The 53,145-nt window shown below is 71.1% G+C and carries 48 protein-coding genes; 18 read left to right on the forward strand and 30 right to left on the reverse strand.

What is annotated here, in order from left to right; translation table 11 throughout:
* The 4 genes from D7X32_RS15985 to D7X32_RS16000 form a co-directional block, all read left to right on the forward strand.
* Window positions 1–899: alpha/beta fold hydrolase (locus D7X32_RS15985; RefSeq protein WP_244239033.1), on the forward strand; the 899-nt coding region annotated here is incomplete at its 5' end.
* A gap of 49 nt (window positions 900–948) precedes the next feature.
* Window positions 949–1,959, forward strand: coding sequence for a DUF2157 domain-containing protein (locus D7X32_RS15990; RefSeq protein ID WP_120603410.1), 1,011 nt, complete (start codon window positions 949–951; stop codon window positions 1,957–1,959).
* Window positions 1,960–1,961: 2 nt separating this feature from the next.
* On the forward strand, window positions 1,962–3,071 hold the full coding sequence (locus tag D7X32_RS15995) for a DUF4401 domain-containing protein (RefSeq protein WP_120603411.1): 1,110 nt from the start codon (window positions 1,962–1,964) through the stop codon (window positions 3,069–3,071).
* A complete protein-coding gene (locus D7X32_RS16000) occupies window positions 3,068–3,565 on the forward strand; it encodes a GDYXXLXY domain-containing protein (protein WP_120603412.1) in 498 nt (165 codons plus the stop codon). Before D7X32_RS15995 ends, D7X32_RS16000 begins: the two co-directional genes overlap by 4 nt.
* A 33-nt stretch (window positions 3,566–3,598) precedes the next feature.
* Here D7X32_RS16000 and D7X32_RS16005 read toward each other — a convergent pair whose 3' ends face one another.
* The 9 genes from D7X32_RS16005 to D7X32_RS16045 form a co-directional block, all read right to left on the reverse strand.
* Window positions 3,599–5,320 carry a sigma-54-dependent transcriptional regulator gene (locus D7X32_RS16005; protein WP_120603413.1) on the reverse strand — a complete coding sequence of 574 codons (1,722 nt, stop codon included), beginning with the start codon at window positions 5,318–5,320 and terminating at the stop codon, window positions 3,599–3,601.
* Window positions 5,321–5,683: 363 nt separating this feature from the next.
* Entirely contained in the window at window positions 5,684–6,355 is a 672-nt protein-coding gene (locus tag D7X32_RS16010) for a trimeric intracellular cation channel family protein (RefSeq protein WP_120603414.1), read from the reverse strand.
* 90 nt (window positions 6,356–6,445) lie between these two features.
* Window positions 6,446–7,243: a class I SAM-dependent methyltransferase gene (locus D7X32_RS16015; RefSeq protein WP_120603415.1), complete on the reverse strand. Its 798-nt coding sequence runs from the start codon at window positions 7,241–7,243 to the stop codon at window positions 6,446–6,448.
* A 7-nt stretch (window positions 7,244–7,250) separates the two neighbouring features.
* Window positions 7,251–8,009 (reverse strand): ZIP family metal transporter, encoded by a 759-nt coding sequence (locus tag D7X32_RS16020; RefSeq protein ID WP_120603416.1) that lies wholly within the window; start codon window positions 8,007–8,009, stop codon window positions 7,251–7,253.
* Between the two features lie 32 nt (window positions 8,010–8,041).
* Window positions 8,042–9,331 (reverse strand): COG3014 family protein, encoded by a 1,290-nt coding sequence (locus D7X32_RS16025; protein ID WP_438358979.1) that lies wholly within the window; start codon window positions 9,329–9,331, stop codon window positions 8,042–8,044.
* Window positions 9,332–9,340: 9 nt separating this feature from the next.
* Window positions 9,341–9,952 (reverse strand): penicillin-binding protein activator LpoB, encoded by a 612-nt coding sequence (gene lpoB / locus D7X32_RS16030; protein WP_120528882.1) that lies wholly within the window; start codon window positions 9,950–9,952, stop codon window positions 9,341–9,343.
* A gap of 14 nt (window positions 9,953–9,966) precedes the next feature.
* Entirely contained in the window at window positions 9,967–10,782 is an 816-nt protein-coding gene (locus tag D7X32_RS16035; RefSeq protein WP_120603417.1) for a hypothetical protein, read from the reverse strand.
* Window positions 10,783–10,791: 9 nt separating this feature from the next.
* A complete protein-coding gene (locus D7X32_RS16040; protein WP_120603418.1) occupies window positions 10,792–11,355 on the reverse strand; it encodes a hypothetical protein in 564 nt (187 codons plus the stop codon).
* A gap of 120 nt (window positions 11,356–11,475) precedes the next feature.
* Window positions 11,476–13,113 (reverse strand): mechanosensitive ion channel family protein, encoded by a 1,638-nt coding sequence (locus tag D7X32_RS16045; protein ID WP_120603419.1) that lies wholly within the window; start codon window positions 13,111–13,113, stop codon window positions 11,476–11,478.
* 182 nt (window positions 13,114–13,295) lie between these two features.
* Here D7X32_RS16045 and D7X32_RS16050 point away from each other — a divergent pair, with 182 nt between their 5' ends.
* From D7X32_RS16050 to D7X32_RS16065, 4 genes are all read left to right on the forward strand, one after another.
* Entirely contained in the window at window positions 13,296–13,682 is a 387-nt protein-coding gene (locus D7X32_RS16050; RefSeq protein ID WP_014398957.1) for a response regulator, read from the forward strand.
* A 5-nt stretch (window positions 13,683–13,687) separates the two neighbouring features.
* Window positions 13,688–15,271, forward strand: a complete 1,584-nt coding sequence (locus D7X32_RS16055) for a cytochrome c family protein (RefSeq protein WP_120603450.1) — start codon at window positions 13,688–13,690, stop codon at window positions 15,269–15,271.
* A gap of 125 nt (window positions 15,272–15,396) precedes the next feature.
* Window positions 15,397–17,346, forward strand: a complete 1,950-nt coding sequence (locus tag D7X32_RS16060; RefSeq protein ID WP_120603420.1) for a LysM peptidoglycan-binding domain-containing protein — start codon at window positions 15,397–15,399, stop codon at window positions 17,344–17,346.
* Between the two features lie 265 nt (window positions 17,347–17,611).
* Window positions 17,612–18,484: a L,D-transpeptidase family protein gene (locus tag D7X32_RS16065; protein ID WP_439329001.1), complete on the forward strand. Its 873-nt coding sequence runs from the start codon at window positions 17,612–17,614 to the stop codon at window positions 18,482–18,484.
* A 32-nt stretch (window positions 18,485–18,516) separates the two neighbouring features.
* Here the strand turns inward: D7X32_RS16065 and D7X32_RS16070 are convergent, their stop codons facing one another.
* The 9 genes from D7X32_RS16070 to D7X32_RS16110 form a co-directional block, all read right to left on the reverse strand.
* Complete coding sequence (locus tag D7X32_RS16070) at window positions 18,517–20,274, reverse strand: AAA family ATPase (protein ID WP_171447617.1); 1,758 nt, start codon at window positions 20,272–20,274, stop codon at window positions 18,517–18,519.
* A gap of 85 nt (window positions 20,275–20,359) precedes the next feature.
* Entirely contained in the window at window positions 20,360–22,918 is a 2,559-nt protein-coding gene (locus tag D7X32_RS16075; protein WP_120603422.1) for a serine/threonine protein kinase, read from the reverse strand.
* 108 nt (window positions 22,919–23,026) lie between these two features.
* Window positions 23,027–23,788 (reverse strand): hypothetical protein, encoded by a 762-nt coding sequence (locus tag D7X32_RS16080; RefSeq protein ID WP_120603423.1) that lies wholly within the window; start codon window positions 23,786–23,788, stop codon window positions 23,027–23,029.
* The gene (locus D7X32_RS16085) at window positions 23,785–25,071 is read right to left on the reverse strand and encodes an ABC transporter permease (RefSeq protein WP_120603424.1); all 1,287 of its coding nucleotides are present in this window, start codon (window positions 25,069–25,071) and stop codon (window positions 23,785–23,787) included. Before D7X32_RS16085 ends, D7X32_RS16080 begins: the two co-directional genes overlap by 4 nt.
* Window positions 25,068–25,772 (reverse strand): ABC transporter ATP-binding protein, encoded by a 705-nt coding sequence (locus D7X32_RS16090; RefSeq protein WP_120603425.1) that lies wholly within the window; start codon window positions 25,770–25,772, stop codon window positions 25,068–25,070. Before D7X32_RS16090 ends, D7X32_RS16085 begins: the two co-directional genes overlap by 4 nt.
* Window positions 25,769–27,421, reverse strand: a complete 1,653-nt coding sequence (locus tag D7X32_RS16095; protein WP_120603426.1) for a hypothetical protein — start codon at window positions 27,419–27,421, stop codon at window positions 25,769–25,771. The genes D7X32_RS16090 and D7X32_RS16095 overlap by 4 nt, the downstream gene beginning before the upstream one ends.
* Before the next feature lie 154 nt (window positions 27,422–27,575).
* Window positions 27,576–28,382, reverse strand: a complete 807-nt coding sequence (locus D7X32_RS16100) for a hypothetical protein (protein WP_120603427.1) — start codon at window positions 28,380–28,382, stop codon at window positions 27,576–27,578.
* A 41-nt stretch (window positions 28,383–28,423) separates the two neighbouring features.
* Entirely contained in the window at window positions 28,424–29,611 is a 1,188-nt protein-coding gene (locus tag D7X32_RS16105) for an ABC transporter substrate-binding protein (protein ID WP_120603428.1), read from the reverse strand.
* A 33-nt stretch (window positions 29,612–29,644) separates the two neighbouring features.
* The gene (locus tag D7X32_RS16110; RefSeq protein WP_120528049.1) at window positions 29,645–30,382 is read right to left on the reverse strand and encodes a PspA/IM30 family protein; all 738 of its coding nucleotides are present in this window, start codon (window positions 30,380–30,382) and stop codon (window positions 29,645–29,647) included.
* Between the two features lie 280 nt (window positions 30,383–30,662).
* Here D7X32_RS16110 and D7X32_RS16115 point away from each other — a divergent pair, with 280 nt between their 5' ends.
* Complete coding sequence (locus tag D7X32_RS16115; protein ID WP_120603429.1) at window positions 30,663–32,066, forward strand: sensor histidine kinase; 1,404 nt, start codon at window positions 30,663–30,665, stop codon at window positions 32,064–32,066.
* On the opposite strand, the gene D7X32_RS16120 is transcribed toward D7X32_RS16115, so the two are convergent.
* The 5 genes from D7X32_RS16120 to D7X32_RS16140 all read right to left on the reverse strand — a co-directional run bounded on the left by D7X32_RS16120 (window position 32,063) and on the right by D7X32_RS16140 (window position 36,857).
* On the reverse strand, window positions 32,063–33,400 hold the full coding sequence (locus D7X32_RS16120; protein WP_120603430.1) for a 5'-deoxyadenosine deaminase: 1,338 nt from the start codon (window positions 33,398–33,400) through the stop codon (window positions 32,063–32,065). The genes D7X32_RS16115 and D7X32_RS16120 overlap by 4 nt on opposite strands.
* A gap of 12 nt (window positions 33,401–33,412) precedes the next feature.
* The gene (locus tag D7X32_RS16125; RefSeq protein WP_120603431.1) at window positions 33,413–33,817 is read right to left on the reverse strand and encodes a cytidine deaminase; all 405 of its coding nucleotides are present in this window, start codon (window positions 33,815–33,817) and stop codon (window positions 33,413–33,415) included.
* Window positions 33,818–33,889: 72 nt separating this feature from the next.
* The gene (locus D7X32_RS16130) at window positions 33,890–34,243 is read right to left on the reverse strand and encodes a PilZ domain-containing protein (protein WP_120603432.1); all 354 of its coding nucleotides are present in this window, start codon (window positions 34,241–34,243) and stop codon (window positions 33,890–33,892) included.
* Window positions 34,244–34,378: 135 nt separating this feature from the next.
* The gene (moeB, locus tag D7X32_RS16135) at window positions 34,379–35,539 is read right to left on the reverse strand and encodes a molybdopterin-synthase adenylyltransferase MoeB (protein WP_120603433.1); all 1,161 of its coding nucleotides are present in this window, start codon (window positions 35,537–35,539) and stop codon (window positions 34,379–34,381) included.
* Window positions 35,540–35,552: 13 nt separating this feature from the next.
* Entirely contained in the window at window positions 35,553–36,857 is a 1,305-nt protein-coding gene (locus D7X32_RS16140) for a thymidine phosphorylase (RefSeq protein ID WP_120603434.1), read from the reverse strand.
* Window positions 36,858–36,949: 92 nt separating this feature from the next.
* On the opposite strand from D7X32_RS16140, the gene D7X32_RS16145 reads away from it, so the two are divergent.
* The 5 genes from D7X32_RS16145 (at window position 36,950) to D7X32_RS16165 (ending at window position 43,261) form a co-directional block, all read left to right on the forward strand.
* Complete coding sequence (locus tag D7X32_RS16145; RefSeq protein ID WP_120603452.1) at window positions 36,950–38,143, forward strand: BMP family lipoprotein; 1,194 nt, start codon at window positions 36,950–36,952, stop codon at window positions 38,141–38,143.
* 38 nt (window positions 38,144–38,181) lie between these two features.
* Window positions 38,182–39,675: an ABC transporter ATP-binding protein gene (locus tag D7X32_RS16150; RefSeq protein ID WP_120603435.1), complete on the forward strand. Its 1,494-nt coding sequence runs from the start codon at window positions 38,182–38,184 to the stop codon at window positions 39,673–39,675.
* Entirely contained in the window at window positions 39,668–40,807 is a 1,140-nt protein-coding gene (locus D7X32_RS16155) for an ABC transporter permease (protein WP_120603436.1), read from the forward strand. The genes D7X32_RS16150 and D7X32_RS16155 overlap by 8 nt, the downstream gene beginning before the upstream one ends.
* On the forward strand, window positions 40,800–41,729 hold the full coding sequence (locus D7X32_RS16160) for an ABC transporter permease (RefSeq protein WP_120603437.1): 930 nt from the start codon (window positions 40,800–40,802) through the stop codon (window positions 41,727–41,729). The genes D7X32_RS16155 and D7X32_RS16160 overlap by 8 nt, the downstream gene beginning before the upstream one ends.
* Window positions 41,730–42,088: 359 nt before the next feature.
* Complete coding sequence (locus D7X32_RS16165) at window positions 42,089–43,261, forward strand: sensor histidine kinase (protein ID WP_244239034.1); 1,173 nt, start codon at window positions 42,089–42,091, stop codon at window positions 43,259–43,261.
* A gap of 52 nt (window positions 43,262–43,313) precedes the next feature.
* On the opposite strand, the gene D7X32_RS16170 is transcribed toward D7X32_RS16165, so the two are convergent.
* The 4 genes from D7X32_RS16170 to deoC form a co-directional block, all read right to left on the reverse strand.
* Window positions 43,314–43,952, reverse strand: a complete 639-nt coding sequence (locus D7X32_RS16170; RefSeq protein ID WP_120603439.1) for a hypothetical protein — start codon at window positions 43,950–43,952, stop codon at window positions 43,314–43,316.
* A gap of 81 nt (window positions 43,953–44,033) precedes the next feature.
* The gene (locus D7X32_RS16175) at window positions 44,034–45,761 is read right to left on the reverse strand and encodes a phospho-sugar mutase (RefSeq protein ID WP_120603440.1); all 1,728 of its coding nucleotides are present in this window, start codon (window positions 45,759–45,761) and stop codon (window positions 44,034–44,036) included.
* 31 nt (window positions 45,762–45,792) lie between these two features.
* Window positions 45,793–46,188, reverse strand: coding sequence for a TraR/DksA family transcriptional regulator (locus D7X32_RS16180; protein ID WP_120603441.1), 396 nt, complete (start codon window positions 46,186–46,188; stop codon window positions 45,793–45,795).
* A gap of 18 nt (window positions 46,189–46,206) precedes the next feature.
* Window positions 46,207–47,067, reverse strand: a complete 861-nt coding sequence (gene deoC, locus D7X32_RS16185) for a deoxyribose-phosphate aldolase (protein WP_120603442.1) — start codon at window positions 47,065–47,067, stop codon at window positions 46,207–46,209.
* Window positions 47,068–47,180: 113 nt separating this feature from the next.
* Between deoC and D7X32_RS16190 the strand changes: the two genes are divergently transcribed.
* Genes D7X32_RS16190 through D7X32_RS16200 form a run of 3 tightly spaced genes read left to right on the forward strand, consistent with a single transcriptional unit; the run spans window position 47,181 to window position 50,034 of the window.
* The gene (locus D7X32_RS16190; RefSeq protein WP_120603443.1) at window positions 47,181–48,410 is read left to right on the forward strand and encodes a ComEC/Rec2 family competence protein; all 1,230 of its coding nucleotides are present in this window, start codon (window positions 47,181–47,183) and stop codon (window positions 48,408–48,410) included.
* Window positions 48,407–49,777: a ComEC/Rec2 family competence protein gene (locus tag D7X32_RS16195; RefSeq protein WP_120603444.1), complete on the forward strand. Its 1,371-nt coding sequence runs from the start codon at window positions 48,407–48,409 to the stop codon at window positions 49,775–49,777. Before D7X32_RS16190 ends, D7X32_RS16195 begins: the two co-directional genes overlap by 4 nt.
* On the forward strand, window positions 49,774–50,034 hold the full coding sequence (locus tag D7X32_RS16200) for a DUF3006 domain-containing protein (protein WP_120603445.1): 261 nt from the start codon (window positions 49,774–49,776) through the stop codon (window positions 50,032–50,034). Before D7X32_RS16195 ends, D7X32_RS16200 begins: the two co-directional genes overlap by 4 nt.
* A gap of 176 nt (window positions 50,035–50,210) precedes the next feature.
* On the opposite strand, the gene D7X32_RS16205 is transcribed toward D7X32_RS16200, so the two are convergent.
* Entirely contained in the window at window positions 50,211–51,512 is a 1,302-nt protein-coding gene (locus D7X32_RS16205; protein WP_120603446.1) for a GYF domain-containing protein, read from the reverse strand.
* A 140-nt stretch (window positions 51,513–51,652) separates the two neighbouring features.
* On the opposite strand from D7X32_RS16205, the gene D7X32_RS16210 reads away from it, so the two are divergent.
* Window positions 51,653–51,946 carry a TIGR02300 family protein gene (locus tag D7X32_RS16210; protein WP_120603447.1) on the forward strand — a complete coding sequence of 98 codons (294 nt, stop codon included), beginning with the start codon at window positions 51,653–51,655 and terminating at the stop codon, window positions 51,944–51,946.
* 149 nt (window positions 51,947–52,095) lie between these two features.
* Here D7X32_RS16210 and D7X32_RS45465 read toward each other — a convergent pair whose 3' ends face one another.
* Together D7X32_RS45465 and D7X32_RS16215 are read right to left on the reverse strand one after the other, a co-directional pair.
* Entirely contained in the window at window positions 52,096–52,254 is a 159-nt protein-coding gene (locus D7X32_RS45465; protein ID WP_158625697.1) for a hypothetical protein, read from the reverse strand.
* Between the two features lie 188 nt (window positions 52,255–52,442).
* Window positions 52,443–53,145 (reverse strand): carboxypeptidase regulatory-like domain-containing protein (locus D7X32_RS16215; RefSeq protein WP_120603453.1); only part of this gene is annotated, 703 nt, incomplete at its 5' end.

Raw genomic sequence — 53,145 nt, forward strand, 5'->3', positions numbered from 1 at the left:
CGCCCCCGGTGGGCCCGGTGGAGACGGGGCTCCTGGCCCAGCTGGCCCCCGCCGTGGTGCCCCAGGTGCACTGGCTGCCCGGAGGCGGGGCGGTGCGGATCCTCGAAGGGGGTCCCCCAGAGGGAGCGCACTCCACGGTCGTCTTCCTCCACGGGCGTGGGAACGCGGCGACCCACTGGTTTCCGTACCTGACGGCCCTGGCCCGGCACCACCGGGTGCTGGCCCTGGACCTGCCCGGCTTCGGACAGTCCACCCCGGCGGACGTGCCCGTGCGGTCGGCGGAGGACGCGGTCCGCTTCTTCACGGGGCCGGTGGAGGAGGCCCTGGGGATGCTGGCGCCGGGGCCGGTGTCGGTGGTCGGCCACTCGCTGGGCGGACTGGTGGCGCTGGAGCTGGCGCTGCGCGGCACGGTGCCGGTGAAGCGGCTGGCGCTGGTGGACGCGATGGGGTTGGGGCCGGAAATGCCACGGGCCTCGCGCCTCTTCTTCCGCGCGGGGCCGGAGCGGCTGGCGCGCAACCTGGGGCCCTGGGCGATGGCGCGGATGCTGCCGCCTCCCCCCACGCCGCTGGGGGAGAAGCTGGGACAGCTGGGCTACGAGCTGTTGAGCGTGCCCGGAGGCAGGCCCGAAGCGGCGCAGGCCTTCAACGCGCTGGTGCCGCTGACGGGTCCGGTGTTCCACCGCCGCGAGCGGCTGGGCGAGGTGAAGGTCCCCGTGCTGCTCATCTGGGGTGAGCAGGACGAGACGCTGCCCGTCTCCCTGGCGGACGAGGCCGCGCGAGGGCTTGCCCAGGCCCGCGTCCTGCGCGTGACTTGCGGACACAGTCCGCAGTTGGAGCATCCCGAGCGCGTGCTCCCCGAGCTGAAGGCCTTCCTGGGCGAGGAGCCCTCCGGCCATTGAGCGGGCGCGGCGTCCCCGGCGTCACCCGAACCGGGTACAGTCCGCCGCCGTGCCGAAAGACTTCCTCGACTTGGAGGCGACACCAGAGCGGCTGCACGCGCTGGCGGACGCCGGAATCCTGAGCCCGGACGCGTACGGGCGAGCGCTGCACCTGGCGGTCGCCACGCCGTCGCGGCCCGCGTGGCGCGCGTTCCTGTCCACGACGTTGATGGCCCTGGGCTCGCTGCTGGTGCTGGCGGGCGTGGTGTACTTCTTCGCCTTCAACTGGGCGGAGCTGGGGCGCTTCTCGAAGCTGGGCCTCGTCTCGCTGGGCATCGCCGGGGCGGCGGTGGGCGCGTGGCGGCTGGGCGACAGGCCCGCGGGGCAGTTCGCGCTGCTCGCGGCCGCGGTGCTCGTGGGCCCGCTGCTCGCCGTGTACGGGCAGGCGTACCAGACGGGCGCGGACCCGTATGAGCTGTTCATCGGCTGGGGCGTGCTCATCCTGCCGTGGGTGGCGCTGGCGCGCTTCACGCCGCTGTGGATGCTCCAGGTCGTGCTCGTCAACACGGGCGTCATCCTCTTCTGGGGCCAGCGCATGGGGAGCTCCTATTCGCGCGACTCGGTGCTGGCGCTGTTGCTGGGGCTGATCAACGGCTTCGCCTGGGCCACCTACGAGCACTTCGCCAACAGGAAGGTGTCCTGGCTCCAGGGGAGGTGGATGCCGCGCGTGCTGTCGCTCATGACGCTGATGCCGCTGGTGGGGCTGGGCATCCTGTTCATCGTGGACAACCGTGGGCACTCGCTCACCGGAGGCGTGTCCCTGCTGCTGACGCTGGGCGCGATGGTGGCCATCTACGCGCTGCACCGGCACCTGCACGGCGAGCTGTTCCTGCTCACCGTGGGCGCGCTGTGCGTCATCACGCTCGTCACCACGGCGGTGGGCTACTTCCTCATCGAGGTGACGCGCGCCGAGGAGCTGACCCTCTTCATCCTGCCCCTGCTGCTCATTGGCGAGGTGGGGCTGGCCGTGTTCTGGCTGCGCCACGAGTCGCAGGTCACGGGCGTTTCGGAGGAGACCTGATCATGGCCCTGCGACCGACAATTCAAGACGTGCTGGCGGGGCTCAAGGCCGAAGGCCATGTGGACGCCGAGGTGGACGCGCGCGCCCGCACCACCCTGGAGATCCGGCAGAAGGCCGTGGGCGCCTCGCCCTGGTTCGTGAAGGCGCTGGCAGGAGTGGGCGCGTGGATGTCCGCCGCCCTCATGCTCAGCTTCTTCGCCTGCGTGGGCCTGTGGAAGGAGGAGGCGGCGCTCACCGGCCTGGGGCTCGCGCTGGCGGTGGCGTCGGTGTTCCTGCGCCGGAGCACCCGGGGGCCCTTCATGGAGCAGCTCGCCCTGGCCTTGTGCATGGCGGGCGTGGGCGCGTTCCTGGCGGGACTGGGAGCCATGGACCAGGGCACCATCACCCTCGCGTTCACGGGGATGGTGGTGTCCCTCGCGCTGCTCGCCGTGTTCCCGGACCTCATCCTCTACTTCCTCGCGACGGTGGGGATCTGCGTGTCCGTTGGCGTGCTGGCGCTGGAGACGGTCGGTGGCTCGGGCGTGGACGTGTGGATGCTCGTGTGCGCGGCGGCGCTCGCGGGCATCCTGCTCTTCGAGCCCCGGTTGCGGCGCGGGCAGCTGGGCGCGCGCGTGGGCCCCATCGCCTTCGCGCTCGCGTGCGCGGTCCCCGGGTGGTTGCTGTTCCGCAGCTTCGAGAACTCCCAGGAGGGCTTCCACTACGTCTTCCGCTTCGAAAGTGAGTTCGTGCCAAGCGCGTACCTCTCCCTCGCGCTGGCGCTCCTCGCGCTGGGAACGGGGTGGCGGGTGCTGCGTGAGATGGGCCTGGAGCATGAGAAGCGCGTCTGGATTCCAGCGGCCTGCGCCCTCGTGCTGCTCACGGTGATGACGCTGAACACGCCCGGCGTGCTCGTGGCGGCGCTGATGCTGACGCTCGGCTTCCACCGCCGCAGCCGCGTGATGCTGGGGCTGGCGGTGGCGTTCCTGCTGACGTTCGGCGCGTACTACTACTACGACCTCCACATCACGCTGCTGGCCAAGGCGCTCGCGCTCGCGGGCAGCGGGCTGGTGCTGCTGGGCGTGCGGCAGTTCTTCCTGCGGCGTGAATCCGCCGTGCTCGCGGAGGCCCGATGAAACGCGGCGCCGTCATCTTCGGAGGGCTTGGGCTGGTGTTCGCCGCGCTCGCCTTCCTCGTCGTGCAGAAGGAGACCGTGCTGAAGCGGGGGCAGCCGGTGTTGCTCCGGCTTGCCCCGGTGGATCCGCGCTCGCTCATCCAGGGCGACTACATGGTGCTCGACTACGCCATCAACCAGGGCTGGCGCGAGGGCCGCGAGCAGCCCCAGGAGGACGGCAACGTGGTGGTGCGCCTGGACGAGCACGACGTCGGGGAGTTCGTGCGCTACGAACCGCCGGGCACCGCGCTCGCGCCCGGCGAGGTGCGCGTGCGCTTCCGCATCCGCAACTCGCAGATGCGCCTGGGCGCGGAGGCCTTCTTCTTCCAGGAAGGCCACGCGGAGCGCTACGCGAAGGCGCGCTTCGGCGAGCTGCGCGTGATGGACAACGGCACCAGCGTGCTCGTGGGCCTGCGCGACGAGAACTACCAGCCGCTGGGCAGCGCTCTCCAGTGACGGCCGCGCCCCGGTCTCCCGGGGCGCAGTGCCTCAGTCCGCGTCCTCGTTCTCCAGCAGGTCGGAGAAGGGCGAGCCGTCCTCGCCCAGCGCCTTGTAGAGGCCGTCCACCTTCTCCAGCTCGCGCTTGAGCGCCTTGTGGTGGTTGCGGTTCTTCACCAGGCTCTCGCGGCCCAGCAGGCGGAAGGCCTCGTCGCGCCCCACCTGGCGGATGGCCATGCCCAGCACCAGCCCGCGGAAGCCGTCCGCGTAGTCCAGGTCCAGCGGCGAGCCGCGCCTGCGCGCCTCGCTGACGAACGCCTGCGCCGCGGCCCGCATCGCCTCCGGCAGCGGACGGCCGCCCGGGGCCTGCTCGTAGCCCAGCGCCTGCGACACGTGCTTCTCCTGCAACACGAGGTCGCCGGTGCTGCCCGCGTGCTCCACCATCGCCAGCGAGTAGGCGCGCCGCACGATGTTGTCGAGCTGCCGCAGGTTGCCCGGCCAGGTGCTGGTGGTGAGCAGGTGCTCCGCCTCCGGCGCCAGGCGCGCGGAGCCCTCCGGCAGCCGCTCGCGGTGACGGCGGTTCACCATGTACCGCGCCCAGAGGGGAATCTCGTCCTGCCGGTCCTGCAGGGGCGGCATGCGCACCGGCAGCACGTTCACGCGGTAGTACAGGTCCTCGCGGAAGCGTCCGGCGCGCACCTGCGCGTGCAGGTCCGCGTTGGTGCCGATGATGAAGCGCACGTCCGCGAGCTTCTCGCCGGTGCCCTCGCCCAGCGGCCGGTAGCTGCGCGACTCCAACAGGTGCAGCAGGCCCGCCTGCGCCTTCAGCGACAACTTGTCGATTTCGTCGATGAACAGCGTGCCGCCGTCCGAGCGGGCCACCACGCCCGGCGCGTCGCGCACCGCGCCGGTGAACGCGCCCTTCTTCCAGCCGAAGAGCTCCGCCATCTGGAGGTCTTCCGGCACCGTCACCAGGTCCAGCGTCTCGAAGGGCTTGCCCCTGCGGCCGGAGCGCTCATGGCACCAGCGCGCCAGGCGCGACTTGCCCGCGCCCGTGGCGCCGCTCACGAGGATGGTTTCGTCCTGGAGGGCGAACACGCGCAGGATGGGCAACAGCTCCGCCATGGAGCGGCCCACCACGGGGAGGAACTCGTCCACCTCCGGCGTGGCCACCGGCCGCTGCGGCAGCGCGGTGAGGTACGGCGCGGCGATGTCCGTGAGCAGCTGGAGCAGGTCCCCGGCGTCGCGCCAGACGAACTCCTGCCCCATGGCGGCCAGACAGTCCGCCTCCAGCGAAATCATGCCCTCCATGCCCGAGGGCGTGCGCAGGGGCAGCACGCAGACGTGCGTCGCGTGGCGGCCCAGGAAGCGCTGCTTGCTCTCGTTGCTGTGGAAGCCCGCGAGGCCCGGGTCGCCCGTCACCGGCGCGTCCGGGGCGTGCGGCTGCACCGTGCCGATGTTCACATCGATGGACACCGCGCACCGGTGCTCCACCACCGCGCGCCAGGCCGTGGCGGAGGTGAAGAAGGGCGTCCCGACGCCCGCGTCCGTCACCTCGCGCGCGCCCACGTCCAACGCCGCCAGCCGCCGGTACGCCTCGCCGGGACGCAGGTGGACGATGCCGCGCAGGACCCGGGCCCGGCCCGCGTAGCGGCTTGCGGCCACCGCGGCGTCCGCCACGGCCAGCATGCGACGCAACGTCGCCGCCGCCGCGGTCTCGAAGTCCCTGGAATCCCGAAGCGCGGCCATGAGCCGCGCCAACTCGTCTTGCATCCCCACGCCTCCCGTACGGAAGCCGCGCCACCGCCGACCGGCGCAGCCGTCCAGAAACCAGACGCGGACTCTATCGGAGATGACGGGGAGGTGCGGATTCAGATGGAGAGCGCGGAAGGAGCGGCCCCTCCTTCCGCGCTCCGGATGCATCTGGATGCGGTACACGCCGTTGCCGGCGTATGGCCAGACGCTATTGCGGATGCCGTGCCAGGAAAGAAGCCCAGTGATTTCGCGGAGTCACGAAGAGCACGCCTCCAAGTTGCGTCCTACTGGAACGCAGGCGCGTCCGGACGGAACGCAAAACCCGTCTCGTTTGAGCTCCAATGCCTGACGGACGACCTCCCGGACAGGCAGACGTCCGGGTCATTCCATACCAGTCAGGGAGAAGTGGGGCAGGCTCCAGCCGCGCCAGACGCTGACCATGCGCAGCGCGAAGCAGGCCGCGCCGCCCACCAGGGCCATGGTGCGCGAGGGCAAGCCCAGGCGCTGGCCGGCCACCATGACGAGTGCCCCGGCGAGCGCCGCCACGGCGTAGATGTCCGCGCGCAGCACGGTGGGCACGTGGTTGAGGAAGAGGTCGCGCAGGGTGCCGCCGCCGGAGCCGGTGATGGCGGCCATGAGCACGGCCATCAACGGACGCAGGCCGAAGTCCAACGCCTTGCGGGCCCCTGCGATGGCGAAGAGGGACAGCCCGGCGGCATCCAGCGTGACGAGCAGCAGCGGCGGCACGTACGTCACGAAGCGGTGGAGGAAGAGCACCGTCGCGCCGCCCGCGAAGGCGACCATCGCGTAGCGCTCGTCCCGGATGGAATTGGGAGGCGTCGCGCCGATGAGCAGGTCGCGGAGGATGCCGCCGCCCAACGCCGTGGCGAACGACAGGACCATGATGCCCAGTGGGTCCAACCCGCCCGCGATGGCCGCGATGGCGCCCTCCACCGCGAAGACGTAGGTGCCGGCGAAGTCGAGCCCCAGCAACAGCCGCGCCTCGCGGCCGTCGAGGAGCGCCTGCGTCCCTGCCACCGCGGAGGGTTCCATCCCGGCGACGCTAGCACCCGCGTCCCGGAGGCCCACGTCACGGCGCGGGCGCTCCATCCACCGAACGACACCGCGGCAGCGCGTGCGGCGTCAGACCTTGGAGCCGGCGTCCGGCTTGAGGACGAAGACGCGGTCCAGGCGCGGGCTGCCGCGTCCCACGGGCGAGTCCAGGTCGTAGTCGAAGTCGAACGTGGCCGCGACGCGGAGGCCGGACTTGCGGAACAGCCGCTTCACCTGGGCCTCGTCGTACGTGCGGAAGTACCACGTCGTCTCGATGAGCCAGTCCTTGCCGGGTCCGGTGACGCGCAGCCGGTTGCGCATGGGCGAGCGGCGCAGGCGCTGCTCCGGCAGGCCCTCGTGCGTGTTGCACACGACCTTGTCCTGGCCCACCTGCCCCACCCAGCGCTCGTGCTCCGGGCCCGAGCGCGCGTAGTCGGTGAGGTGGAAGCCCAGCACGTAGATGCCGTCCGGATTGAGCAGGCGGCGGGTGCCCGTGAGGTGCTCCACCGCGGCCTTCTCGCTGTCCAGGTAGCGGAAGGTGGAGACCAGCGTGTGCGCCAGGTCCACGCGGCCCTCCAGCGCCGGGTCGAAGAAGTCCTCCATGCGCGCCTGGGACAGCTTCACGCGGCGGCGCTCGGCGGGGGACAGCCGCTTGCGCGCGTGCGCGAGCATGGCCTCCGACAAGTCGTAGCCCGCGACCTTCAGCCCCCGGCCCGCGGCCTCCTCCACCAGCCGGCCCGCGCCGCACGCGGGCTCCAGCCACTGATTGCCGCCGGTGCCGTAGCGCCGGCTCAGCACCTGGAGGAAGTCCGCCTCGCGCACGGTGTCCGTGCCGAAGATGGCCTCGTAGTACTCCGGGTGCTCGTACCAGTCCTTGCGTCGTTCCATGGTGTCTTCAGTGGTCCGTGTGGCCCAGGAGCCGCGCGAGCACGAACATCACCAGCAACCCGGCTGCCAATGCCACCAGGTTGCGGCCGGGCTTGTCCCTGCCGTGCTTGTTCACGTGCGGCAGCAGGTCCGACACGGCGATGTAGAGGAAGGTGCCCGCGGAGAAGGCCAGCGCCTTGGGCGCCAGGGACTGGAAGCTCAGCACCGCGTCGAAGCCGAAGTAGAGCACCGCGCCCACCGGCACCATCAGGCCGTACAGCGCGGTGTACGCCAGGATGGTGCCGCGCTTCTTGCCCTCCGCCTGGAGGATGGACGCGAGCGACAGCGACGAGGGCACCTTGTGCGCGGTGATGGCCAGGAGCGCCATGGCGCCCACGCCCTCCTTCACGGAGGAGCCCAGCGCGATGCCGTCGAAGAGCGTGTGCGTGGACAGGCCCAGGAACGCGCTGAAGCCCAGCGCGTGGCCGTGCACGTGCTCCGCGCAGTCCGGCGGCTCTTCACAGGCGTGGGCGACGAGGTAGCGCTCCAGCACCAGCACGAAGAGGAACCCCATGGGCACGAGCGCGAAGGCCCACCAGCCGCCGCCTTCGTACGCTTCCGGGAGCATGTGGAAGAAGGCCGCGCCGAACATCACGCCCGCCGCGAAGGCCAGGAACGTCACGAGCCGCGTGGACCGGTCATTGAAAATGACCACCCCCGCGCCGGCCAACGCGCTCACCACGACGATGAAGGAGTAGAGGACGACTTCGGCCACGACCGGCGACATGGGGCGCGCACCCTACTCCCAAAACGACGCCGTCAGTAGCTTCGCACCACCAGCACCTCCACCCGCCCCGGCTTCACCTCCACCAGGTGCGTGCTGGGCCGACCCGGTGCATCCACCTGGACGGTGTGTTTTCCCGGAGGAAGCCGGAAGCGCGCCACCTGGAACTCCGCCGGCAGTGAAAGCCAGGAGCGCAGGTCGGGCTGGTTGCCCGCGTTGAGCACCAGGAAGGTGAGCACGCCCAGCTCCTTGCTCTTCGTCAGCGCGCCCACGCCCGCCGCCACGCCCGCCTTGGCCACCGCGCCCGCGAGCTGCTTCGCCAGCATGCGGCCAATGCGGTCGTTGAGGTGCACCTGGGCCACGCGCGACAGCGACGTCACCGTCACCGCCCGCTCCGCCTGGCCCTCCACCGACACGCGCACTGGCGGTGTGCCGCCGCGGTCCCGGTACACGGGCACCTCAATCAGGTCCCCGGAGTCACCGTAGTCGCGCGACGCGCGCTGCTTCTCCGGCGACAGGCCCGCCTCCACCACCACGACGAGCTGGCCGTCACCGGGGCCCATCGGGTCATGCGCCACGTCCGGGAACTTCTGGGACAGGGTGTCGTAGGCGTCATCGCGGCCCGTCTTCTTCGCCAGCCGCAAGAGCGGCTCCACCAGCCCGTCCAGCCGGGGCTCCAGCTCGTACGCCTTCATGTAGTCGATGAAGGCGGAGTCCCAGTCGTGCTGGTCCTCGTACAGCACGCCGCCCAGGTAGCGGGCGATGGCGAGCTGCTGGTAGGGCTTCTTCTCCTCGATGATCATCTTCTCGATGCGCTCGTTGACGCGGCGGGCCTCCACGAGCGCGTCCTCGTCCCGGCCCAGCTCCGTGTAGTTGAGCGCCTGGAGGACGGAGATCATCAGCTTCTCGAAGTCCTCCCCCCGGTAGGCGCGGCGCCGCTCGTTGCTGAGCAGCACCCCGGCCTCTTCACTCACGGAGGTGATGTCCAGCTGCGAGCTGAGGTCATCCGCCTGGGCCAGCACCTTCGTGCTCTCCTCCCACTGCCCGGACGCGTGCAGCACCATGCCCTTGTCCAACAGCAACAGGAGCTGGTCGCGCTCCGGCGCTTCCTTCTGCTCGTCGTCCAGCTCGCGCAGGGCGCGCGGATAGTCGGAGGACTGGTACGCGGAGCGCGCGGAGGCCGTGCGCGCCACGTAGTCACTGGCGCATCCGGTGCCGACGCCCAAGGCGCTCAAGGCCAGGATGAACAACAGGCCCCAACGCCCCCCCGCCGGAGAGGCGGAGATGCGCGGGGCCTGGGATGCGATGTCGGAGAGGTTGGACACGGCGGACGGCTACCAGCTCACGCCCTGCTTCTCGAACTTCTTGCGGATCTGCTTCTCGTCCGTCCACGCCAGCGTTCCGGTGCGCACGTCGTTCAGCTTCGCCGTCATCTTGTAATAGACGAGCTTGTCGCGGCCGACCTCCTGGATGATGGACGCGAGGTCGCCCGTCATCAGGAAGTCCACCGACGCCTGCTGGCCCGGGGCCTTGGCGGCGTTCGGGTTCACGTAGCCGGACTGCTGGTACTCGTACTCCTCCGCGATGTCCTGGCGCGCGGCCTGGTCCACCAGCGCGAAGCGGCCCGTCTGGGCGAGCGCCGTTTGAATCTTGTCCGCCAGCGAGCGCATGTCGATGTGCTCACTGGTGCTGTTGCGCAGCTTGCCCACGAGGACGATGGGCAGGGGCTGGCCCTGCGGCGGGGCCTGCACGAAGCGCGGGGAGCTGGCGAGCGACTCGGCCATCTTCTTCGCGATGAGCTGCAGGTCGTTTTCGTTGAAGCGGTCCCCCAGCATCTCGATGGTGTTGGGGTCTTCGTAGGTACCGCGCGTGAAGGCGCGGGGGCCTCCGCAGCCGGCGAGCGACACGGCGACGAGGGCGGACAGCAACAGGCGGCGGGTGTTCATGGTCGGGTCGACTCCTAGTTCCATTCGCATTCGAAGCGGCTGCCTTCGAAGTTCCACTTGTAGGCAAGCACCGCGTCGCGGCGGTAGCCGGCCGTCAGCCGGCAGAGGCTCTGCAACGAGGCGCGCGGATAGTCGAAGCTGTACGTCTGCGCCTTCGCGCGCTCCTGCGGGGTGAGCTGCGAGGGGTGCGTGAGCGTGGGGCTGGCGCTGGCGGCCACCATCACGCGGTGCGCGCCGTACGTCTTGAGCGGCACGTGGCCCGCGAGCTGGATGCGGCGCACCGTGCGCGCCACCATGATGTCGCTGCGGTCCACCATGGTCTCGTGGCTGTTGCGGCGCTGCAGCAGCTCCGGGAGGTTCGCGGAGAACACGCGGGTGATGTCCCCGTCGTCCACGAAGAAGTAGAGGAACGCCTCGCGCGCGGTGCGGCTCTCGCCGGTGAAGTCCAGCGTCACCAGGATGTCCAGCTGCCGGTTGGGCGCCAGGCCATGCCGCGACACCGCCGCCAGCACCGTCTTGTCCACGCCCGCCTTCTTCAGGCGGATGAGGCCGTCCGCGCTCGCGTCGCAGGCGCAGCGGCGCTCTTCGATCATCTTCACCAGCTGCGCGGGCTCGAAGCCGGCCTGGGACAGCTTGGTCAGCTCCTCGTCGGTGAGCGGGAGCTGATCCGAGCGCTCATAGATGCGCGGCAGCTGGTTCGGGTCCCACTGGATGATGTTGTAGGTCTGCACATCCCCCGACGGGAACGGCAGTGACACGGACGGCGCCGCGGCGCGGGGCGCCTGGGCCGTGGTCAACGCGACAGCTGCGGCGAGCAATTGAGCGATCATGGCGTGCAGTTAGAACCGGTAGCCGACGTTCATGAACAACCGGTTCGTCACTCCTCCTCCCCCGATGGGAATGTCCGGCGAGTAGTGCAGGCCCATGAGCACGCGGTCGCGGCGGTCCAGGAAGATCTCCGCGCCCACCTGCGGCGACAGGGCGAACCGCAGGCCCTCGCCCTCCGGGATGACGATGGCGCCCGCCTTGAGGCCGAGCGTGAAGGACAGCGGCCAGCCCCAGGTGCGGAAGGTGGGGCCCACGTTGCCGATGAAGCGCCCACCGTCGAACACGTATCCGGCGCTGGCGTCCAGCCGGTACCAGTCATCGCCCCAGAGGGACAGGGTGGCGCCCACGAACAGCGGCGGGCCTTCCGGCGCGCCCGCGGGGTTCTCCCGCGAGTTGATGGCCGCGCCCCAGTCGAACTGGAGCGACACACCCCGGCGGTTGTCGCCGTAGCCACCCTTGCCGTACTCCGACTCCTCGGGCCCGTCGGTGCGGCCCCGCTCCTGGGCGCTCGCGGTGAGCGGCGCGGCGACGGCCAGGAGCGCCAGGGCTCCGCACAACGTGACAGGACGCTTCATCTGATGAACTCCCCAGCGTGGGTGCGACTGCTCTTACGCGCGTCATACGCCGCGATGGGCGCCATATTCATCGTGTGGCGAGCGTCCGTGCAAGCGGCCGTTTTCCCAGGCGGCCCGGGGTCAGGCCCGGGGCTCCGGGGCGCCCTGCGTGGCGTCCAGGGTGTCCTTGGAGGGCGGGGCCACGGCGGGACGGGACTCGCTGCGCACCGTGGGCAGCCATTGGGGCCGGGTGCGGATGAAGAGCACCAGCCGCTCACGCACGAGGAAGCGCAGGTCCCCCAGCTTGTCGGAGTTGGCCGCGCTCACCAGCGCCCGCAGGGTGAGCGTCTTGTCCATCACGTCGAAGACGACCAGCGTCTTCACCCGGCCATCCCACAGGTGCTTGCCTTCGTGGGTGAGGATGCGGTCCAGCTCCGCGCGCAGCGCGTCGATGTCCGCCATGTAGTCCACCTGGAGGATGACCGTGCCCAGCATCTCCGGAGAGCCCTTGCTCCAGTTCTGGAACGGCTTGTCCAGGAACTGGGTGATGGGGATGACCATCCGGCGCTGGTCCCAGATGCGCAGCACGACGTACGTGAGGGTGATCTCCTCCACCGTGCCGAACTCGCCCTCCACCAGCACGTTGTCGCCAATGCTGACGGGCTGGGTGATGGACAGCTGGATGCCGGCGAGCAGCGTGGACAGGGACTTCTGCGCGGCGAGACCGATGGCGAGGCCGGCGATACCCGCGGAGGCGAGCAGCGATACGCCGACGTTGCGGACCACCTCGAACTGCATGAGCAACAGCGCGGCGGCGATGACGTAGGTGGCGACCTCGAACACCGCGCGAAGCACCGCCAGCTGCGTGCGCAGCGAACGGGCGCGCGGGTGGTTGCCCGTCTCGGAGGTGACGCGGCTCTGGACGAACGCCTCCGACACCCGGAGGAAGCGCAGGATGAACCACGCAACCGCGATGATGACGAGCGAGTAGCTCACCCGGTCGCTCAGCAGGCGCAGCTTGGGCGGCAGCAGCAGGAACGAGGTGCCCAGCGCCAGCAGGAGCGAGAAGAACGGCAGCCGCAGAGGGCCCCGGCCCGCGCTGACGAGCTGGTCATCCCAGGCGATGCGCGTCCAGCGCGCCACCCGCAGCGCGGCGGACAGGAGGAGCTTCTCGATGAGGTACGAGAAGATCCACGCGCCCAGCAGCGTCACGGCGAGCCCCAGCCACTGCCACAGCTCCAGCCCCAGCACCGTGCGCTCGAAGAAGACGGCGGGGAGCGTTTCGGTGAGCAGCGGGCCGTACTCCTCGAAGAGCGGGTCCACCATCTTCACCGTGGACTCCGCCAGCACCCAGGTGGGCGCGCCGTCCACGGTGATGCGCTGCAGCCGGATGGGGATGGAGTCGCCCTTGAGCGGGATGGCCCCCAGCGACACGAAGCGCGAGTTGGCGGACTCGCCTTCCGGCGTCTTCGGCAGGACGGACGTGTCCACCGACAGCTCGCGGTCCAGGACGAACTTCATCTTCCGCGCCAGCTGGGCGCCCTGCGCGGGCTGCTCGGCGGCCGGGAGGTGGTCCAGGTAGAGGTAGTGGGCGGCGCGGGCGTACTCCCCGCGATGCACCGCGTCCAGGAAGCCCTGCGCGGTGGCGCGCGGCGACGTGCGGTCGAGGTCCTGAGGGACCTCACCCAGCCCTCCGTTCAGAGCGAAGACAGGGAGGCCACCGAGGACGCACCCCAGGAGAACGAGGGCCACCAGGACCCGGGAGGCATGGCGCTTCATGGGCGCCTCCTTACTCCGTGTCCCTGTCGGTTGTCCGGGAAAGACGGTGGGTGATTCCGAGCCCGCCCGGCCGCTGGGAAGCCCGGGGTCGAAAACAGAAAAGCCGTGCCGGAACGCGACACGGGAAAGCATTGGTACGCCGCTGGGTGGTGGGCTAGAACCGACCCCCAAGGAAGGTCGCCGTGTCCGAAGAGAAGCGAAGAATCCTCCTCATTGACGACAGCGAGATCACCCTCGCCATGGAGAAGGCCGTCCTGGAGGCGCGGGGCTATGAGGTCGTGGCCACCTCCACGCTCATGGAGTTTGAGAAAACGCTTCAGAGCTGGCGGCCGGACCTCATCCTCACGGACATCCACATGCCCGAGGCGAAGGGCACGGACATCTGCCGCACGCTGAAGAACGAGTACAACACGCAGGACATCCCCATCGTGTTGTTCTCCAGCCTGCCGGACGACGAGCTGTCGAAGCTGGCCGAGCAGGTGGGCGCGGATGGCTCGCTCTCCAAGGTGAATGGCCTGGAGGCAATGGGCGAGAAGATCGACGAACTGGTGCAGAGCATCCTCTGGTGATGACGATGCGCGCGGCCGTCCTCGCGGTGCTCGTGAGCGCGCTTCTCACCGGATGCAGACGCCAGGAGCCGCGCCCGCTGGAGAGCGGCGACAGCAGCGCTCCCGGGCAGCAGACCTCCACCGCGACCACCCCCACCGCCGCTCCCCCGGGCGCGGTGCTGTTCATCTCCGCGGACACGCGTGGCTATCTGGGCCCCTGCGGTTGCAGCGAGAACATGCGCGGCGGCATTGGCCGGGCGGCGTTCCAGGTGCAGCAGGCGCGCAAGGGCGGCCAGCCGGTGCACTACATCGACGGCGGCAACAGCCTCTTCGGTGAGACGCACCTCAAGGCGGATCAGGTGCCGCAGGAGGAGCGCAAGGCGAAGGCGCTCGCGGATGCGTTCCGCACCATGGGCATCGCGGCGCGAGCCACGGGCGAATTGGACGACACGCGCGGCGCGGCGTTCCGCCAGGGCCTGGGCCTGCCGGAGGTTCCCGCGGGCGGGGTGAAGGTGCTGGACGCTGGGACGCGCAAGGTGGGCGTGGTGGCGGCGGCTTCCGGCGAAGCGCTGGTGAAGGCGAGCCAGCAGGCGCGCGAGCAGGGCGCGGACTTCGTGGTGGGCCTGTTGGACCAACCGCTGGAGGCCGCGCAGGCCGCCGCCGCGCTGCCGGGCCTGGCCGCGAACCTGGTGGTGGCCACGCACAGCGCTGGTGAGTTCTCCGCGGAGGAGAACCGGCTGGTGCGCTCCGACGTGCCGGCGGTGGCGGTGCAGAGCAAGGGGCGCTCGCTGTTGCGCGTGGACCTGACGTACGCGCCCGCGAAGGGGCCCTTCACGCTCCAGCGCTCGCAGGGGGACGTGGAGCGGGAGGTGGCGGCGCTGGAGCAGCGGCTGGCGCTCCTGGACAAGGAGATCTCCCATCCCGGCATCGACCCGAAGTTGAAGGCGCTGAAGCAGGGCAAGCGCGACGAGCTCGCGGCGCGCAAGCAGGGCTTCCTCACCGCGCCGCCCGCGCCCGCCACCGACGTCAACGGCTTCGCGCTGCGCTTCCTGCCGCTGGAGTCGAACCTGCCCACCGCGCCGGATGCGCAGGCCCTGGTGAAGGCGTACGACGCGGACGTGGGCCAGCTGAACCTCGCGTGGGCGAAGGCGCACGGCCAGGACTGCCCGCTGCCCGCGAAGGGCCAGGCGGGCTTCGTCGGCAGCGCGGTGTGCGCGGACTGCCACCCGGACGCGACCGCCGTGTGGGAACGCACGAAGCACCACCACGGCTGGGAGACGCTGGAGGAGGTGGGCAAGCAGCACCACCTCAACTGCGTGGGCTGTCACGTCACCGGCTGGCAGAAGCCCGGCGGCGTGTGCCGGCTGGACAAGGTGGCGGGGCGCGAGGCCGTGGGCTGCGAGAGCTGCCACGGTCCGGGCTCCCTGCACGCGGACGCGCCGAGCCCGGCCACCATCGTGGGCAAGCCGGGACAGGCCGTGTGCGTCACCTGCCACAACGCGGAGAACTCCCCGCACTTCGACTTCGCCACCTACCTGCCGCGCATCCTCGGTCCCGGCCATGGAGGAACGGGGAAGAGCGGGCAGGCAGGAGAGCCCCCGGCGAAATAGGGTCGCCTGCTCCTACTTTGGGTCCTTCCCCGGGGCACACCACGCGACTTGTTGTTTGACTGTCAAGAAAGCTGGCGAATACTGCGGCCTTCGCCTGCTTCTGGGCGACCTCGCCTGGCGTTCCCATGCCGCCTCTTTCGCTCCTCCTGCTTGCCCTGGCCTCGGTTCCCTCCTCGCAGGGCGTGGCGCCGACACCGGTGCCGCCGCCTGGCGTGCATGCGGTGCCCTCTCCGGAAGCCGCCCTGCTGACGGCGAATGGCAACCTGGCCACGCCTCCGGTTCCCATGGAGGAAGGCGAGGAGACGGAAGAGGTCGAGTCCGAGTCCGCCGAGCTGGAGGAGCTGCGCGCGCTGGAAGGCGCGACGCTGGACCCGGAAGCGAAGCCGAACGCGGAGATGATGCAGTCGCTGCGGCGGCTGGGCCTGACGAACCCGTTGCGGCTGCGAATGTTGGACGCGCTGGAAGAGCCCACCTTCCGCGAGGACGACACCGCCCCGCCGCTGGCGCGCATCACCGACCTGGCGAGCTTCGATATTTCGCAGGTGAAGGACCGCTACGACATCCCGGTGGACATGCAGCCGCGGGTGGCCGAGTACATCCAGTTCTTCCAGGGCCCCGGCCGCAAGTGGTTCCGCAAGTGGATGGCGCGCTCCACGCGCTACCTGCCGGTGATGCAGCCCATCCTGGAGGCGAAGGGCCTGCCCCGGGACACGGTGTACCTGGCGATGATTGAAAGCGGCTTCTCCGCGAACGCGTACTCGTGGGCGCACGCGGCCGGGCCGTGGCAGTTCATCTCCAGCACGGGCAAGCAGTACGGCCTCAAGCAGGACTTCTGGGTGGACGAGCGGCGCGACCCCATCAAGGCCACGCAAGCGGCGGCGGCGTACCTGAAGGACCTCTACGGCGAGCTGGGCCACTGGTACCTGGCGTGGGCGGGCTACAACACGGGCTCGTACCGGGTGCGCAAGATGGTGGAGCGCTACGGGACGAACGACTTCTGGGTGCTGGCGGAGGAGCGCGGGCTGGCGAAGGAGACGAAGCACTACGTGCCCAAGCTCATCGCCGCGGCGCTGGTGGCGAAGAACCCCACCGCGTTCGGCTTCTCCGAGGAGGAGTTCCAGTACGAGTCCACGCTGGAATACGACGAGGTGAAGCTCACGGACGCGACCGACCTGGACGTGGTGGCGCGCGCGGCCGGGGTGAGCGTGCTGGACGTGCAGGAGCTGAACCCGGAGCTGCGCCGCTGGTGCACGCCTCCGGCGACGGCCGCGAAGCCCTACGTGCTGAAGCTGCCGCGCGGCACCACGACGCTCTTCGCGGAGAACCTGCAGAAGCTGTCGCCCGCGGAGCGGCTGACGTTCCGGGTGCACACGGTGAAGCGCGGCGACACGCTGTCGCAGATCGCCGAAAAGTACGGCACGGCGCCGGAGGCCATCCTCCAGATGAACCGGCTGAAGAGCGCGCGGACGCTGAAGGTGCGCGCGGAGCTGGTGATTCCGGTGCCGGCGAATGGCCGGGGTGGCAGCGGTGACGCGGGCGGCGCCATCGCGACGAAGGTGGCGCAGGCGCGGCGCAGCGGCGTGGTGGCGACGCGGCCGGAGGACGAGGTCCCGGCGGGCACGCCCCGGGGCCCCGTGGCGGCGGGCCCGGTGAAGACGGAGAAGGTGGATGGCAAGACGCGCGTGACGTACGGCGTGCAGGAAGGCGACAGCCTGTGGCTCATCGCCAACCGCTTCCAGGTGTCGGTGGACGACCTGAAGAAGTGGAACAACCTGCCCCGCCGCAACCGCACGCTGTCGCTGGGCACGCTGCTGGCCGTGTGGCCGCCGGACTCCAAGGGCGCGGCGCCCGCGAAGGTGGAGGAGCGCGGCGGCACCATCGTGGTGGCCACCGCCGTGGCGGGACAGGCGCCCGTGGGCCCCAAGGGCAAGGTGCACACGCTGGCCGAGGGCGAGACGCTCTGGTCGGTGTCGCAGCGCTACAACGTGTCCGTCGAGGACATCATGAAGTGGAACCACATCAAGGACCACCGCACGGTCCCCACCGGCAAGCTGCTGTCGCTGAGCGCGCCGTAGCGGTACCCGGGCATGGCGCGACGGCCGGGACCTTGCAGTCCCCGGCGCCATGCTCGCATCCGCACTGCTTCGAGAGTCGCCGCTTCCTCTCCGTGAAACGCCCGACACGCGCGAACCCGCGCCTGTCCTGTCCGTCCTGCCCCGTGGAGTCGAACGTCCAGGGGACAGGACGGTCTTGGGGGCGAACTCGCTGACGCGCTTCAGCGGGCCCGGTCCGGGCGCGCTGAGCGTCAGCCTGGCACCCGGAACGGAGCGCCCAGGCGGCGTGCCCGAGGCAGCACGGGGGCTGTCCCTCGCGTCCCCGTCCGACGGGGTGTCCGCATTCGTGGAGCGCTCGCGCGACACCGTGACAGACACGGCGGCGACCGTGCTGGAGCATCCCCGCTTCACCGGCTCGCCGCAGCTCGCGGACGTGGCGTCCGGCGCGACGGTGCTGGGCGCGGGTGCACGGGGGGACGGACTTCGTGCGGTGCAGGGCGCGCTCATGGACATGGGGTTCGCGCTGTACGGCGGCGCGGACGGACGCTACGGCCCGGACACGGCCCGCGCGCTCCGCAACTTCCAGGTGCATGCGAGCGCGCTGTTCCCCGGCGTGCGCTCGAACGGGGTGCTCGATGCCGCCACGCTGCGGGCCCTGGAGGCGCTCGCCCCGGCGGCGGGCTCACGAGGGCAATCGCGCGCCCTGCCCTCCCCCTTCTACGCGGGCCAGCCGGTGCGCGTGGTCATCGCGCTGCGCGAGCACCGCACCTTCCTCTTCGACCCGGCGGGCCAGCTCATCGACATCTTTCCCAATGCCGTGGGCACCGCCACCACGCCCACGCACCCGGGCCTCAAGGTCGTCAGGGCGAAGTTGGATCAGGTGGCCACCGAGGACGCGGGGGCACGGCTGTGGAATGACCGGCACGTGTTCGGCGTGCGGCTGCTGGACCTCTCCTGGGCGGATGGCCACCGCAGCGGCGAGGAGCTGCACGGCACCAGCGCCCCCGCCCTGCTCGGGGGCGACGTGTCCCACGGCTGCATCCGTCACGCGAACGAGGACATCCTCGTACTGCATGACGCGCTCGCCGTGGGTGACCGCATCGCGGTGGTGGAGACGCTCCAGGACCCGCACCTGGGCGTCCCCGTCACCGTGGGCTGATGGCCTGCGGCCCGCCGCCGACTGCTCGCCGTTTACTGCTCTTCGAGGAGCATCTTCAGCTCCCGCACGCGCTTGCTGATGAAGTCCCGGTCCAGCTTGCGGAAGTTCTCCGGCAGCAGCGCCCGGCTGGTGCACTCCTGCACCGCCACCAGGTTCTGCATCTCAATCTCCAGCGGGTAGCTGGGCGGCACGAAGTCCGCCAGCACCGCGGCCAGGTCGTCCTTCGTCACCTGGTCGCGCCCGTCCGCCAGCGCGCGGAACTTCGAGCGCACCATCACCGCCTCGATGTCCGCGCCGCTGAAGGCGCGCACGCCGCCGGGGATGAGCGCGGCGAAGGAGTCCACGCCCTCCACCGACACGCCGGTCTTCTTGCTCATCGCCTGGAACAGCTCGTTCCGCTCCTCGTCCGTCTGCGGATAGAAGAGCGCGAGGTGCTCCTCCGCGCGGCCCTGGCGCTTCAGGTCGATGGGCAGCAGGTCCGGCCGAGCCGTCAGCAGGAACCAGACGATCTTGCCGCGGTACTGCGTGTTGCCCATGAAGGACGCGATGGAGCCGAAGATGCGGCTGCTCGTCCCCGAGTCCCCGCCGGAGTCGCGGTTGCCGAGGAAGGTGTCCGCCTCGTCGACCATCACCGCCACCGGCCACAGGGCCTTCAGCAGGTTGAAGATCTTCTCCAGGTTCGATTCCGTCACGCCCTGCCACTGGCTGCGGAAGTTCAGGAACTTCACCACCGGGATGCCAATCTCCCCGGCGAAGCAGCTCACCATGAACGTCTTGCCCGTGCCCACCGGCCCGCTCACCAGGTAGCCCATGGGCATGACCTCGATGCGGCCCTTCTTCAGCGCGGACGCCGCCTGCCGCAGCATCTGCTTGGCGGGCGCGTGCCCGGCCACCGCGTCCAGCGTGTGCGCGGGCTCGATGAACTCCAGGAGGCCATGGCACTCCGCCTGGATGAGCTCCTTCTTCTTCTCCTTGAGCATCTCCGGAGTGATGCGCACCTCCCGCTCCAGCGCCTCCGTGAGCACGCGGTCCAGGTTGATGCGCGACAGGCCGGCCGTCATCTTCGCCAGGCCCGCCAGCGGCACGTCCGACACCGACTGGAGCTTCTTGCCCTCCAGCTTGGAGCGCACGTACTCCAGGCGCTCCTCCTCCGTGGGCAGCGGCAGCTCGATGGGCGCGACGTAGGGGTTGCGGCTGATGCGCGGCGACACGTCCGACAGGTTCTCCGCCAGCAGCACCACCGACACGTCGCCCGCCAGGAACTGCGGGTCGTGCGCCCACTTGTCCAGCGTGGCCACGACGAAGCGGTCCTCCGCGGACAGGTGGCTCATCTCCCCGCCGGGAACCAGCGTCTCCGCGTAGTCGATGATGAGCGCCATCGAGCGGCCCTCGCTCAGGCGCATGCGCAGGAAGTTCTCCAGGATCTGGAGCGCGCGGCCCGGGTCGCGCGGCATGACCTTGGAGAAGTCCGTGCCGTACATCGCGTCGTAGCCCGTCATGGCCCGCGCCAGGTCCTTCTGCGTCTCCGGCGTCGCGGAGCGGATGCCCGACGAGCGGTCGTAGAAGAGGACGTGGTCCCGCCCGCCGAACAGCTCCTCGGACAGGAACGTCTTGAGCGTCCCGAAGCCGCGTCCGCCGTCTTCCAGCTGCAGGGGCTGCAAATCGCGCACGGCCCCGTACAGCAGGAAGGTGCTGACCGTCTTCGTGTAGTACTTGCGCGCCAGTTGCTGCGCCCACCGGGGCAGATCCGCCAGCGGATCCGCCTTGTTCACCTTGCGCACCTTCGTCACGGACATCCCTCCGGCGTCGCTCCCCCCAGGGACATCCGGGGGGAGGACCCCCAGGCCTACCTTAAGTGTCAGGGCCGCGGGGCCGCTAATCGCGGCAGCGCGCCTGCTTCTTCAGGGCTGCTTCCACCTTGACCGTGGAGCCCGCCGGGGACGGCGTGCCCACGGACACATCCGCGTCCGAGTAGCACTTCGCCTTCAGCGTGAGCTCCCGCGTGCCCCACGGCACCCGGATGGTGGCCGGGGTGACGATGCCCAGGTCCTTGTTGCCCTGGAAGATGGCCGCGCCCTCGGGCTCTGACTCGACCCGGACCTCCACGGCCGCGCGCTCCAGCGTCGCCACCACGTCCAGGCCGTTGTTGTTCACCGCCATCTTCTTGATGAACGGCACGTAGCCCGGGGCGGACACCTCCACGAGAGGGGCGTCGTTGCTCAGGGAGAAGTCCCGGAGCACCTGATCCCGGACGCCCTGCTTGCGGGCGACCTGGTTGTCGATCTTCACCTCGGCGTCATCCGGCTGGGTCTTGAAGACCACGACGATCGAGCGCGACTGCCGCTTGAGCACCACCGGCACCTGCGTGGCATTGGTGCCCTCGGACACCGTCACGGGCTGGGTGAAGGCCTCGTAGCCCGGCGCGGTCACCACCACCAGCACGTTGCCCACCGGCATCGGCTTCAGCATGTAGCCGTTCGACGGGAACTTCTCCGGAGGCCCCGGGGGAATGGACACCGCGTTGATGGACACCATGGCGATGTCCTTCGCCTCCTGCGTCTTGAGCTCCACCATCACGTAGCCCTGCGCGGCCTTGCTCGGGGAGAAGACCAGGGCCACGCCCACCAGCAGGAACAGCGAGGCCAGACCCACGACGCCGTAGAGCAGGCGCTTGTCCATGCCCCGCAGGCCCAGGCCCCGGGCAGTGCCCTCCTCGGGCGCGTGCTTCGCGCGGGATTCCTTCGCGGAAGGCTCCCGGCCCTGCGGCGGACGCGGCGGGTTCCCGCCGTTCAGGACGGGGGGCGCGGGCGGACGCGGCGGGGACGGCATCTGTTCCGGCGGAGAGTCCGGCCGGTGCAGGCGGGGCAGCGGGTTGTCGTTGCCCCGGTTGGGCGTCTGCCGGGGCGCGGGCGCGTCGTTGGACATCAACGTGGGCACGTTGGTCAGCGACGGGCGCGGGGGCGCGGCGCTCAGCACCGGCGCGCCGTTCTGGGACAGGCGCGGCGGCCCCGGAGGAGGCAGCGACGAGGGCGGCGGGATGACGGCGGTGCGGCCCGCCACGTCCTCCCCGTCGTCGTCGGGCGCGGCCGGCGACTCCAGCGGCGTGACGGCGCGGCCAATGGCGGCGCCCGGCTGGGTGGTGGGCTCCGGCGCGTCGTTGAAGACGGCGTCGCGGTCCACCATCTGCGTCGCCAGCTCCTCGTCCTCCTTGGGCGAGGGCGCGGCGGGGGCGGCGGTCAGCTTGGGCAGCGCGGCGAGCGTGGGCGAGCGGCGCGCGCCCTGACCGTTGTTGGCGCCGGAGTTGGAGGCGCGCGGCGGCGGCGCGGAGACGGGCTCCACGGCGGGCGCGGAGGGCGCCACCGCCGGGATGTTGGTCATGCTCTGCGTGGGCACCGGGGACGGGCCGCTGTAGCCCGCCTCGATGGCCGCCAGCATGCCGTCCGGCGCGCGGATGTCCGCGTACTCGGCCAGGCGCTGCTTCTCGCGCTCCACCTCTTCGGCGAACGTGGACTTCATGTACTGCATGAGGTCCTTGCGGCCGAAGATGGAATCGCTCGTCAGCAGGAAGCGCTGCAGGTCGTCGCCCAGCTCGCTGGCGTACTGGTAGCGCTCCTCCACGTCCTTCGCGAGCGACTTGAGGACGATGCGCTCCAGCGCCTCCGGGATGCGCCGGTTGTACGTGGACGGCGACGGCACCTCCGCCTTGCGCACCTTCTCCAGCACGGAGAAGTCGCTGTCGCCCACGAAGAGGCGCTCGCCGGTGAGCATCTCGTAGAGGCACACGCCGATGGCGAACACGTCCGAGCGGCGGTCCAGCGGCAGGCCGCGGATCTGCTCCGGGCTCATGTAGCCGAACTTGCCCTTGAGGATGCCGGCCTGCGTCTTCGTCGCCTTGCCCGCCGCCTTCGCGATGCCGAAGTCGATGACCTTGACCTCGCCCTCGAAGGACACGAGCACGTTCTGCGGCGAGATGTCGCGGTGGACGATGTTGAGCTCGCGCCCCATCCCGTCCTTCTTGCGGTGGGCGTAGTCCAGGCCCTCGCACATCTTCGCCACGCAGAAGGCGACCAGCGGCACGGGCGCGGGCTCACCCTTCTTCCGGCAACGGTCGAAGATGGCCCGCATGTCCTTGCCGGGGATGTACTCCATCGAAATGAAGTAGCTGCTGGCGATCTGCCCCAGCTCGTAGATCTGCGCGATGTTGGCGTGGGTCAGCTGGACGCTGATCTTCGCCTCATCGATGAACATCGAGATGAATTCTTCATCTTCGGCGATGTTCGGCAGGATGCGTTTGATGGCGACGAGCCGCTCGAAGCCACTGGCGCCGAACTGTTTGCCGCGCCAGACCTCCGCCATGCCGCCGATGTTGACGCGGTCCAGGAGGAGATACTTCCCGAACGGGATGGGTTGCCGCTTCGGTTGAGAGGTCGTCACTGTGTGTGGGGGTCGAGTCCTTGAGGGGAGCCTATCGATCGCGGCTCCAAAGGGTCAACCGCGCGCGCGGACCTATTTCCGCCCGCTTGCTCCCCAGGCGACCCAGACTCAGGGCGAATCAGACGTCGCCGCGCCCCCATCCACCGTGGGGATCTCCAGATCAATGCCCTCGATGACGTCATTCTCCTCGGGGATCCGGGCATGCACGGCGGCGACGCGCGGCTCGCCCCGCTGGGAGAGCACGGCAGGCACACCAAAGCGCACCTCGGAGGGCAACCCGACCAGCGTCACCCAGGCCTGCTTGCCATCCCGGGCAATGCAGTACAGCAGCGTGCCGGGCCGAGTGCCGGGGGCATCACGGACCGGGCCCTCGCATTCCATGCGCACCTGGAGTGTGTAGGCCGGCACCGGCACGCCGCGCTCCAGGTAGGGCGGCGCGCCCAGCGCGTCCACGAGAGGCTGGAGCACCTGCGCCCGCGAGGGCACGGCGGCCTCCGTGGCCAGCTTCTGCGCCTCGCCCTGGAAGCGCTGGAGCGCCACCGCGCCCAGCTCCGGCGAGTCCAGCGGCGTCCGGCCCTCCGCCACCACCAGGTCCAGGAAGAGCGCGACCACGAGCAGGATGGGCAGGAGCCGGTAGCCCTTGAAGCCCTCCGGCTTCTTGCGCAGCAGCCCCGCGACGAACACGGCCAGCCCGACGCCCGCGAACCCCAGCACCAGGCTCGCGCGCACGGCGGACGGCGGCGTCAGGAGCGCGGAGACCTCCGCGGTCCGGGCGCGCAGGGCATCCGAGAGGTCGCCCCCGTAGATCCACCCGAGCGCCCCCAGGCACACGACGTTGACCAGCAGCGACTTGCGCGAAGGGCCGTTCATCCCGCCAGCGTCCTTGCCGGATCCGTGGCGGCGGCGCGGCGGCTGGGGAAGTAGGCCCCGGCGAGCGCGGCCACGAGCCCCAGCAGCACGCCGCCCAGCACCACCACCACGGGGAAGGAGAAGAAGCTCTCCGGCTTGAAGGGGAAGTTGGGCAGGTAGCCCTTCGCGAGCCGGTCCACGAGGAAGGCCAGCACCAGCGCCGCCGCCGTGCCCGCCGCGCCGCCCAGCATGCCCACCACACCGGCCTCCGCCAGCACGATGGCGCGCACGTCCGCGCGCGACGCGCCCACCGCCTGCATCACGCCAATCTCCTTGGCCCGCGCGCGCACGGACGAGGACATGGCGTGGGCGATGTTCACCGCGGCCAGCACGCAGATGAGGATGGACAGGAGCGCCAGCGCGGACGTGGTGAGCGCCACCGCCGCGCCCGCGTTCTCCGCCAGCCTGCGCTCCTGATCATCGATTTCGAAGCCCATCCCCTTCACCGCCTCCACCAGCTCCGGGACGCGGGACGGGTCCGCCGCCACCAGCGTGACGCCGGAGTAGCTGTCCGCGTCCGCGCCGGAAGCGCGGTTGATGCGCACCGCCGTGTCCAGCGGGATGGTGATGCCCGCGAGCATGGCCCGGTCGGACGCGCCCACCACCTGCGCCTGCTGCGTCGTCGTGGGCCCACCGGACGTGGCCGCGACGTAGGAGCGGTTGAACTCCACCGGGAAGCCAAAGCCGATGAGCATCTCCGCGGACAGCTGGGGCAGCTTGCGCGCGGGCGCGAACGTCTTGTTGTACAGCTCCAGCAGGCGCGTGGAGATGAGCGCGGGGATGGCCTTGCCCTCGCCGGGGTCCTTGAAGTCCTTCGCCTCCGGAAGCCCCACGTCCTTCTGCACGAGGCCGGGGTCCACGCCCACCGCGAGCACCTCCATGCCCATGCGCAGGCGCGAGCCGAAGAAGACACCGTCGTAGCGGGTCACCGCCGGCACGCGGACGTTCATCTTCCGGTACGTCGTCTCCACGCCGGGCAGCGCGGCCAGGCGCTCCACCGCGGCCGGATCCAGCTTGCCGCCGCCCAACAGGCCCAGCGACACCGACGGGGGCACCACGTCCACCAGCCGCGAGTCCGTGGGGAAGATGCGCTCGCGGATGACGCGCCCCACGCCCAATCCCAGGCCCACGAAGAACACCAGCGCGCCCACGCCCATGGCCACGCCGAAGGCGGAGAAGAACGCGCCCTTGCGCTCGCGCGCGAGGGACAACCTCACCAGTCGTGACAGCGCATCGAACCTCACGGGGCACCTCGCGAGGCCAGGGCTTCCCGCGCGGGGGATTCCTCCACCAGCCGCGCGTCCTTGAGCCGCAGCACCCGCCGGGCCACCGCGCTCATGCGCTCCTCGTGGGTGACGGTCAGCACCGTGAGCCCTTCCCTGTGCAGCTCCTGGAAGAGCTGGATGACCCCCGCGCCCGTGGAAGCGTCCAGGTTGCCCGTGGGCTCGTCACACAGCAGCAGCTTCGGGCCGCCGAAGAGGGCGCGGGCGATGGCCACGCGCTGGCGCTCACCGCCGGACAACCGCACCGGCGCGCGGTCCTGCTTGGAGCCCAGGCCCACGCGCTCCAGGAGCTGGCTCGCGCGCTTGCGCCCGTCCGCCGAGGCGGGGCCGAAGTGCGACGGCAGGAGCACGTTCTCCAGCGCGGACAGGTTGGGGATGAGGTGGAAGGACTGGAAGACGAAGCCCACGTGCGTGTTGCGGAAGCGCGCCAGCTCCTGGTCGCGCAGGCCGGTGAGCTTCACGCCGCCCACCTCCACCTGCCCCTGGTAGTGCACGTCCAGGCCCCCCAACAGGTGCAGCAGCGTGGACTTGCCGCTGCCGGACGCGCCCACCACCGCGACGAAGTCCCCGGCCTCCACGTCCAGCGACACGCCGTCGAGGACGCGCACGCGGGCCCCTTCGCCGTCCTCGTACTCCTTCACGACATCGCGCGCGTGGATCAAGGCGTGGCCGGGGTCGTTGTCGTGGTGCCAGCGGGCGCGGGCGTCAGCCGCAGGGAGATTTCGGCCTGCAGCGCCTTGTCCTTGCGCGACAGGGCCAGGGTCACCGCGCGCAGGTCGTCCGTGGCGTCCAGCCAGCGCACGGTGGTGGCCTTGATGGCGAAGCCGCCAATGCCCCACGCGGCGGACGGCAGCGCCTTCACCGCGTCCGCCAGCCGGCGCAGGTCCAGGAGCACCACCAGCGCGGCGTCCTTGCCCACCGTCTTCAGGTCCTCCGACACGGGGCCCGTGCCCGCCGGCTGCGCGAGCGAGGCCAGGGTCGACTCCAGGCGCGCCCGGGGGCCCGCGAGCACCAGCTTGCCGTCCTTCGACAGCGCGAAGTGCGCGCCTTCACCCGCGCGGTACGACGTGAGGTAGGCCTTCTGGCCGCTCATGTCCGTGGGCTCCACCTTCGCGCCGAAGCCGCCCGCGAAGCCGGGCACCTTGTCCAGCGTGGCCTGCCCCTTCGCCACGTCCTTCACCTCCGCGAGCGCCACCAGGTTGACGAAGCGGAAGGGGTTGGTGCGCCGCAGGTCCAGGTCCGGCATGCCCGAGGACAGGTTGACCGTGGGCGACAGCGACAGCGACAGCACCATGCCCGGCTTGAGGTTGTCCAACACCTCCGTCTTCACGTTGAAGCCCGCCTCCTGCACCGCGCGCGTCACCTGCGAGCCCGCCAGGTACGGCCACACGCCGTCCAGCTGCGCGGGGTCGCCCCGGAAGCGCGCCACGAAGAAGCTGTCCTGCGGCAGCCAACCCGCGAGCGCCTCACCGCCCTTGGGCTCCAGCGCCGCGAGCGAAGTCTGCGTGTCCGGCCACGGCGCGTCCGCGCGCAGCGTCACCGCGCGCTCCTCGATGTGGCCGGTGAAGGTGATGCCCTGCACGGTGCCCGCGGGCAGCAGGCCCGAACCGCCCGGCAGCCACACGTGGAAGTCGCGGTCGCCCGAGAGCCGCTTGAGCGACGCCTCCAGCACCGGCTCCTTCGCGAGCGACTGCTCCTCCGGCAGCGCCGCCAGCTCCGTCAGCCGCGCCACCGACGCGCCTCCGCCCAGGAGCACCAGGTCGTGCTTGAGGAAGAGCATGCCCACCATGGGCGTCGTGGAGCCCGGACGGTTGAAGGTGACGAGCCTGCCGGTGTCCACCTTCGTGTCCTTCTCCTCCGACGCGCCCAGCCGCGTGCGGGCGAAGGTGGCGAGGGTCGTCTTCAGCTTGTCCGCGTCCTTCACGCCAATGACGGACACCGCCTGCATGCCCCCGAAGAACGCCGCGCCCGCGCCGCGCTTGGGGTCGATGCCGGCGTCCTCCAGCGCCTTCCTGCTGCGCAGGTCCACGCCCACCTGCCGCATCACCGCGGACACGTAGCGCTCCGCGGAGGGGAAGTTCTGCAGCTGCGCGACGAACGAGGCCACCTTGAGGTTCTGGAAGCGCGCGAGCTTCTCGCCCAGCGTGCCCAGGTCGTCGATGACGACGGCCGCCTGCGCGGTGCGCGGCAGGTAGCGCGACACGCCCCGGGGCGAGTCCGCGGGCCCTGCCGCCTCCTTCCCACAGCGCGAGCAGCCGGCGAACACGACCAACAGCAGGAGCAACGGGAGGGACCCAACGCGGCGGAGCATGGGCGTCAGGACAGGATGCCTGCGGCGGAGAGTCAATCTATTCGTGTGGCGTTCCAAGCCCCCGCCACGGCTGCAAGGTGCCACGGTGAACAGGTGCCCGCCGGAGCGGCTCGCATCGCCCCCAGGCGGCCCGCCGTCCGGGCCCGTGCCCGCCCTACCGCACGCGGGTGCCGCCGTGCGGCAGCGGCGCGGACGTCTCCTCGGTGAAGTCGAGGAAGCGCTCCATCTGGCGCACCGTCTCGTCCGTGGCCTCCGTCTCCGCGGAGAGCACGTCGAGCTGCCGGTTGACGCTCTCCGGGTCGCGGATGGCGATGGACTGCTCGTGCGTCAGCCGCATCAGGTCCTCGATGCCGGCCAGCTGGTGGCTCACCACCTCGCGGCTCTCGCCCGCCTGCTCGAAGCGCATCAGGCGCTTGCGCTGAATCTCCACGCGCTTGCCCTTCACGTCCTTGAGGCGCGGGTTGGACTCCCCGGCGACCTCCGCCTCCAGCGCCGCGACCTCGGACGTCAGGTGCTCCCGGTCGGAGCCGCTCAGGTACGTGCGGTACTGGTTGAGCGCGGAGATGAGCCGCAGGAAGGACGTGAGCAGCGCGTCCAGCTTGGGCTCGCTGTCCGCCGCCAGCACGCGCCCGCCGGGCAGCTTGCGGTAGTTGGCGAGGATCTTCTCCTTCAGCCCCACCAGCTGCTGGTAGTGGTCGCGCTGCGACGGCGCCAGGTCCGCGAGCAGCGAGTCCACCGCCGCGCGCGCGGCCTCCGGGTTGTCCGGCTGCTGGGAGCGCACGACCCGCTGGAAGCGCTTCATGGACGACAGGACGGCCAGGTAGACGCCCTCCACGCCCAGCGCCACCATCATGGGCAGGGGCTCCTGCGTCACGGCGCTGGACATGGCCGCCGTCGTCAGCCCCACCAGGTTGGCCGGCAGGAGGAACGCGGCCTTGATGTAGTTCGGTGTCTTCGCCACGTCCGACTCCCCTTCCCTCTCGGGCCCTTCACTCGAGCCCGTCAGGGCCCCCGCGCCTCGGAGACGTATTTCAGCGCGCCCAGGTCCCGCGTGTCCTCCGCCGGAGGGGGCGCCGTCCCGCGCTTGAGCTTCTGGAAGAGCGCCGCGGCGCTCTGGAAGAGCTCGTCATAGGTAACCGGCGCCTCGCCGGAAAGTCCGAAGAAGGCCCGATTGTCCGCCAGCGTCGCCGGCGGCGCGCTGCGGATGGCCTCCGTGGGGTCGCCCAGGTAGGGCGCCACCTCTCCCAACAGCCGCGCCCCGGCCGCCGGGTCCTTCAGCACGCCCTGCCCCGCGTCCAACAGCCCCCGGAGCACCCGCCGCACCGCGTCCGGGTAGCGCGCCGCGAAGTCGCCCCGGGCCACCAGCACCGTGGCCAGCAGGTGCGGGGCGTCCGCCGTGGTGGCCAGCACCTTGCCGCCCCGGTCGCGCGCCGCCAGCTCCACGTCGCCCCACAGCCCCACCACCACGTCCGCCCGCCCCTCCCGGAGCGCCCGGCCCGCGTCCAGCGTGGACGGCAGGTCCACCCACCGCACGTCGGAGGTGCGAAGCCCCGCGCGCGCCAGCACCCACAGGGCGAAGTAGTGCGACGAGCCGCCCGGATACACGCCCACCCGCTTGCCGCGCAGGCTGGCCAGGTCCGGCACGCCCACCGCCGCCATGGCCTCCTGGCCCCGGCTTCTCCCCACGAGCAGCACCGTGCGAGGCGCCGCGTCCCGCAGGGTGGGCGCCCACGACGCGAGCCGGTCCACCGACAGCGCCGCCATGTCCACGCCGCCGTTCTCCGCGCCCACGGACAGGGCCTGCTTCAGCTCCTCCTCGCGCGCGAAGAGCACCGCGCGGGCGTCCAGGGCGTAGGCCGACTTGAGCAGCCCCTGCGCGGCGCCCGGGGGCGTGGCGGGGTTGTCCAGCGTGGTGGAGCCGCCAGTGGCGACGAGCAGCGCGGAAGCCGAACCACGCGGGGTGAAGCCGATGAGCACGGGCCTGAGCGGCACCGACGCCACGTCCGCCACCGGGGCCGCGACGCCCGCCGGGAAGTCGCCCGGGGACAGCCGCACCGCCTCACGGGTGGAGGGGAAGAAACGCGCCTGCAGGCGGTCGAGGTAACCCGCCCGCGAGGCGAAGACGTACCCCGCGCCCAGGACACAGAGCGCGAGGAAGAGAAAGAGGCCGGGTCCGCGGTGCAGCTTCATCCGTGTGCGCCGGCCCCTTTCATGGGGGGAGACCTACTTGATCTCCACCTTCTTGCCGATGGTCTTTTCCGGACCGGCGCCCACGTCCGACACCGGCGCGGGGCTGTCCAGCAGGCCCATCTCCATCTTGAACTGCTTCACCAGCTCGTCGCCCTGGATCTTCTCCGCCTCTTCCTCGATGGCCGCGGCCTGGTGGTCCACCGACTCCAGCGCCATCTGCATGCGCGCCTCGTTGATGGCCGTCTTCTCCTGGACCTTGCGGAGCATCTCGTCGTGCGTGGAGTCCACGCCCGCGACGGTGAAGGACTCCATCGTGTCGGCGACCTTCGCCTGCCACTTGGCGCGCCGCGCGTCCCGGACGGCGTTCATCGCCTCCTGGGTCTTGCGGTCCTTCTCGCGCATGAACGCCTTCTTGACGTTCAGGGCCTTTTCATAGGCCTGCTTGGCGATATCCAGCTGCTGCTGGTTGCGCGCGAGGGCTTCCTTCTCCCCCTGGAGCTTGGTCGCGTAGGTGCCGGCCAGGTCGTCACGGCCCGCCTGGATGGCGGCCTTGACCTTGGCGGTCAGCTCCCGCACGTCCTGCTGGTACTTCATGTTCTCCTTCTCGAGCAGCGTCACATTCGCCCGGACCATGGCGATGGACTCATTCATCTTGGGGACCTGATCGTTCAGGTCACGGATGTTCTGCTCGAGAATCAACTCCGGATCCTCGATGGAGGAGACGAAGAAGCCCGCGAAGCTCCGCATCGCTCTCTTGAATCGCTGCCACATGTCGGCTCTCACCTCCGCCTGTGCCTAATCCCAGCCACCTTACACGAACTCCGACGCCCACAAGCATCCGGCCGCAAGGCGCGTGTCACCGTGACTACGCCCGCCCGGGACGGATGATTGCCCCCGGAAACCCGCCGCCCGCCAGCCCGGCCGGGTCCAGGGCCACCAGACAGCCCCCATTGGCCACTCCCTGTCCTTAGGGGTCCACCCGGGGTCGCGAAAGACGACGCGGCCATGAACTTGCCGGGCGGGGTGGAAGCGGGGAAAACGAGAGTGTCGCATGGACCCGACTCCTCCCGTCGCTTTCGAGAATGAGCTTGCGCGGGTGGTGGCCGCCCAGCGGAGGCGCGTTCTGGGCGCCGGGGCAGCGGTGCGGCTGGTGGGCACGGCCGTGTTCTTCGCCGCCAGCCTGGGGCTGTGGCTGACGGGCGCCCGGGACTGGGCCCACTACCCACCCGTGCTGCTCTGCTACGGCGGCGTGGTGGCGCTGCTGTTCGCGCTGCGCTTCAAGCCGCTGACGAAGCAGCTGGGCGTCGTGCAGTCCCTGGTGGACGTGGGGCTGGTGTTCGGCCTCCAGCAGCTGGCCCTGCCGGTGTCGCCCTTCCCGGCGGGCGTGGCGGGCTTCAGCCTGGGGCTGTTCGCGCTGGTGGTGGCGCTCTCCGGCCTGGAGCTGATGCCCTGGCTCGTCTATGGCACGGCGGGCCTGGCGTCGTTGAGCCAGGCGGTGCTCATGCACCAGGCGGGCGTGGGCCCGGGCGCCATGGGCGTGGCAGCGGTGACGCTGGTGCTGGTGGCGGCGGTGAGCCACTACGGCACCGGGCGGCTGCGGCAGCTGGCCATGGACCTGTCGCACGCGGAGGTGTCCCGGCAGCTGGAGGCCCGCCGCACCACCGAGGTGGAGGACGCCCACCGCACCATCGAGCGCATGCTGTCGGAGGCCCACGCGCGCAACGCCCAGCTGGAGGCGCTCCAGGCCCACCAGGAGCAGCTGATGCAGTTCCTGGTGCACGACCTGCGCTCGCCGCTGTCCGCCGTGACGCTGTCCCTGTCGTGGATGGAGCAGGAGCTGCCCATCGGCACGCCGCTGGTGGAGTCCGTGCGCACGGGCCTGGCCGTCACGGCGCGCCTGGACCGGATGATCTCCGACCTCCTGGACGTGCCCCGGCTGGAGCAGGGCCGGCTGTCCCCTCGCAAGCAGCCCTTCCCGGTGGCGCCGCTGTTCGACGAGGTGCGCCGCTCGCTGGATGGCGCGGCCCGGCTGCGCAAGATCAAGCTGGAGCTGGCGTGCCCGCCGGGATTCCAGCTGGTGGGCGACGCGGGCCTGCTCATCCGCGTGGTGGAGAACCTGGCCACCAACGCGCTCCGCTACGCGCCGTCCGGCGGCCGGGTGCGCCTGGAGGCAGGCGAGACGGAAGGCCAGCAGTGGCTGGCGGTGCGCAACGACGGCATCGCCATCCCGCCCGAGGCGCGCGAGGCCCTCTTCGACAAGTACGTGCAGGGCAGCCGCGAGAAGGAGGGCCGCCGGGGCTACGGCCTGGGGCTGTACTTCTCCCGGCTGGCGGCGGAAGCCCACGGCGGGAAGCTGACGGTGGAGGACGCGGAGGGTTGGGCCACGTCCTTCGTGCTGCGCCTGCCCCGCGCGCAACCGTCGCAGGGCCCGGCGGCCGTCCATCAGCGCTTCTAGGAGGCCTTCAGCTTCGCGCGGGCGAAGAGCTTCGTGGCCTGCGTGCGGGCGTTGGCCAGCACCGCGTTCGCGTCCATCGTGGTCAGCTCGCCCTCGCGCAGCACCAGCTTGCCGTCGATGAGCACGTGCGACACGTCCGTGGAGCGCGCCGAGTACACCAGCGGCCCGGTCACGTCCTCCGGCAGCGGGCAGAAGTGGAAGCCGCGCGTGTCCACCACCGTGAGGTCCGCGCGCTTGCCGACCTCCACCGAGCCGATTTCGTCCTCCAGGCCCAGGGCGCGCGCGCCGTGCAGCGTGGCCATCTCCAGCACGTGCATGGGCGTCATCGCTACCGGGCCCACGCGCGGGTTGTGCAGCACGGACGCGAGCCGCATCTCGTGGAACAAATCCAGCGTGTTGTTGCACGGGGCGCCGTCCGCCCCCAGCGCCACGGGGATGCCGTCCTGGAGCAGCTCCGGCACGCGCGCGTAACCCGACGCGAGCTTCAGGTTGGAGCCCGGGCAGTGGCACACCACCGTGCCGGACTCGCGCAGCAGCTGCTGCTCCGTGCCCTCCACCCAGACGCAGTGGGCCAGCGTGACGTGGCTGCCGGTGAGCCCCAGGCCGTGGAAGAAGGCGATGTTGTCCTGGCCCGTCGCCTTCCGGACCACGTCCGTCTCCGTGCGGTTCTCGCTGGCGTGCGAGTGGATCCGCACGCCCTTCTCACGCGACAGCCGGCCCACTTCCCGCAGCAGCTCCGGCGTGCAGGACAGGGCGAAGCGCGGCGCGAACGCGTAGCGCAGGCGGTTGTCGTGGGTGCCGTGCCAGCGCTCCATCAGCGCCAGGCTCTCCGACAGCGAGTCCGCCGTCGTCTCGCGCAGGCCCCGGGGGACCTCGTCGCCGGAGTCCATCATCGCCTTGCCACCGACGAGCCGGTAGCCGCTGTCACGCGCAGACTCGAAGACGGCGTCGTAGTGGTGCACGGTGCCCATGTCGAGCGCCGCCGTGGAGCCGGAGCGGATGAGCTCCGCGAAGGTGAGGTCCGCGCTGGCGCGCAGGGACGCCGCGTCGTGCGCCGCCTCCATGGGCCAGATGCGCTCGCGCAGCCAGTCCAGCAGCTCCCGCTTGTCCGCGTGGCCACGGAACAGCGTCTGGCAGGCGTGCAGGTGGCCGTGGATGAGGCCGGGCATCACCACCTGCCCGGCGAGGTCCAGGACGCGGCAGGCGCCCTTCACCTTCAGGCCCCGGCCCACCTTCGCGATGCGCCCGTCCTGCACGAGCACGTCCGCGCGCGGCAGCACCTCGCGGTCGCGGTTCATGGTGACGACGGTGGCGCCAGTGAGAAGCAAGTCCACGTGGGGAGGGTCCTAGAGGAAGGAACGGGTGAAGGCGTGGGGCAGCAACTCGCTGAGCGAGTAGCGCGCCTCCTGCCCGTTGAGGGTGCGGCTTCGCACCGGAATGTCAGGCCCGGCGAACTCGGCCATCACCTGGCGGCACATGCCGCACGGGGGACAGGGCTCCGGGGTGTCCACGACGACGGCCACGGCCACCGGCTTCTCGCGGCCCTGGGCCACGCCCACGGCGAACGCGTTGCGCTCCGCGCAGACGGTGAGGCCGTAGGTGGCGTTCTCCACGTTGCAGCCGGCCACGACGGAGCCGTCCGCGTACAGCACGGCGGCCCCCACGGGGAACTTCGAGTACGGCACGTGCGCGCGCTGACGCACCCGCAGGGCCTCCTCGAACAGCCGCTCCCAGGGAATCTCCTCCGCCATGCCGCCCTCCTTCGCGGGACGCCGTCCACCGGCGCCCGTCCAACCGACAAACGCCCTGGCGGGCGCCCGGGGTTATTCCTTGCTCTGGTCGTCCAGGTGCCGGGCGATGGCGAGCTCCAGCTCCACCGGCAGCTCCACGAAGCGCACGCGCACCACCGGGCCCGTCATGCCGGCCTTGGGGGGCAGCACCTCGCCGCGCACCTGCACCTCTTCCAGGGACGGGGGCAGCGCGAAGCGCACCTCCACGCTCTGGCCCGGGTCCAGCGCCTCTCCCACCCATCCCACACCGCCCAGGGACAGGTCCCCCGCGCGGTCCAGGAAGCCTTCCGCCCCCTCCCGCCGGACCTTCAGACGCATGGGGACGCGGGGCGAGTCGCGCCGGTCCTCCCCCGTCCTGCTGTCCTGGTTCTCATTCTGCTCGGACATCGCCGTCGTCTCCCTGCCGCTGCCGATCTCGTATCCGACCCGGGTCGCGTTCCACCACCGCCCCGGGTCCGGGCTGGCGGCATCATACGCGGGCCCGTCCGATCCGTTGCCCCTGAAAATGCATCCGACGGCGCCTCAGGCCCCCGTGGCGCAGAACTGCTCGTAATCGATGAGCTCCACCTTCGCTCCCGGCGCGCACACCGGGCACTCCGGGTCCCGGCGCAGCTTGAGCTCCTGGAAGCGCGTGCCCAGCGCGTCGAAGGTGAGCAGCCGCCCCGAAAGCGACTCCCCCACCCCCAGCAGCAGCTTCAAGGCCTCCGTCGCCTGGAGCATCCCGATGAGCCCGGGCAGCACGCCCAGCACGCCGGCTTCCGCGCACGACGGCGCCAGCTCCGGCGGGGGCGGCACGGGGTAGAGGCAGCGGTAGCAGGGCCCCTGGCCGGGCAGGAAGGTGGTCACCTGCCCCTCGAAGCGGAACACGGAGCCGTGGATGTTGGGCTTGCCCATTAGCACGCACGCGTCGTTGAGCAGGTAGCGCGTGGGGAAGTTGTCCCCGCCGTCCAGCACGAGGTCGAAGTCCGCGAGGATGCGCTCCACGTTGGCGGTGGTGAGCCGCTCCTGGAAGGGCACCACCTTCACGTCCGGGTTGAGCGCCTCCAGGGCGGTCTTCGCGCTCTGGACCTTCGGCTGGCCCCGGCGCGCCAGGGTGTGCAGCACCTGCCGCTGGAGGTTGCTCAGGTCCACCACGTCCGCGTCCACCACGCCCAGCGTGCCCACGCCCGCGGCGGCCAGGTACAGCGCCGCGGGAGAGCCCAGCCCGCCCGCGCCCAGCAGCAGCACCTTCGACTTCAGGAGCTTCGCCTGTCCCTCCTCCCCCACCTCCGGGAGGATGAGGTGGCGGCGGTAGCGCTCTTTCTGCTCGGCGGAGAGGACCACGGGCTTCTCCACCGGCAAGGCCGCGTCGCTCCAGCGGTTGTAGCCGCCCGCGAGCGACGACACGCGCGTGTAGCCCATCTCCCGCAGCGTGCGGGCCGCGAGCGCGGACCGGGTGCCGCCCGCGCAGTAGAGGACGAGCTCGTCCTCGCGGTCCGCCTTCTCCTCGATGCGCAGCTCCAGGTAGCCCCGGGGGATGTGCACCGCGCCGGGGAGCCGGCCGCCCGCGTACTCGTCGGCCTCGCGCACGTCGACGAGCTTCACCTTCGCCCCGGAGTCCAGGAGCTGGCGGACGTGCTCGTGGGAGACCTCGCGGATCTCCTTCTTCACCTCCGACAGCAGCTCGCGGAACGAAGGGGCCATGGAAATTGGCTAACTACTCCAGCCGCTCCAGCACCAGCGGGCGGGCCGCGGGCGCCCGGTCGCCAAACCGGTAGGCCGCGAGCAGCCGCGCCTTCACGTCCTCCACCGGCCCGGCATCGTTGTAGTGCACCTGCACCACGGGCTCGCCCTGCGTCACCGCGTCGCCCACCTTCTTAAGCAGCGTGAAGCCCACGGCCGGGTCGATCTTGCTGTCCACCCGCTGCCGCCCCGCGCCCAGCGCTACCGCCGCCAGCCCCACGCCTTCCGTGTGGATGCCGGTGACGAAGCCGTCGCGCGGCGCCACCACGTCCGTCGTGGCCTTCGCCGTGGGCAAGAGCGAGTAGTCGTCGATGGAGCGCGGATCGCCGCCCTGCGACTGGACGATCTCCTTGAGCTTCTGGATGGCGCTGCCGTCCTCCACGGAGCGGCGCAGCATCCCGCGCGCCTCCTCCACGTTGGCGGCCTTCTTGCCCAGCACCAGCATCTCCGCCGTCAGCGCGTAGGTGATCTCGGTGTAGTCGTCGGGCGCCTCGCCGCGGAGCATGTCCACGGCCTCGCGGACCTCCAGGGCGTTGCCCACCTGGCGGCCCAGGGGCTGATCCATGTCCGTGAGCAGGGCCACGACCTTGCGGTTCATCTCCGCGCCCAGGCCAATCATGGTGCGGGCCAGCACGCGCGCGTCATCCGCCGTCTTCATGAAGGCGCCACTGCCCACCTTCACGTCGAGCACCAGCGCGTCGATGCCCTCCGCCAGCTTCTTGCTCATGATGGACGACGCGATGAGCGGGATGCAGTCCACCGTCGCCGTCACGTCGCGCAGCGCGTAGAGCTTCTTGTCCGCGGGAGCCACCTGGGCCGTCTGGCCGATGAGGCAGCAGCCCACCTCGCGAACCAGCCGGCGGTAGTCCGCGGTGGACAGGTTCACGTTGAAGCCGGGGATGGACTCCAGCTTGTCCAGGGTGCCGCCGGTGTGGCCCAGGCCGCGTCCCGAAATCATGGGCACGGGCACGCCGCAGGCCGCCGCCAGGGGCGCGAGGCTCAGGGACACCTTGTCGCCCACGCCACCCGTGGAGTGCTTGTCCACCTTGATGGCCGGCGTGTCGGAGAGGTCCAGGACCTCACCCGAGTGGAGCATGGCGCGGGCCCACGCCCCCAGCTCCCGCGAGTCCAGCCCCTTGAAGAAGATGGCCATGCACATGGCGGCCATCTGGTAGTCGGCCACGGTGCCGGCGGTGTACGCCTGGATGAACGCCTGGATGTCCGACGGGTCCAGCCTGCCGCCGTCGCGCTTGGCCTTGATGAGCTCGTAGGGTTGCACGGAGGCAGGCCATAGCAGGAAGTCCCCACTCCATGCACCCCCTCGCGGGAAGGGAAAGCCCCGGCGGCATCTGGTAGATAGCGGGGCCCATGATGCTCCGCCGACTCCACGTGCTCGCCCTGGCCGCGCTCCTGTGCGCCTGTTCCAAGAAGTCCGAGGACGCCCCCAAGGCGCCCTCGCAGGCCTCCACCGCCACGAAGCCCCCCGAGGGAAAGCCCGTGGTCGTGGGGCTCGTCATCGACGTGGGCGGCCGGGGTGATCACTCGTTCAACGACGCGTCCCTGCGCGGCCTGGAGCTGTGGGCCGCCGGCAAGAAGTACGAGGGCGGCAAGTACGTGGACGCCCCCGCTGGCGAAGTGCGTCAGTCCATCTCCTCCGACCTCGCCGCGCTCGCACCGGAAGTGAAGCCGCTGCCAGTGCAGCCGCTGGTGCTCCAGAGCAAGGCGCAGGAGGACTACGCCCCCAACCTCCAGCTGCTCGTGGAGCAGGGCGCGAAGCTGACCATCGGCAACGGCTACCTGCTGGCCAACGCGGTGCGCGACGTGGCGACCGAAAACCCGGACGCCAGGTTCCTGCTCATCGACAGCCAGTTGCTGGACGCGCAGGGCAAGCCGAAGTCGCTGCCCAACGTGCGCACGGTGCTCTTCAAGGAGCAGGAGGGCAGCTTCCTGGTGGGCGCGCTGGCGGGGCTCGTCACCAAGACGAACAAGGTGGGCTTCGTGGGCGGCATTGAAGTGCCCCTCATCAAGCGCTTCGACGTGGGCTACCGCGCGGGCGTGCGCACCACGAACGCGAAGGCGGCGGACGCGTTGATGGCCGTGTACACGGGCAGCTTCAACAGCGTGTCCGCGGGCAAGGAAGTGGCGCAGGACCTCATCGCCAAGGGCGCGGACGTCATCTTCCACGCGGCGGGCACGGACGGCCTGGGCGTCATCCAGGCGGTGAAGGAGGCGCGCGCGGCGGGCAAGACGGTTTTCGCCATCGGCGTGGATTCGGATCAGTCCCACCTGGCGCCGGACGCCATCCTCACGTCCATGGTGAAGCACAGCGACCTCGCCGTGTACCAGGCGTCGAAGGACCTGGTGGACGGCAAGCTGACGGCGGGTGAGCAGGTGCTGGGCCTGAAGGAGAACGGCGTGGGCATGGCGGACGTGCGCGTGGAGTTCCCGGGCAAGGCGGAGGCGCTCCAGAAGGTGGAGACCCTGCGGCAGCAGATCCTCGCAGGGAAGCTCACCGTGCCGGGCACGCAGGCGGAGCTGTCCTCCTTCCAGGTCGCGCGGCCCTGATCTCCCTCCAGCACATCGCGAAGCGCTTCGGGTCGTGCGTGTCCCTGGAGGATGCGTCGCTGGACATCGTCCCGGGGGAACTGCTCGCCGTGGTGGGCGAGAACGGCGCGGGCAAATCCAGCCTGATGAACGTGCTCTACGGGCTCTACCACCCGGACTCGGGCACGTTCCGGATGGACGGCAAGCCGGTGCGGTTCAAGAGCCCGCGCGACGCCATCGCGAAGGGCATCGGCATGGTGCACCAGCACTTCATGTTGGTGCCCACGCTGACCGTGGCGGAGAACGTGGTGCTGGGCCGCGAGCCCACGAAGCGCGGCCTGCTGGACCTGGACCGCGCCTGTGACGAGGTCGCGGCCACGGCGAAGCGCTTCGGCTTCCAGCTGGATCCGCGGGCCCGCGTGGACACACTCACGGTGGGCTCGCAACAGAAGGTCGAAATCGTCAAGGCGCTGCACCGGGGCGCGCAGGTGCTCATCCTGGACGAGCCCACCGCCGTGCTCACGCCGCAGGAATCCGACGAGCTGTCGCAGGTGATGCGCGGGCTGGTGGCGCAGGGCCGCACGGTGGTGTTGATCAGCCACAAGCTCAAGGAGGTGCTGGGCGTGGCGGACCGCGTGGCGGTGATGCGCCGGGGCCGCACCGTGGCGGAGGTGCGCGCCAGCGAGACCACCGTCTCCGAGCTGGCCTCGTTGATGGTGGGCGAAGGCACCAAGGGCGCCGCGCTGACCGGCGTGCCCGCTGTCGCGTCCGAAACGCCAGAAGCGGCGGCGGGTCCGGTCGTGCTCGAAGCGAAGGACCTGCGGGCCACGGGCGACAATGGCCGTCCCGCGCTCCAGGGCGTGAGCCTCACCGTGCGCGCGGGCGAAATCGTCGGCATCGCGGGGGTCGACGGCAACGGCCAGCGCGAACTGGCGGAAGTGCTCACGGGCCTGCGCAAGCTGGAGGGCGGCGAAGGAACGCTGCTCGGCGGTCCCCTGGCGGGGCTCACCCCGGCGCTGGCGAAGGCGCGCGGCGTGGGCCATGTCCCCGAGGACCGCCTGGCCCGCGCGGTGGTGAAGGCGATGACGGTGGAGGAGAACGTGGCGCTGGGCCGGCACCGCCAGCCGCCGTTCGCGCGCGGGCCTTGGATAGACTTCAAGGGCCGCCGCGAGCGCACGAACCAGCTGCTGACCGCCTACGACGTGCGCCCGCCCGACCCGGCGGTGGCGCTGCAGGCGCTGTCCGGCGGCAACCAGCAGAAGGTCGTGGTGGCGCGCGAACTGGACGCGGCTCCGAAGCTGCTCGTCGTCGTGCAGCCCACGCGCGGGTTGGACATTGGCGCGGTGGCGCAGGTGCACGAGCGCCTTCGCGAGGCCCGGGCCCGGGGTGCGGGAGTGGTGATGGTGTCGCTGGACCTGGAGGAAGTGCTGGCCCTGTCCGACCGCGTCTACGTCCTCTACGAAGGCCGTGTGACGGGGCACTTCCCGCGCAAGGACCTGGACGAGCGCGAGCTGGGCCGCCGCATGCTGGGCGCGGAGGGAAGCCATGGGTGAGCGGACGCGGCAGGTGCTGCCGTCGGTGCTCTCCGTCCTGCTGGCGCTCGCGGTGTGCTGGCTGACCATCGCCTTCACGCGCGACGCGGACACCGCCACGCGCGCCTATCTCCAGATGCTCTGGGGCGGTATCGGCAACTGGCCCGCGTTTCTCGAAGGCGGCAGCAGCAACGCCGTGCTGCGCCCCCTGGGCGAGGCCGCGATGAAGGCCGCGCTGCTCACCCTCACCGGCCTGTCCGTCGCGGTGGCCTTCAAGGTGGGCCTGTTCAACATCGGCGCGCAGGGGCAGATGATCTGGGGCGCGCTGGCCGCGGCGCTCGTGGGCGCGCACGTGTCACTGCCCGGCCTGATCCACGTCCCGCTGGCCCTCATCGCGGCTGCCATCGCCGGCGCGGCGTGGGCGAGCATCGCCGGCGTGCTGAAGCTCAAGCGCGGCGTGCACGAGGTCATCTCCACCATCATGCTCAACTGGGTGGCGGTGAGCCTCGTGGACAACTGGCTCGTCATCGGCCCGCTGCGCGCGGTGGCGGAAGGGGCGTCGTCCATCACCGGCACCGCCGAAATCCTCCCCACCGCGCAGCTGCCCCGGCTGCTGGGTGACAGCTCGCGCCTCAACCTGGGCTTCCCGCTGGCGCTCGTGGCGGCGCTGGGCGTCTGGGTGTGGCTGTCCCGCACGCGCTCCGGCTACGAGACGCGCGCCGTGGGCCTCAGCCCGGAAGCGGCCCGGGCCGCGGGCATCCCCACGCTGTGGCGCGCGGGCGGGGCCATGGCGCTCGCGGGCGCGCTGGCGGGCCTCGCGGGCGCGGTGCTGGTGCTGGGCACGGAGGGCCGCTACCCGGGTTCGCTGGGCGCGCCCTACGGCTTCGACGGCATCGCCATCGCGCTCATCGGCAACAACCACCCGCTGGGCGCGGCGCTGTCCGCGGCCGTCTTCGGCATCCTGCGCGCGGGCGGCACGCGCATGCAGCTGCTCGGCGTGCACAAGAGCTTCCCGGAGCTCATCCAGGGCTTCGCGCTGCTCTTCGTCGCCGGCCGCATGGTGTGGCTCGCCCTGCTGGACCGGCGCCAGAAGCGCGCGCAGACCCAGGCACAAGGCCCGGCCCAGGCCGGAGCGGAGGTGCCCCGTGTTTGAGGTGCTCCACTCGCTCCTCTTCTCCACCCTGGACGCGGCCCCCGCCCTGGTGTTCGCCGCGCTGGGCGCGATGCTCTCCGAGCGCGCCGGCGTGGTGAGCGTGGGCGTCGAAGGAATGATGCGCACCGGCGCCTTCTTCGCGGCCGTGGCGGCGCTCGTGATGCCCACGCCGCTCGCGGTGCTCGTGGGCATGGGCGCGGGCGCCGGCATCGCCGCGGTGCACGGGTTCCTGAGCATCCGCTGGCGGTCGGATCAGGTCGTCTCCGGCATGGCCCTCAACCTGGTGGCCATGGCGGGAGGCACCTTCCTGCTGGAGTCCCTCTACGGCCCCAACGGCACGCCCGCCATCACCCAGCTGTCGCGCTGGAACCTCCCGGGCCTGTCCCACGTCCCGCTCCTGGGCGCGCTGTCCGGCCACGCGGCGCCCACGTACCTGGCGCTCACCCTGCCCTTCGTCTTCCACCTGCTCCTGACGCGCACGCCGCTGGGCCTGAGACTGCGCGCCGTGGGCGACAAGCCGCACGCGGTGGCCACGCTGGGCCTGTCCGTGCCCGCCCTGCGCTGGGGCGCGGTGCTGGGCGGCGGGCTGATGGCGGGCCTGGGCGGCGCGGTGCTGTCCACCGCCGTCCTGGACCGCTTCGAACAGCACACCCCCGCGGGCCTGGGCTTCATGGCCCTGGCCGCGATGGTGTTCGGCCGCTGGACGCCGCTGGGGGCCTTCGCCGCCGCGCTCTTCTTCGCCTTCGGCAACGCGCTGCGAATCGGCCTGGCCTCGAGTGCTCCCTGGCTCCTCGACCTGGTTCCCCAGGGCTTCCTGCTCGCCCTGCCCTACCTGTTGACCCTCCTCGTCCTCGCGCTCCAGGGCCAACGCGGCCACGCTCCCGCCGCCCTGGGCACCCCGTACGAGCAGGAGTCCCGCTGACCATTTTGAGAGGGAGTGGGTGCATCAATACCCGGGTCTGGATTCACTTTTGGTCAGCCCCGACCCGTCAAATCTGAAGCGGCCACCCGTCCTGATGCGTCTGGTCATCCTTCGGGAAGCCGCCAACCCCCTGACCTTATTGGATCACACTTTTCGGCATTTCCAGTGTGGGCTGATCTGCCATCGGGTGGACGTCCGGCATGGCGCTGGCATGGGAGTGCGACCATGTCGGATTGCGTACCGGACAGCGAGCAGGCGCAGCAGGTGGGCCTGTGCGGTTCCGGGACGCGGTCCCCCGGGTTCGTGACGGCGCCTCCGGGCGTTGGCGGACCCGGTTTCCAGGCCGGGGTGGCATGACCATGCAGACGACGGGAACAGGCTCGACGTCACCCCAGCGGCCGCGAGTGATCGCGGTCAACGTGGAATCCGGCGGCGTGGAGCGGGTGCGCTCCATCCTGACGCCGGCCGGCTACGACGTGCTGCCCGCGCGCGGGACGACGGCCGCGCTGGAGGCGGTGTCGCGCCACTCCGCGGACCTGGTGCTGCTGGACGTGGACAGCGCCCGCACGGTGGGCCTGGCCGCGTACCGGCGCCTTCGCGAGGAGCTGGCCCCGCCGCAGTTCCCCATCCTCATGCTCACGCCCTCCGCGGACCGCCAGACGCGCCGCGAGGTGATGGAGGCAGGTGTGGACGACTTGCTGACGACCGAACCCCTGGACCCGCTGGAGCTGAAGGTGCGCGTCCACACCCTGCTGGAGCTCAAGGCGCACCGCGAGCAGGGCGGCGTCCGGGAAGTGCTTCAGGACCCGCGCACCCGCTGGGTGCGCATGGAGCGCCTGGCGCGCGTGGGCACGCTCGCCGCGGACCTGGCCACGCAGATGGACCAGCTGGGCGTGGGCCTCCAGCGGGCGCTGGAGCACGTGCGCGCCCGCGCTGGCCTGGGGCTGCCGCCGGACACGGAGGAGCTGCTCAAGCTGGGCGTGGCGGGCGAGCAGATGCGCCTGCACGGCCAGCACCTGCTGTCCCTGGGCCCCACCAGCCCCAAGGACATCCAGCGCTTCGACCTGCGGGAGGTGGTGCCGGAGGTGGTGTCGCACCTGCGCGCCGCCGGGCGCCTGGGCCGCGCGGACGTGCGCGTGGTGCTGCCGGAGGACCCCATCGCGGTGGTCTTCAACCGCCGTCAGCTGGAGCAGGTGGTGACGGAGCTCGTCTGCAACGCGGTGGACGCCGTGGAGGACGTGAAGGACCGGCCGCGCGTGGTGCAGGTGGGCGTGGAGATGCCCGACATGTTCGGCGACTTCGGCCCCCAGCTCTTCGTGAAGGACACCGGCATCGGCATCTTCGAGGACGAGCTGCAGGCCATCTTCTCGCCGTACTACACGACCAAGGCCCCGGAAAAGAGCGTGGGCCTGGGCCTCACGGTGGCGCGCACCCTGGTGGAGAGCATGGGCGGCAAGCTGACCGTGAAGAGCCGCGTCAACCTGGGCAGCACCTTCACGGTGGAGCTGCCCGAGCAGACGTCGTCCTGGTAGCCCCGGAGCCACCACACGGGCGGGGAGCGCGTCCCCGCCCGCGTGAAGCCGGCTAGAAGCGGTAGGCCACGCCCGCCAGCGCTTCCATCGTGAAGTAGCTGTCGTCGAAGCGCGGGACGATGGAGGGCCCCAACCGCAGGTTGAAGTTCACGTTGAGGTTGTTGTTCACGAAGTACTCCAGGCCGCCTCCGAAGAGGATGGGGATGACCGGCCCGATGCCTTCACCGATGTAGACGTTGAACGGCACGTCGATGCCGGCGTTGATCATCAGCGCGCTGCCCACGGGGATGCCCACCACGAACGCCACCGGCAGTGCCATGCCGAAGAGCGTGTTCCCCCGGGGGAAGTAGACGAACGGCCCCGGCTGGAAGGTGATGGCGAAGGCCACCTTGTCCGTCTGCGCGATCATCACGCGCAGCCAGCCCTGGAGCTTGAGGCCCGCGTCGGACGCGTCCACCAGGCCCTCACGGCCCCAGTTGAAGCTGAACTTGCCGCCGACATCCACGTTGTCCGAGCCGCCGTGCAGCAGGCCCAGCGACAGGCCCGGGAAGCCGATCTGCGCGCTGAACATGTTGCGGCCCGAGCCGACGGTCTCCGCCGCCAGCAGGGACCAGCCCTGCCCGCGAGCCATCGCGGTGCCGGGGACGGCCAGGAGCACGGCCAGGAGGAAACCAGGAATGAAGCGCTTCACGAGGTTCCTTTCAGCGAAGGGCCGCGACTCGGGAAGCCGCGACCCAGGGGTTGAGTTGAAGGGTGATTCAAGACTCAGGACTCAGGCCGGCTGGCCGCGATCACGTGCCAGCGCCAGGAAGGCGTCGATGAGGGCGCCCAGCTTCGCCTCCGCGCGCTGGCGGGCCTGGGGGAGCGGCTCGCCGGGGGCGGGCGTCTCCTTGTGCTCGAAGTAGTATTTGATCTTCGGCTCGGTGCCGGAGGGGCGCAGGGTGACGCGGCCGCCGCCCTCCAGCGCGAAGGCGACGACGTTGGACGGAGGCAGGCCGCCCTCGCCCTGCTGGTAGTCACGCACGGCGCTCACGCGGGTGCCACCGATGTCCTGGGGCGGCGAGGCGCGGAAGGCCTGCATGATGGCGCGGATGGTCTGCGCACCGGCGGCGCCGGGCAGCGTCACGTTGCGCTGGGCGCCCACGTGCAGGCCGAAGCGGCGCTGGATCTCCTCCAGGTAGCCCAGCACGGTGACGCCGCGCGCCTCGCACCACGCGGCCAGGTCCGCCATCACCAGCGCCGCGCCCACGCCGTCCTTGTCGCGGGTGGCGGTGCCCACGGTGTAGCCGAGCGCCTCCTCGTAGCCGAAGACGAACTGCGTGCCGTCCTTCGCCGTGCGCTCCAGCGCGCGGTTGGCGATCCACTTGAAGCCGGTGAGCACCTCGTCGTACGCGGCGTCCAGCCCGCGCGCGATTTCGCCCAGTTGCGTGGAGGACACGATGGTGGTGACGACGTGCGGGCGCGCGCGCTTCGTCCCCTGAGTGAGGACGTAGTGGCCCAGCAGCACGCCCACCTCGTTGCCGGTGAGCAGGCGCAGCTTCCCGGACGCATCCCGCGCCATCACCGCGAGCCGGTCCGCGTCCGGATCATTGGCGAGCACCAGGTCCGCCTTCACGCGCTCCGCGGTGGCGACGGACAGGTCCATCGCGCCCGGCTCCTCCGGGTTGGGGAAGCGCACGGTGGGGAAGCGGCCGTCGGGCTGCTGCTGCTCGGCCACGGGCGTCACGCGCGGGAAGCCCGCCTCCTTGAGCGCGAGCGCCGCCCACGCGCCGCCCACGCCGTGCATGGCGGTGTAGACGATGGACAGCGTGTCGCTGCCCTTGCGGTACAGGCGCAGGTCCAGGATGGCGCGCAGGTACGCGTTGCCCACGTCCTCCGGCAGGTCGCGCCACAGCCCCTTGGCGCGCCCTTCCGCGGGCGTGAGCAGGGGGACGGCGTTGGCCGCCTCCACCTTCGCGATGGCGTCCGCGATGCCCACGTCCTGCGGCGGGACGATTTGAGCGCCGTTGCCCCAGTAGACCTTGTAGCCGTTGTACTCGGGCGGGTTGTGGCTGGCGGTCACCATCACCGCGGCGGCGGCGTTGAGGTGCAGCACGGCGAACGCGGTGACGGGCGTGGGCACCGGCTCTGGGAAGACGTGCGCGGGGATGCCCTCCGCGGCGAACACGGCGGCGGTGTCCTCCGACAGCTCCTTGCTGAGGCGGCGCGCGTCGCGGCCCACCACCACGCCGCGCGTGGTGACGTCCGGCACGGTGGCCTTGAGGTAGCGCGCCAGGCCCGCGGTGGTGCGGCGCACGACGGCGCGGTTCATCCGGTTGGGGCCGGCACCCAGCACGCCGCGCAGGCCCGCCGTGCCGAACTCCAGGTCCTGCGCGAAGCGGTCCGCCAGGTCCGCCCAGTCCGACTTCGCGAGCACATTGGCCAGCTCCGCCTGGGTCTCCGGATCCGGATCCGCCTTGCGCCAGGCCTCCGCCCGCTCCCTGAGTCCGGTCGTGTCCATCGCGCGTTGCCTCGTGGTTGAAGAAGGGCGTTCAGCCCTTGTAGTCGGTGAGGTGCTTGCGGCGCACCGGCCCCTTGGGGCCATCCTTGTTGTTCTGACACGCGACGCAGAACTCCGCGTAGGGCATGGCCTTCAGCCGGCCCATGGGAATCTCGTCGCCGCACTCCTCGCAGTCGCCGAAGGAGTCCGGATCCTCGCGCAGCTTGCCCAGCGCCTTCACCACGCGCGCCAGCGTGCCGTCGGTGTTGCGGTTCCGGCTGGACGCGATGGCCTGCATCATCTCGTTGAGGGGCTGCTCGTCCTCGTCGCCGCCCACGCGCGCCTCGTCGGTGCGGTTGGGTTCGATGCGCAGGGGCGTCTTCCCGGTCAGCTCCGCGTGGAGCGCGAGCAACTGCTGGAGGAAGTCCTCTCGCTGCTTCGGGGTCACGGTGCGGGCTCCGGAAGGTCAGTACTGCGCGGTGGAGATCTGCCCGGTGACGATGGCCACGGACGCGGAAGCGCCCAGGCGGTTGGCGCCCGCGCGCAAGAGCTTCACGGCGTCCTCCGCGGAACGCACGCCACCGGAGGCCTTCACGCCCACCTCGTCCCCCACCACCGCGCGCATCAGCTCGATGTCCTTCACCGTGGCGCCGCCGGGCCCGAAGCCGGTGGACGTCTTCACGAACGCGGCGCCCGCGGCCTTGGACAGCGCGCACGCGACGACCTTCTCCTCGTCCGTGAGGTGGCCCGTCTCCAGGATGACCTTCACGGGCAGCGGGTGGCTGGCCTCCACCACCGCGGCGATGTCCTGGTGCACGCGCTGGTAGTCGTGCGCCTTGAGCGCGCCCAGGTTGAGCACCATGTCGATTTCACGTGCCCCGGCGCGGATGGCCTCGCGCGCCTCGAAGGCCTTCGCGGACGACAGCGCGGCGCCCAGCGGGAAGCCCACCACGGCGATGGGCACGACGGTGGAGCCCGCCAACACGCGCGCGGCGGTGGCCACGTGGCAGCTGTTCACGCACACGGTGGCGAAGCCGTACTGGCGGGCCTCCTCGGCCACGCGCACCACGTCCTCGGCGCGCGCCTCGGGCTTGAGCAGCGTGTGGTCGATGTACGGCGCCAGGTCCGAGGCCTTGAGGAGGGTGGCCGGGTCCACGCGCGCGGTGGCGGTCTTCACGCCGGGCGGGCGCGGGGGCTCCGGGTTCAGGACGGCGGCGGGCGCGGGCGGCACCGCTTCCTGCTGGACCTTCCAGGCGTGCAGACGGTGACGGGCCTGGTCGACCAGCTCTTCCAGGACGGTGAAGAAGGCTTCGGCGTCGGACGGCATGCCGCGCCCCTTAGCCCACTCCCGGCCCTCGGGGAAGCGCTCGCGGGGGAACGGGACGCCCGGTCAACGCACGGGGGGACGCGAAGGGGAGCGGGGCTGTAGAGTTCCAACCCGTGAAGGTCTTCGCGCGGCTGCTCGCACTCCTTGTCCTCCTCCTCGCGGCGCTGCCGGGCCACGCGGCGGCTCCGGCCTCCTCGGGCCTCCCCTCCCCCGCCCCGGGCCGGCTGACGGTCTACTTCCTCGACGTGGGCCAGGGGGACGCGGCGCTCATCGTGTCGCCCACGGGCAAGACGGTGCTCATCGACGGCGGGCCCCCGGAGGCCGGCACGCGGCTGGCGGCGCGGCTGCGCGAGCTGGTGAAGGGACCATTGGACCTGGTCATCCTCACCCACCCGCACCTGGACCACCTGGGCGGGCTGCGCGCGGCGGTGAAGGCGGTGGGCGCCAGGCGGTTCATGGACCCCGGCTTCGACCACCCGAGCGAGGCGTACCGCGACCTGCTGGACTTCGTGGGCAACGAGGTGGGCCAGGTGATGAGCCCGGAGCCCAACCCTTCCTCGCCCCAGACGCTGCTCACCGTGGGCCTGGGCGAAGGCGTGGCGCTCACCGTGCTCTGGCCGCGCGTGCCCCAGGAGCCGTTCCTCGCGAACACGCGCTCGGACGCGAACGCGAACTCCATCGTCACCAAGCTCACCTATGGGAAGACGGCGTTCCTCTTCACGGGGGACTCGGAGCCGCCCACGGAAGAGGTGCTGCTGCAGAAGCCGGTGGACCTCGCCGCCACGGTGCTGAAGGTGGCGCACCACGGCGGCAAGCACTCCTCCACCGCGGCCTTCCTGGAGCGCGTGAAGCCGCAGGCGGCGGTCATCTCCTGCGGCGTGGGCAACGACTACGGCCACCCGAGCCCGGAGGTCCTGGGCCGCCTGCGCGACGTGCGCGCGCGGACCTTCCGCACCGACCAGGACGGCGAGGTGATGGCGGTGAGCGACGGCGCGACCGTGACGTTGCGCTCGGCGAGGGGCGGCGCAGGGGCCTCCAGCGTGTCCGGCACGCAGCAGTCAGGAGGCCCGGTGGCGCTGGGCCCCATCGAACCCACGCCGCACGGCCGCGCCGGCCGCTCCGTGGAGAAGGAACCGGAGCCGGGCGCGTCCCGGACCCGGACGCCGGTGGAGCCCACGGCCCCCGCGGCCACGGGCGAGCGCTTCGTGTCGCTGAAGGGCAGCAAGGTGTTCCACCGCGAGAGCTGCTCGACCTTGAAGCGCTCGAAGAACGAGCGCACCGTCTATCCAAGCCGCGCCGACGCCCTGCGTGAGCGCCGCCCCGCCGAGGATTGCCATCCATGAAGGCCCGCATCGCGCTGGGAGTGGGGCTGATGCTCGCCTCCCTGGCCTGTCAGCAGCAGTCGTCCGCGCCGCCCGCGCAGGCGGCCCCGGAGAAGTCGCGCTACTTCGGCGGCGCGCCGGACGGGAAGCTCCACGTGTACTTCTTCGACGTGGGCGCGGGGGATGCCGCGCTCATCGTCACGCCGCGCGGCAACACGGTGCTGGTGGATTCAGGGCCCGCGTCCGCCGAGTCCCACCTGGTGAACCGGCTGCCGGAGCTGCTGCGCCGCGAGCTGGACCTGGTGGTCCTCACCCAGCCGGATCCGAAGCACCACGGCGCGTTGGAGGCGGTGCTCAAGCGCGTGGGCGCGCGGCGGTTGATGGAGCCGCAGCTGCCCGACACGTCGAAGACCTACGACGCGCTGCTGACGGCGGTGGGCTCGCGGGGGGTGCAGATCATCTCCCCCGCGCCGTCCTCGTCCGCGCCCAAGGAGCTGGTGCGGTTGACGCTGGAGGACCGGGTGAACCTCACGGTGCTCTGGCCCCGCGCGCCCGCGGAGCCGCTCCTGAAGGGGGCCGCGGACGCGGAGGGGCGCAACGCGGCGAACTCCATCGTGCTGCGCCTGACGTACGACGACACGTCGGTCATCTTCGCGGGCGGCGCGCGCGGTGAGACGGAGGCCCAGCTGCTGGAGCGTGGGCTGCTGTCCCCGGCCACGCTGCTGAAGGTCGCCTCGCCCGGCGTGGAGGGGGCGAACTCGCTGGCCTACCTGGAGGAGGTGCGGCCGCAGGCGGCGGTGTTCAGCGGGGATGACAGCCTGGGGAAGAACCCGAAGGTGAAGGAGCTCCTCGCGCGGCTGCGCGGCGTGGATGCGCGGGCGTTCCGCACGGACGTGAACGGCGAGTTGCACGCGGTGAGCGACGGCAAGCAGTTCACGCTCTCGCTCCAGCGTCCGACACCGGGGGAGGCGGGCGGCACGCGGCGCATCTTCCCGGGGTTGGATCCGCGCCCGGCGCTGGTGCGGACGGCGAAGCCCGCGCCCGTGGTGAAGCCGGCGCCCACCGAGCCGCCCCCGGCCATCAAGACAGAGCCCGCGCGAGTCGTCGCGGCACCGCGAGACACGACGTCCCGCGCCAGCAATGTGACGGACGTGGATGACCTGCCCACCGCGAGCAAGGGCACGCGGACGGAGGAGCCGGAGAAGGCGGTGCGCTCTTCCGCCAGTTCGTCCATGGGTGGCTACCGGGCGAGCAAGAACAAGCAGATCTTCCACAAGGCCACCTGCCGGAGCGTGAAGCTCATCAATCCGGAGAACCTGCTCACGTGGAGCACGCGTGACGCGGCGGTGAAGTCGGGCCGCAAGCCCGCGGGAGACTGCAACCCGTGACGAAGAAGACGAAGCCCCGGTCCAGGGCCACGGTGGACCGCATCGAAGACGACGTCGCCGTGCTGGTGGTGGACGGTCAACAGATGACCCGCGCGCTGGACACCCTGCCGCCCGGCGTGCGCGAAGGCGACGTCTTGGACCTGGAGACGGGGACGGTGGACGCCGAAGCCACCGAGTCCCTGCGCACCGACGTCCGCGCCGCGAGGGAACGGGCGATGGGTGGCAAGAAGCCGCCCGCGGGAGACTTCGACCTCTGAGCAGGGCCGCGCGCTCGACGGGCGAACGCGGCTGGCCGGTCGCAGGAGCCGGAGTGACCGGCTGAATCGGAGCCTCCTGTTCGACGTGCCGTCAGCCCGGCCGGAACAGGAGGCGGAGAGTGGGAGCGGGCCTGCTCACCGCAGGGTGCGGAAAGCAGGCCCAACTCACAGGTGGACTACGGCGTGGAACCTTCCGCCGGAGCCGCGGGCTCACCACCCGCCGCGGTCCCCTGCGGGGGCACCACGGGCTGGGCGGCGCCCGGGGCGGGGGCGGCGCCCGGAGCGGGAGCGGCGCCCGGAGCGGGAGCGGCCTGACGCGGGGCCGGAGCCACGGGCGGCGGCGCCTTGCCGGTCACCTTGTTGACCATGTCCGCCAGGGCGGGAGGCAGCATGCCCGCCGCCCCCAGGCCGAACAGCGCCACCGCCGGCAGGACGATGAGCAGCACCAGCACCAGCGCCACCACCTTCAGAGGGCTGCCACGGCGGGCCGGCACCACGGGACGCTTCCGGGCGGCCTTCGAGTCCACCTGGCGCGCGTCCTCTTCTTCCTCCTCGTCGTCGCGGGGATCCTCGCGCGTCTCGTCCTGACCCGGGTCCTCCTCGTCCGAGCCATCGCCCCGGTTGCCGGGCAGGTCCAGGTCGGAGAACAGCTCGTTGAGGGGTGCACCGCTCGCCGCGGGGGCATCCTCCACGGGCGCGGCCACCGCACGGCGCGGGGCGGGCGTGGGCACCGGGGCGGGCGCCTGGCGGTTGTTGCCGAAGAGCGTGCCCTCGTCCTCGTCTCCGTCGCGCTCGAAGCCGCCGTTGTCGTCCTCGGACGCGGCGGGCTCGCTCTCCGCGTAGAAGGGCTGCTGGGGCTCCGGCTCGCGACGGGCGGGCGCGCCGCGCGACGGAGGCGCGGCGGCCACGGGCGGCGGCTCCGGCGGCGGAGGCGGCGGCTCCGGCGCCGCGGCGGGCGCGAGCAGCGCGGCCAGCTCCGGGATGTCCGAACCGCGCTTCCAGTCCGGCATGCCCTGGCGCCAGAAGAAGCTGCGCGCGCTGATGGTGCCCGCGGCCATCCACTCGGCCACGGCCGACTCGTCCAGCGGGCCCTCCTGCTTGTTGCGCACCATCACGAACCACGGCGCCCCGGCTGTCTGGCGGGGAGGCGCGGTGCGCGTGGGCTCATCGTCCCAGGGGGTCTGGGGAGCCGACGCAGGAGGTTTGGCCAGGGGCGCAGGCACTGCCGCGGCGGACACCGGTGCCGGAGCGGCGGCCGCGGGCGCGGCGGCGGCACCACCTCCCGCCAGCGAACGCTCCTGGGCCCGGATGCGCTCCACGTCGGCGAGCGACACCACGCGGGTGCTCTCCTCCTCGGCGGGCCCTTCCACGGTGATGACGTTCTGGCAGTTCTTGCAACGGACCTTGACCGTCTTGCCGCGGACTTTCTCGTCCGCAATGGAGTACCGCTTCTGGCAATTGTCGCAGGTGAAGTTCAAAGGGGGCGTCCGGCTCTCGGGGGAAACCGGCGGGGATGCTACCGCCAGAAATCTCCCGCGCAAACACACGGTTGACTCTGTTCTTCGGCCCATCTATTCAGCCGCCCTCTGTTTCACTCCAGGCTCTACGAGGGTGGCGCATGCCGGCGAAGGATCTCGGGACCAAGCACTCGTGCTTCAAGTGCGGGACGAAGTTCTACGACATGAAGAAGCCGGACCCCATCTGCCCCAAGTGCGGGGCGGATCAGCGGGAGAACGTGGTCGCCAAGCCCACCGAGGGTCGGCGTGGCCGTCTGGCCGCCGCTCCGAAGGTCATTGAGCCCGAGCCCGAGGAGACGCCCGCCGCCGAGGAGGACGAGGAGAACCTCGACTCCTTCGGGGAGGACGAGGACGCCGAGGCCGGCGCCGAGCCCGCCGAGGACGAAGAGATCTAGCGTCTCCTGGTGGTTCCAGCATCCAGGGCCCCCCGAGCTGCTCGGGCGGGCCCTTTTGTCGTTTCCCGCCCCTCACGGCCTGGGGCCAGGAACACCCCACCCGGAGCGGGAGCCCTCGCGAGGGGCCCACACCGCTCCAGGAGGTCACCTCAGGTGCCGTTCAGACGCTCGTGGGACGACGCCAGCGACAGCTCGGTGAGTGCGCTCTCGATCTTCTCGTAGAGGTTGGGCCCCATCTCCTGCATGCCTGCCGGCCGGGCGCCCTTGCGGCGGACCCCGATGGGCAGGCGTTCGACCTCTGCGGACACTGTGAGTTGCTTCCTGGCCTGATGCATGACGAGTCCCCCTCGGGCGGAAGTGTTGGCTTCCTAGAAAGCAATTTTGCCACCAAGACAGAAGTCTGAACAAGGGGCGTGCTTCCCGGCACTTATACGGAACCCCGAGCCGACGATTTCGTTCCACGGGGCCCGGACCTGACAGCAGTGTCAGGGTCGCGCTACTTCTCCGAGCCGGCCTGACGCAGCGCTTCCACGCCCCAGGTCTGATCGACGTGGACGGTCTCCCCCGCGCGGACGGTGACGGTCCGGGACGTTTCCGGCAGCCGGTCATGCCAGAAGACGAGCGTGTGCGCCCCTTCGGGGACGCGCAACCGGAAGCGCCCGTCCGGGGCGGTGGTGGTGAAGTACGGGTGGTTGAAGGTGCGCACCACCGCGCGCATCCAGGGGTGCACGTCGCAGCGGACCTGGACGGTGCCCGGTTCGGCGGGCAGGGGGCGGCGCAGGGTCATGCCCTCCAGGGGCATGGCCACGTTGAAGACGGAACGGTTCGTCCCGGCCTGGGCGCGCACGTTGTGCACCAGCGGGTCGGAGTTGCGCAGCAGCAGCTCCCCGCCGGCCTTGGCCGCGAGCGCGGGCGGTTCGTAGTGGCACTGCTTCTGGTCCAGCACCGGCGGCGGCGCGGGCGTCTCCGGCTCAGGCAGGGCCGCGCCGTCCTGGAGCGAGACGACGGCGTGGGCCAGGGCGCCCTCCCCTCCCACCACGAGCGAGCGGTCTTGCGCCTGGTCGCCGCACACACTGGCGACGGTGGCGGTGGTCGGCGCGCTGGAGGCCTGGGGAGGGGTGCCGGTGAGGAGCACCCGGCCCTCGATTTCACCCCACTTCACCGGCCCGGTGGGGCGCGGTGCGACAGCGGCGGGAGGG

Source organism: Corallococcus carmarthensis (assembly GCF_003611695.1).
Taxonomy (GTDB): domain Bacteria; phylum Myxococcota; class Myxococcia; order Myxococcales; family Myxococcaceae; genus Corallococcus; species Corallococcus carmarthensis.

Excerpts from the sequence above, each read along its gene's own strand:
- D7X32_RS16115 (WP_120603429.1), top strand. The coding sequence starts at position 30,663 with ATGGACCCGACTCCTCCCGTCGCTTTCGAGAATGAGCTTGCGCGGGTG.
- D7X32_RS15995 (WP_120603411.1), top strand. The coding sequence starts at position 1,962 with ATGGCCCTGCGACCGACAATTCAAGACGTGCTGGCGGGGCTCAAGGCC.
- D7X32_RS16055 (WP_120603450.1), top strand. The coding sequence starts at position 13,688 with ATGCGCGCGGCCGTCCTCGCGGTGCTCGTGAGCGCGCTTCTCACCGGA.
- deoC (WP_120603442.1), bottom strand. The coding sequence starts at position 47,067 with ATGCCGTCCGACGCCGAAGCCTTCTTCACCGTCCTGGAAGAGCTGGTC.
- D7X32_RS16005 (WP_120603413.1), bottom strand. The coding sequence starts at position 5,320 with ATGCAAGACGAGTTGGCGCGGCTCATGGCCGCGCTTCGGGATTCCAGG.
- D7X32_RS16110 (WP_120528049.1), bottom strand. The coding sequence starts at position 30,382 with ATGTGGCAGCGATTCAAGAGAGCGATGCGGAGCTTCGCGGGCTTCTTC.
- D7X32_RS16210 (WP_120603447.1), top strand. The coding sequence starts at position 51,653 with ATGCCGGCGAAGGATCTCGGGACCAAGCACTCGTGCTTCAAGTGCGGG.
- D7X32_RS16145 (WP_120603452.1), top strand. The coding sequence starts at position 36,950 with ATGCTCCGCCGACTCCACGTGCTCGCCCTGGCCGCGCTCCTGTGCGCC.
- lpoB (WP_120528882.1), bottom strand. The coding sequence starts at position 9,952 with ATGAACACCCGCCGCCTGTTGCTGTCCGCCCTCGTCGCCGTGTCGCTC.
- moeB (WP_120603433.1), bottom strand. The coding sequence starts at position 35,539 with ATGGCCCCTTCGTTCCGCGAGCTGCTGTCGGAGGTGAAGAAGGAGATC.
- D7X32_RS16080 (WP_120603423.1), bottom strand. The coding sequence starts at position 23,788 with ATGAACGGCCCTTCGCGCAAGTCGCTGCTGGTCAACGTCGTGTGCCTG.
- D7X32_RS16105 (WP_120603428.1), bottom strand. The coding sequence starts at position 29,611 with ATGAAGCTGCACCGCGGACCCGGCCTCTTTCTCTTCCTCGCGCTCTGT.
- D7X32_RS16195 (WP_120603444.1), top strand. The coding sequence starts at position 48,407 with ATGAAGGCCCGCATCGCGCTGGGAGTGGGGCTGATGCTCGCCTCCCTG.
- D7X32_RS16165 (WP_244239034.1), top strand. The coding sequence starts at position 42,089 with ATGCAGACGACGGGAACAGGCTCGACGTCACCCCAGCGGCCGCGAGTG.
- D7X32_RS16060 (WP_120603420.1), top strand. The coding sequence starts at position 15,397 with ATGCCGCCTCTTTCGCTCCTCCTGCTTGCCCTGGCCTCGGTTCCCTCC.
- D7X32_RS16020 (WP_120603416.1), bottom strand. The coding sequence starts at position 8,009 with ATGTCGCCGGTCGTGGCCGAAGTCGTCCTCTACTCCTTCATCGTCGTG.
- D7X32_RS16125 (WP_120603431.1), bottom strand. The coding sequence starts at position 33,817 with ATGGCGGAGGAGATTCCCTGGGAGCGGCTGTTCGAGGAGGCCCTGCGG.
- D7X32_RS16095 (WP_120603426.1), bottom strand. The coding sequence starts at position 27,421 with ATGCTCCGCCGCGTTGGGTCCCTCCCGTTGCTCCTGCTGTTGGTCGTG.
- D7X32_RS16130 (WP_120603432.1), bottom strand. The coding sequence starts at position 34,243 with ATGTCCGAGCAGAATGAGAACCAGGACAGCAGGACGGGGGAGGACCGG.
- D7X32_RS16000 (WP_120603412.1), top strand. The coding sequence starts at position 3,068 with ATGAAACGCGGCGCCGTCATCTTCGGAGGGCTTGGGCTGGTGTTCGCC.
- D7X32_RS16035 (WP_120603417.1), bottom strand. The coding sequence starts at position 10,782 with ATGATCGCTCAATTGCTCGCCGCAGCTGTCGCGTTGACCACGGCCCAG.
- D7X32_RS16015 (WP_120603415.1), bottom strand. The coding sequence starts at position 7,243 with ATGGAACGACGCAAGGACTGGTACGAGCACCCGGAGTACTACGAGGCC.
- D7X32_RS16175 (WP_120603440.1), bottom strand. The coding sequence starts at position 45,761 with ATGGACACGACCGGACTCAGGGAGCGGGCGGAGGCCTGGCGCAAGGCG.
- D7X32_RS16040 (WP_120603418.1), bottom strand. The coding sequence starts at position 11,355 with ATGAAGCGTCCTGTCACGTTGTGCGGAGCCCTGGCGCTCCTGGCCGTC.
- D7X32_RS16045 (WP_120603419.1), bottom strand. The coding sequence starts at position 13,113 with ATGAAGCGCCATGCCTCCCGGGTCCTGGTGGCCCTCGTTCTCCTGGGG.
- D7X32_RS16010 (WP_120603414.1), bottom strand. The coding sequence starts at position 6,355 with ATGGAACCCTCCGCGGTGGCAGGGACGCAGGCGCTCCTCGACGGCCGC.
- D7X32_RS16155 (WP_120603436.1), top strand. The coding sequence starts at position 39,668 with ATGGGTGAGCGGACGCGGCAGGTGCTGCCGTCGGTGCTCTCCGTCCTG.